Consider the following 57,671-nt stretch of genomic DNA (forward strand, 5'->3'; position numbering starts at 1 on the left):
CGCGACGCGGAGGCCATGATGGCCTCCGCCTGACAACACAGTTGCTACCGATCCGATCCGATCCGATCCGATCCGATCCAACCCAATCCGTTCCGTTTCGATCCAACCGGTTTCGATCCAACCGGTTCCGATCCAATCCGGTCCGGTCCGGTCCGATCCGTTTCCCATCCGGAAGCAGGGTGACGACCAAGGTCGTCACCCTGTCGCATTACTTCGCGGGCTTCACCGGGTTGCCATCGGCGTCGATCACGCTGACCTCGCCCAGCTTCAGCGCGCGCACGGCCGCCTCGGTCTGCTTCAGGTCACCGACCACCACCCATGTCAGCGCGTCCGGCTTGATCGCCGCGGCGGCCTGCTGCACCTGTGCCGGGGTCAGCGATTCGATCTCCGCCTTGCGCTGGAACACGTAATCGTCCGGCCGCTGGAACTGCACCATGCTGCCGATCGTGCCCAGTACCGAGCTCGCCGTCTCATATGCACCCGGCAGGCTCAGGGTCTGGATGTTGCGGATGCGCTGCACTTCAGCGGCGGTCGCCGGCTTGCTGCCATTGGCGAACTCGACGATCTCCTTGCGCATTTCCGCCAGTGCCGGGCCGGTCTTGTCAATCTGTACCGGCGCCATCGCCATCCACGGCCGCTGGCCGACGGTGCTGCTGGCACTGCTGCGCGCGCCGTAGGACCAATGCTTTTCCTCGCGCAGGTTCATGTTCAAGCGCGAGGTGAAGTCACCGCCAAGCACGCCGTTGGCGATATCGAAGCGGATCGAACCCGGGTCCACCGACGACGGCACGACCTGACCGGCGAACAGGTTCGCCTGCACCGCGCCAGGCTGGTCGATCAGGAACACACGGGCGGTGCTGGGCAGCGCGACATCCACGGCCGCCTTGACCTTCGGCGCCGGGCCTTCCGCTTTCCAGTCACCCAACTGACGGTTGAGCAGCGGCACGATTTCCTTCAGGGTGGTGTCGCCGACAACGATCAGCGTGCCCTCTTCCGGACGCAGCCAATCGCGGTGGAAGTCCACCAGGTCGTCGCGGGTCAGGCTGGCGATGGCCGCCTCGTCACCGCTACCGGTGAACGGAATCGCATACGGGTGGCCCTTGCCGTACAGCAGCGGCGGCAGCACGCGCATCGCCGATGCGGTCGGGTTGGCCTTTTCCTGCTTGATGCCGGCAATCCAGCTGCCCTTGACCCGGTCGATCTCCGACTGGTCGAAGCGCGGCTGGCGCAGCAGCGTGGCATACAAGCCCAGCGACGGTGCCAGGTTTTCCTTCAGTGCGGACAGATCCACCGTGCTGAAGTCCAACCCGGCGGATGCGCCCAGATCCGCACCGAGTGCATCAGCGGCATCGGAGAACGCCAGCGAACCCAGCTTGCCGGCTCCCTCGCTCATCAGGCCCATGGCGAAGTTGGCGGTGCCCGGCTTGCGGTCCTGGTCGGCACTGAATCCACCCGGGAACTGGTAGCTGAACTGCACGACGGGGATTTCATGGCGCTCGGCGAGGATGACCCGCGTGCCGTTCTTCAACGTAGCGCGCTGCAGGGCCGGGAACTTGAGCTCCGGGAACGTCTTGGTCTGCGGTACGCCCGCACTGCGATCGACCTGCGCGGGCAGCGTGCTGTACTTGGCATCCGCGGCCGGCAGCTCGAACGGCTTGGGGCTCTGCGAGGCGTCTTCTTCCAGCACCACGCGATCGCCGGGCTCGACGATCAGCGTGTGGCTGCCTTTGCCCAGCCACTTGCCACCGACGGTGCGCAGCTGCGCGACCGTGGCGCCGTCGATGTTCTTCAGCGAGTCGCGGAAGCAGCCGGGGTCGCCGGTGTAGACCGTGCATTCGGCCAGGGCGTCCGCCTTGCCACCGAAGCCCCCGATGCGCTCGATGCCGCGGATGAAGCTGGCGCGGAATGCGGTCTTGGCGCGGCTCAGCTCTTCAGCGCTGGGACCCTCGGCCACCAGACGGTCGATCTCTTCGTCGATGATCGCCTCGACCTTGGCCGGGTCCACGCCCTGCTTCACCGTCGCCATGACCATGAAGTTCGAGCCCAGCTGCGAGGCGTACGCGCCGGCGCTGATGTTGTCCACCAGCTTCTCTTCGTGCTCCAGGCGCTTGGCCAGACGCGATGATTTCGCACCGCCCAGCACCTGACCGAGCAGCTGCAGCTGGTCGACGTCGGCGGTACCGACTTCGGCGACGTTCCAGGCGCGGTAGATCCGTACCTGCGGCACTTTGTCGGTCATGGTCTCGCGGGTATCGGCAGGACGCACGGCGACGTCCACCTGCGGCTGGGCCATCGTCGGGCCGGCCGGGATGCTGCCGAAGTACTTGGCCACCTTCTCTTTGGCGGTCGCCAGATCGATGTCACCGGCCAGCACCAGCACCGCATTGTTCGGGCCGTACCAGGTGCGGAACCAGTTCTTTACGTCATCCAGCGAGGCGGCGTTGAGATCGTTCATCGATCCGATGACGCTGTGGTGGTACGGGTGCCCCTTCGGATAGAGCGCGCGGTTGAGCTGCGTCCACACCTGTCCATAAGGCTGGTTCTCGCCCTGGCGCTTTTCGTTCTGCACCACGCCACGCTGTTCATCCAGTGCGGCCTGGTCGATGGCCCCCAGCAGGTGACCCATGCGGTCCGATTCCATCCACAGCGCCATATCCAGCGCCGTTGTGGGCACGTTCTCGAAATAGTTGGTGCGGTCGGTATTGGTCGTGCCGTTCTGGCCGGTGGCACCGACCTGCTTGAAGGGCTCGAAGTACTCGCCGTCGTGGTTTTCGCTGCGCTGGAACATCAGATGTTCAAACAGGTGGGCGAAGCCCGTGCGGCCTACCGGCTCGTCCTTGCTGCCCACGTGATACCAGACGTTGACCGCGACGATCGGCGCCTTGCGGTCGGTATGCACCACCACGCGCAGGCCATTGGGCAGGGTGAACTGCTCGAACGGAATGTCGACCTTGGCCACCGCAGCCGGCTTGGCGAACAGCGGGGCGGGCGCCAGCCCACCGAGCGCTGTGGTGAGAGCGACAGCAAGCAGTGCAGTGCGCGGGCGCAGTCGGGATGTCATTCCGGATCCTTGGTCATCTGAGTGAGGGCCGATGCTAGCGCGTTGGGCGCTACCCCGGCATCGGCCAGGCGTCACGTTCCGCTGCGGCTTAGGTAGAGCCGATTGGTAGAGCCGACTTCAGTCGGCTGCGGTGTGGGGTAGAGGCAATCGGTAGAGCCGACTTCAGTCGGCTGCCGTCCAGGGCAAGCGGACTGAAGTCCGCTCTACCAGCGGACAGGTGTCCGGACGGCGGACAGCACAGCCACTCGCCAAGCCATTGAACTTGAACAACTAAAACATGGCACGGCGATTGCTGTGCCTTACCTGCACCAAACCAGCGATCAAACTCAACCTGACTGAACGCTGAACGCAAGTAGAAAAACCCCGATTGTTCTTGCAAGCCCAGTTTTGGTGTACTACCTTACTACCACACCACCGCCCACACACACTAAACAGGCCCCGCCATGAACACCAAGATCCTCGCCATCGCCATCTCCCTGATCGCCGGTACGGCTGTTGTTTCTCCGGTGCAGGCTGCTCCCTCCATCGCGACCCTGCAGGCCGTGCAGGTTCGCCCCGACACGGAGCAGCTGGCCCAGCAGGCATGGGAACGCAGCAGCACCATCCCGACGCTCGCTGCCGTGCAGGTGCGCCCCAGTGCTGACCAGCTGGGCGAACAGAATGTCGTCGTGCTGGCCGCAGCGGTCGCCGCGCCGATCACCACGCTGGCTGCCGTCGAAGTGCGCCCCAGCCTGGAACAGAAGGTCGCCTTGGCCGCCGAGTTGCAGGCCGAGCGTTACACCGTCGCCCTGGCCACGGCAGCCACCGCGTTTGCCAACAACGTGATCGTCAACCTGCCGGTCGTGCAGGTGCGCCCGAGCCAGAGCGAGCTGCAGGCGCTGGCGATGGAAACCGCGATGGTGCTGGTACGTCCGTGAGTTCACCCATGATGGCTGTCGCTGCGCCTCACCGGTTGTTGATCCCCTGAAAGCCGGGCTCCCTTGACCCGAGAGGACCCGGCCAGCCGCGAAGTTCCGCGCCGCGCATTACACTGCGTCGATGAGCCAGGTCCCAACGTTCCACGTCGTGCTGTTCCAGCCTGAAATACCGCCCAACACGGGCAACATCATCCGTCTTTGCGCCAACACCGGCGCGCAGCTGCACCTGGTCGAGCCCTTGGGTTTCGCACTGGATGACAAGCAGCTCAAGCGCGCCGGCCTGGACTACCACGAGTATTCGCGGCTGCAGGTCCATCCGGATCTGGACACCGCCCTCGCGCGCATCGCCCCGAAGCGCCTGTTTGCCCTGAGCACGCGTGCAAGCGTGCGTTTCGACAGCGTGCCCTTCGCCGATGGGGATGCGTTCCTGTTCGGTCCGGAGAGCCGCGGCCTGCCGCAGGACATTCTGGATGCGCTACCGGACGGCCAGCGCCTGCGCCTTCCCATGCGCCCGGACAACCGCAGCCTCAACCTGTCCAACACGGTGGCGGTGGTGATGTACGAGGCGTGGCGGCAGCACGGGTTTGCCGGCGGGGTGTGAGGTTGGTCGAACGGGTGAGACCCCCTCGCGGTGGGCTGCTGCGAAAAGCGGATTACGTGCTTGGGGCCGGGCGGTGGGGCGGGGCGGGGGACGGCAAAAGCCGCTCCTGCGTGCCTCGTTTCGTGCCATCCGTGGCGCTCAACGCCCCCGCCCAGCCGCACCGCCCGGCCCCCTGACGGGTTCCGTGGCCGCCCGCCGCGTAATGAAAAAAAGAAGAAAAGCGGTAGCGCCGACCCGTGGTCGGCGGGCGCAGCGGGCCGTTGGCGGGAGCATTCCGCCGACCATGGGTCGGCGCTACCGCAGGCGTCGTTGACGCGTCGGGCGCGCGCGAAACAGCGCGGCTGATGCTCAGAACGCGTTGAACCCGGTCAGTTCGCGGCCTATCACCAGTTGGTGCACGGTTTCGGTGCCTTCGTAGGTGATCACCGACTCCAGGTTCAAGGCGTGGCGGATGGCGGCGTGCTCGGTGGTGATGCCTGCGGCGCCCAGCAGGTCGCGGCACTCGCGGGCGATGTCGATCGCCATGCGGCAATTGTTCCACTTGGCCAGGCTGACCTGCTGCGGCTGCACGACGCCCGCTTCTTTCAGGCGACCCAGCTGCAGCGCCAGCAGCTGGGCGGTGGTGATCCGCCGCGCCATCTCCGCCAGCTTGATCTGTGCACTCTGGGTAGCCGCCAACGGGCGCCCGAACAGCTCGCGCTCCTTGGCGTAGGCGATGGCTTCGCGCAGGCATGCGATGGCTGCGCCGATCGGCCCCCAGCTGATGCCGTAGCGCGCCTGGTTCAGGCAGCCCAGCGGTCCCTTCAACCCCTTTACCCCAGCCAAGCGGTTGCCGTCCGGCACCCGCACATCATCGAAGAACAGCGCACCGGTCGATGAGGCACGCAGGCTCATCTTGCGCAGGATCTCCTGCACGCTGAACCCGGGCATGCCCTTCTCCAGCACGAAGCCCTGCACGCCTTCGTCGGTCTGCGCCCACACGATCGCCAGATCCGCGATCGGCGCGTTGGTGATCCACATCTTGCTTCCCGTCAGGCGCCAGTCGTCTCCATCACGAACCGCACGGGTCTTCATGCTGGAAGGGTCCGATCCGCCGTGGGCCTCGGTCAGTCCGAAGCATCCGATCAGCTCAGCGCGCGCCATCGCCGGCAGCCAGCGCTGACGCTGCGCCTCACTGCCGTAGGCGAAGATCGGATACATGCACAGCGAACTCTGCACCGACACGAAGCTGCGCAGCCCCGAGTCGCCACGCTCCAGCTCCTGGCAGATGAGCCCATAGGCCACCGCATCCAGGCCGCCGCCGCCCAGCTCCGTCGGCAGGGTCGCACCGAGCAGGCCGAGGCCCGCGATCTCCGGCACCAGCTCGATCGGGAATCGTGCCGCATCGAAGCAGTCACCGATGATCGTCAGCACGCGCTGGTCGACGAAGCGTGCCACGGCATCCTGCACGGCGCGCTCCTGCTCACTCAGCAGGGAACGGACATCGAACAGATCACACGGATCAAGACTCATCGAGCACACCGGCAGCGTCATGGGAGCAGGCTGCATTCTGCTCGTTATCACGTGTCACGCACCAGCCTGCCATTCATGTGCGTCTCGGCCCGGATGGCTTCCGGCACGGACGATGCCGCCGCGTCCAGTTGCTGTACACGGGAGGGCAACCCACCCCGCATCAGGTTCCACTGCCGTCCAATGGTCGAGTTCACCTGGCCATCGCCAAAGTCTGCGATGACATCATGGCCACCGGCGATACGATCAGGATTGTGCAGGGCATGCAGCGAGCGCATCTGCTTGTCTGCGTGGGACAGCGCCTGCGCGGTCGCGTCAGCTTCCCCGCACCCCGCATGCGTCAGTGCTTCGCTACGGGCCTGCACCAGTTTGCTGCGCCAGGAAGCGCGCGCGCGGCGTGCCACCTGCGGATCACGACCTGCCGGGCTGAAGCCGGCACGCGCCTGCAGATATTCCGCCACCGTCAATGCGTTCAGGCCTGCCTGCTGGCCAGCCAACTGCCGATCCAGCTCGACAAACTTCTCCGAGGGCAAGCGTTGCGTGGAGAAACGCAGGCACGTGTAGGGCATCTGCGATGCGGTTCCACACCGCAGTCGGTCATGCAGGCGCAGCAGCAGACACGCCAGCACGGCGTACACCGATACCCGACGGCAGTCCGCCGGGGTATCTGCTGCCGCGAGGAGGGGCGAGGCGATGTGCAGCGCATACGACGGCGATACATCGCGGACAAAGAGCTCCTGAGCCATCGCACGTCCCCCTAATCCCACTGGACATGACCAGCCTAGGAAGGAACGCTGTCGCGAGGGGCGATGCTGTGCTCAAAACGTCTGGGCTTCTGTACAAACGATCAGGTATGACAAATCGAGCCATGCGGCCTATCCCGTGGTACTGCGCGGCGTGGCCCTGTCAGCCCGCTCAATCTATTGCGCTGCAGCATTCCCACGCCGACGCGCCCGGCTGGCCGACAGCCGCCACTACCGTTAACCTGATGGATTCAAACACCCGTTTCGCCGTGGCAGCACGCGCGTTTTCCAGGCAACCGTCGCCCCGTGTTGGAGGGCGGCCTACCCAAGAGTCAGGTTATCCATGAGCGCTGAAGCCATCGAACTGCCCGCCCGCGAAGTAATGGAATTCGACGTCGTGATCGTCGGCGCCGGACCGGCGGGATTGGCCACCGCCATCCGCCTGCGCCAGCGTGCCATCGAAGCCGGCAGCGAATTGTCCGTCTGCGTCCTGGAGAAAGGATCCGAGCCCGGCGCGCACCTGCTCTCCGGCGCGGTGATGGATCCGCGCGCGCTGTCCGAGCTGTTCCCCGACTGGGCCGAGCGCGGCGCGCCGTTGAAGCAGAAAGTCACCCGCGACGAGTTCCTGTTCCTCAGCGAAACCGGTGCCCGCACCACACCCAAGCCGTTGCTGCCGGAATGTTTCCACAACGAAGGCAATTACATCGTCAGCCTGGGCGAAGTGGGCCGCTGGCTGGCGCAGCAGGCCGAAGCGCTGGAAGTGGCCATTTTCCCCGGCTTTGCCGCGGCCGAGGTCCTGTACGGCGATGCCGGTGAAGTGATCGGCGTGGCAACCGGTGACATGGGCATCGAGAAGGATGGCAGCCGGGGTCCGAACTTCGAACGCGGCATGGCCCTGCATGCCAAGTACACGGTTTTTGCCGAGGGGTCGCGCGGCCATCTGGGCCGCCAGCTGATCGCCCGCTACCAGCTGGACCAGGGCAAGGACCCGCAGGCCTACGGCCTGGGCATCAAGGAGCTGTGGCAGATCGATCCGGCCAAGCATGAGCCCGGGCTGGTGGTGCATGCCGCCGGCTGGCCACTGGATGGCAACACCTACGGTGGCGCCTTCCTGTATCACGCCGAGGGCGGCAAGGTCTCCATCGGCTACGTGGTCGGCCTGGATTACAAGAACCCCTGGCTGAGCCCCTTCGAAGAGTTCCAGCGCTTCAAGACCCACCCGGCCATCCGCAAGCACCTGGAAGGTGGCAAGCGCATCGGCTACGGCGCCCGCGCGATCACCGCCGGTGGCCTGCTGTCGCTGCCGAAGACCGTGTTCCCCGGCGGTGTGCTGGTCGGCTGCGAGGCCGGGTATCTCAACGCCAGCCGCATCAAGGGTAGCCACGCCGCGCTGAAGACCGGCATGCTGGCCGCGGATGCCGCCTTCGACGCGCTTGCCGCGGGTCGCCAGCACGATGAACTGACTGCCTATCCGCAGGCCTTCGAATCGAGCTGGCTGCACGCCGAACTGCAGCAGTCGAAGAACTTCAAACAGTGGTTCAAGAAGGGCCAGACCGTGGCCACCTTGATGACCGGCATCGAACAATGGCTGCTGCCCAAGCTGGGCATCCGCAACGCGCCATGGACGCTGCGCCACAGCACGCCGGACCACGCCTGCCTGGAACCTGCCGCTCAGCACACCCGGATCGATTACCCGAAGCCCGATGGCGTGCTCACCTTCGACCGTCTCAGCTCGGTGTTCCTCAGCAGTACCAACCACGAGGAAGATCAGCCGAGCCATCTGACGCTGAAGGATCCGAGCATTCCGGTGCAGGTGAACCTGGCCGAATACGCAGGGCCGGAAGCACGTTACTGCCCGGCCGGCGTCTATGAGTTCGTCGGCGCGCAGGGCCAGGAGCGGCTGCAGATCAACGCGCAGAACTGCGTGCACTGCAAGACCTGCGACATCAAGGACCCCACCCAGAACATCGTATGGGTGACACCGCAGGGCGGCGGTGGCCCCAACTATTCCGGCATGTGATGCAGACCGGGTCTGGGTCCCCGCGAGGGGACCTACCCGCATTCCGCCATGCGCACCGTCTTCCTCGTCCCCTTGCTGCTGTCCCTTGCCGCGTGCGGCGCGCCGGTTCCGCAGGATCCTGCACAGGCCGCGGCGCTGGAGCGCGAACGCGCCTTTGCGCTGTGTGCGGGCTGCCATACGGTGCAGGCGGGCGGCATCCATCGCTACGGACCGAACCTGCACGGCGTACTCGGCCGACGCGCCGGCAGCCTGCCGGACTACGCGTATTCCGATGGCATGCGGGCGGCTGACATTGTGTGGAGCGCCGAAACCCTCGACGCATTCCTGCGCTCGCCCAGTACCCGCGTACCCGGTACGCGCATGTACAACGCGTTCCCCGATCCCGAACGCCGCCGGCTGGTGATCGAGTACCTGCAGCACAACGCGCAGTGACCCCGCCGCGTGCTACGTCAACCGGTTGAGCCGACGTGCGTCGGATGCTGGTCCGGAGTCGCCCTCGGTAGAGCCGACTTCAGTCGGCTGCTGGTCCACGGTGCCGACTGAAGTCGGCACTACCCGATCGGCTGCGGATCCACGGTGCCGCTTGGTAGAGCCGACTTCAGTCGGCTGCTGGTCTACTGTGCCGACTGAAGTCGGCACTACCCGGTCCGCTGCGGATCCATGGTGCCGCTTGGTAGAGCCGACTTCAGTCGGCTGACGGTCTACGGTGCCGACTGAAGTCGGCACTACCTGGTCGGCACTACCCGGTCGGCTCTACCGGGGGCGGGTCGGTGGGGTGCAGCCAGCGCAGCAGGCACTCGCGCAGGTGGGCCAGTGACAGCGGCTTGGTCAGCACTTCATCCATGCCCGCTTCGCGACAGCGGCGCAGGTCCTGCTCCAGCAGGCTGGCGGTCAGCGCCACCACCGGCAGGCGCGCCCCGCCCTGACGCTGCTCGCGCTCGCGCAGCAGGCGGGTGAACGCGTAGCCATCCATCACCGGCATGCGGCAGTCCGTGATCACCAGGTCGAATGCTTCACCCTGTGCGGAAGCAGCCAGCATCTGCAGGGCCTCCCGTCCGTCACTGGCAACGGCATGGGCCACGCCCAGCTGCTCCAGCCGCCACGCCATCATGGCCTGCGCGGTAGGGTGATCTTCAACTACCAGCACGCGGGCCTGTTGCAGGTTGGCAGGCAACGGCGGCACGCTGCCCGGGCCCGGCAGCGCGGCGGCGATGTCGTCGTCACTGGCCACCGGCAGCTGCAGCATCACATCCACCTCGGTACCGCTGCCCAGGGTGCTGTGCACCAGCAGGCGGCCGCCCATCAGCTGCACCAGGCGCTGGCACAGCGTCAGTCCCAGCCCCGTCCCGCCCACGTCACGCGTGACCGGCACGTCCCCCGCAGCGAACGGCTGGAACACACCCTGCACCTGACCTTGGTCCATCCCCACACCGGTATCGATCACCTGCAGGCGCAGGTCCTGCAGGCTGGGCGAACTGCCTTCCAGCACCTCCACCCGCAGCAGCACCGTGCCGGTGTCGGTGAACCGGATCGCATTGGCAAGCAGGTTGCCCAGCACCTGACGCAGCCGCAGGCCGTCCACCTCATGGGCGGTGGCCAGGCGCGAGTCGATGTCCAGCCGAAGTGCCAGCCCTTTGCGGGTCGCCGCTTCATCGAACTGCCGCTGCAGCGATTCCAGCAGAGGCTGCAACGGCAACGGCAAGGGATCCAGGCGCAGCGCGCCGGCATCGATCTTGGCGTAATCCAGGATGTCATCGAGCATGCGCCGAAGTGACTGCGCGGCCTGCTCGGCCTCGGCCAGGTGGATGCGCTGCTGCGGCTGCAGCGGCGAATGAGCCAGGATCTCCAGCATGCCCAGCACGCCGCTCATCGGCGTGCGGATCTCATGGCTCATCGTCGCCAGGAAACGCGCCTTGGCATCGGCCGCCTGCTCGGCGGCGGCGTTGGCCTGGGCCAGTGCGTCGGCCTGGCGGTGGGCATCGGTGATATCCACCCAGTATCCGCTCCACGTCACCGTACCGGCATCGGTGGCATACGGCTGCGCCTGGCTGCGCACCCACCGCGAGGGCTCGGCGGTGGTGCGGAACTCCAGCGACAACGGCAGGAAATCGCGCGCCGCGTGGGCGATCGCTGCCTCCACCTGCGGCCGGTCGCGTGCGTCGATGCAGTCCAGCAGCGCCGCGGCCGACGCCATCGCCACCTCCTGCTGGATGCCGAACAAGGCCTGCATGTCGCCGGCCACGTACGGAAATCCCAACGTACCATCGGCGGTGCGGCGCATCTGGTAGACGATGGCCGGCAGGTTGCGGGTGACATCGGCCAAGCGCTGTTCCAATGCACGTCGGCCGGCGACTTCGCGCCGCAGCCGCCAGTAGCCGAGCGCATGCACCAGCAACGCCGTCAGCAGCACCAGCACGATCGGTACCGCCCAACGGGCTGCGGTGCGCCAGTCGGTCCCACTGCGGTATTCCACGGCCAGCCAACCGTTGCGCAGCGCTTCGCGTTCACGCGGGCCCATCTGCTGCAACAGGCGATCGAAGCGCGTCGCCAAGGGGGCGTACTCGCGTTTCACCGCCAGCGAAAGGTGATCGTCGAAACCTGCGGGCGCGGCCACCTGCAGCTGGCCAGGGAAACGCTCACGCAGCAGGCGATCGACGATGGCCAGGTTGCCGATGTACGCCTGCGCTTCACCATCCAGCAGCCGCTGCAGTGCCTGCTCGGCGCTGCGCGCGGCCAGGATGCGGGCCTGCGGTGCCTGCTGCAGTACCTGCGCACGCAGGCGTTCGGGATCGGACAGCAGCACGCGCTTGCCGGCGAGATCGCTCATCTGCAGCACGGTGTCGCTGCCGGGTCCGGTAACGATCACGTTCGGCACGCTGATGAAGGGCTGGCTGAACACCCAGTCGGTGCCGAGGTAGTGCGAATCGGTGGGCACCCCCATCACCGCGTCGAGGCGGCCGCGGCGCATCTTCTCGCGCAGGTCGAACCAGTCATGGCTGCCCTCCACGTCCAGCGTGGCACCGGCCTGGCGCAGCCGCTGCAGGTACTCGCTGGCCAGCCCGCTGGGCGCGCCGCTGCCATCGGCGTACGACAACGGCGCGGCATTCGGCGCAAAGCCCAGTCGCAGCGGCGTGGACAGCGCGCGCCGCTCGGCCTGGTTGAGTGCCTGCCTTGCCGGATCGGACCATACCGGCACGCGCAGCCAGCGGGCCGCGCGCTCGGCGCGCAGGGAGGCGGGCTGGCGGCCCATCGCCTGGTCCAGCGCTTCCACCAGCGGGGCTTTCGACAGCGGCACGCCGAAGTGCAGCGACTCCACCGGCAGATCACTGGGCCGCAGCAGGGCGACGTTGTCCAACCCATGCGCCTGGATGAGATGACCGGCGACGTAGGCGTTGCCGATGAACACATCGGCCTGGTCCTGCGCTACTTTCCGCAGCGCATCCAGGGTGGTCGGCACTGCCATCAGGCGCGCGCGGGGAAACCGTGAGCGGATCTTTTCCTGGGTCAGGAAGCCCTGCTCGCTGACCACGCGCAGACCGGACAGATCCGGGTCGTCGGATGCACGCAGATCACCGGGACGTCCCACCACGGCCAATGGTGCGTCCGCATAGGCACCGGTGTAGGCCAGACAACGCGCCGGGTCACTGCTCGGTGCGACGTTCATCACAATGTCGATCTCACCGCGGCAGGCCGCCTCCAGGACCTGCGCCCAGCTGGGATAATGGCGGTAATGCAACGTCACCCCCAGCCCCGCAGCCAAGGAGGCCAGCACATCCGGTGCAAGGCCACGTACCTGCGCGCCCTCCACATACTCCAGCGGAGGCCAACCGCTGTCGTAGACCCCCACCGAAAGCTGGGGATGCGCTGCGATCCATGCCTGGGTATCGCTATCCGGCGAACGCGGGACGGACCACGCCGACGCCGTCAGCAGTGACAGGACGATGCCCATTCCCCACCGCCTGCCGTGAGCCAGGATCGTCCGCACCAGGTTCGTTCTCCATGAAATAGGGATATCGTCGATGCCTGCTTTCCACCCAACCCATGACACCCGGGGCCATACTAGAGCATGACGCTTCGCATCATCATCGCTGACGACCATCCGGTAGTACGGATCGGCGCCCGCTCGGTCATCCATGACAGCGGCGTCGGTGACGTCATCGCCGAAGCGGCCACCGCCCAGGATCTGCTGACCCATCTGTCGAACCTGTCCTGCGACGTACTGGTCACCGACTACTCGATGCCCGACAGCAGCGTGCCCGATGGCTTCGCCATGATCAGCATGATCCGCAGGCGTTATCCGCAGCTGCCGGTGCTGATGCTGAGTGTATCCAGCAACCTGGCGATCCTGCGCATGGTGCGCGACGCCGGCGTGCTGGGACTGGTCGATAAAGGGTCGTCGATGGACGAACTGCCGGTCGCCATCCGCACGGTTCACCGCGGCCTGCCTTACATCAGTCACTCGTTGAAGGAACGCGTGGAGATGACCGGCAGCAATGCCATGGTGGAAGGCGAGAGTCGCCCTTTGTCGCCGCGCGAGGTGGAAGTGCTGCGCCTGCTGGGCAAAGGCATGACCGTGAAAGAGATCGCCAACATGCTCCATCGCAGTGCCAGCACGATCAGCCGGCAGAAGGGCGATGCGATGTTGAAGCTGGGCTTGAACAGCGACGCCGAACTGTTCGACTACCTGCGCAACGGCCAGCTGTAAGACGCTGACCGCCGCAGGCGATGCCTGCCGGTTTCAACCTGCAGCGAAGCGCATCGGCTCGCTGCCGAATGCGGGATCACTGCTGGCGTGGCGCCCGTTCTCCGCACGCCCGGCCAACCGCTGGCGTGCCCCCTGCTGCTGCAGATGCAGGTCATACCAGCCACCGGTCGTAGTCGCCGCCCAGCGGATCTCTGTCTCTTCACCCACGGCCAGACGCAGCGTGCGCGTGGGCATGAGGTCCGCATACGCACCCCCACGCACATCCAGTGAAATCGTCTGCGGACCCGGGTTGCGCAGCTGCAGAACCATGTCATCTGCGACACGCTCGATGCGGGCTTCCACGGGCATGGCGGCCGCTGCATCACCCTGGTAGTGCCGATGGAAGCCATTCGGACCCAGCGCCCACAGGTCATAGCCCTGCACCGCGTGCAGCGGCCAGCTGCCCTGCAGGTCGCGGCCAGGGGCCACGGTATAACGGCGCGGGATCGCCTCCAGCTGCAGACGGTCGTAGACATGGATCACCGCCGCCGCGCCTTCGCTGGCCAGCGTCAGCCGCACCTCGGCTGCCACCGCATCGGTCTGGATGGCGATCGCCGGGCGATAGGGCACCGCACGCGAAGGTCTCACGCCGCGCTCCTGCCGCGCCGGCTGCAGGGCCTCGGGCAGCGACGGCAGCGTGCGACCCGGCAGGGCAGCCGCCCGGGAGGCTACCGCGGCGGTGTCGGGGAGCGCGTGTACGAACGGACGCGTATCGGACTGGGTGAAATCGAATGCCTGGGTCAGGTCGCCGCATACCGCGCGCCGCCACGGGGAAAGCTCCGGCGCTGCCACGCCGAAGCGGCGCTCGATCAGGCGGATCACCGAGGTGTGGTCGTACACCTGTGAATCCACCCAGCCGCCACGGCTCCACGGCGAGATCACGTACAACGGCACACGCGGACCCAAGCCGTAAGGCCGGCCACGCAGTGCCGGTTCGTCATGCGTTTCATTGCCTGGCGAGGCATGGCGGTGATACTCACCCTCGGTGCTGATCACCGATGCACCGGCCCATCCCCCCTGCTGCGTGGCGTCCGCCGATGGCGGAGCCGGCGGTGGCACATGGTCGAAGAAGCCATCGTTCTCATCGAACATCACCAGCAGCGCGGTGCGGCTCCAGACGGCCGGATCGGCGGTCAATGCGTCCAGCACCTGCGCCGTATAGGCCGCGCCCTGAGCGGGACTGGACGGCCCCGGATGCTCGCTGCCGGCGGCATCGGCAATCAGGAAGCTGACCTGCGGCAGCCGGTTGTCCAGCACGTCCTGCCGCAACTGCGCCAGCCCGCGCGTGCTGACCCCGCGTTCGCGCAGCTGCGGATCGTGGCCCGGTGCGTCCCGCCATGCCGCGCGGAACGCCTGGAAGCCGGCGAGCGGGTTGTCGGTGAAGTTGTCCGCCATGTCCTGGTAGATCCGCCAGTCCACGCCCGCCCGCTGCAGGCGTTCGACGTAGGTGGTCCAGGTGTACGACGCCGGGTGGCCGCCCAGCTCGGGGAAGTTGTCGTGCGAGTTGGCCACCGCCGGGCCACCGCCCTGCGCCTGCGGATCGTTGTGGCCGGTCCACAGGAACAGCCGGTTGGGATTGGTGCCCGCCTGCATGGCGCAGTGGTACGCATCGCAGACGGTAAAGGCCTCTGCCAGGGCGAACTGGAACGGCAGGTCGCTGCGGCGGTAATAGCCCATCGCATGGTCCTGCTTCGCCGCGGGCCAATGCGCCATGCGGCCGTGGTCCCATGCCTTCTGTGCATCGGGCCAGGTATGCGGCGTGCCTTCCACGCGCATGTAACCGAAGTGCGCGGCGGTATCCAGCGGGAACGGGGCGATGCCGTGCGTACCGGCCGCATTGGGCTGCAGCCACAGCGTGCGATGCGGCTCGCCGGGCTGCAGGCCGGGGGCCGGCACCACGAAGCGATCACCGAAGCCGCGCACGCCCGGCAGCGTGCCGAAGTAATGATCGAACGATCGGTTTTCCTGCATCAGCACCACGATGTGCTGCAGGTCCTGCAGGCTGCGCGTGCGGGCGTCCGGTGCGATGGCCGCCGCACGCGCGATGCTCGGCATCAACGCGGCGATGCCCGCTGCCACGCCACCCTGCAACAGGCGGCGGCGGCCGATGTCGGAAGGCGGCGTCGGCGCGTGGCTCACAGATCGACCCGCACCGAGAACCCCACCGTGCGCGGCGCACCGACGAACGCGCTGTCGCTGCCGTCCACACCCGCCAGGTAGCGACGGTCGGTGAGGTTGCTGACGACGAAGCTGGCGCCCACGCCCTTCAAGCGCGGCGACAGGTTCTGCAGGTCGAAGCCGATGTTGGCGTTGAACACGGTGGCGGAGGGCAGCTTGTTGGCATTGGAGGCATCCAGGTAGCGCGCACCCAGGTAACGGCCGGAAATGCCGGCATTCCAGCTGTCGCCCTGCCAATCCGCCGACACCACCAGGGTGTGGCGCGGTTGGCCGATCACCTGCGCGCCATCCACGATATCCAGCTCGGCGTCACGGGCCGCGTTGCCGCTGCCCAGGTATTCCGAACGGTTATAGGTGTACGCACCATTGACCCGCCAGCCGTTGTCCCAGCCATAGCCCAACGCGGCTTCGACGCCGGTGCTTTCCACGCCGCCGAAGTTCTCGTAGACGCCATCGGTTTCGTCCAGGTAATCGATGCCATCGGCCAACCGCGCCGGCAGATAGACGATGCGGTTGTCGAATTTGATGTTGTACAGGGTGATCGAGCCGGTCAACGGCCAGCGACTGATGCGCAGGCCCAGTTCGATGTTGTCCGCGGTCTCCGGCTCGACGCGGGCGAAGCGCTGCGCATCGGTCTCGCCCAGCACCCCGGATGGAATGGCGGCGAAGTTCTGCGAGTAGCCACCGAACAGCTCCAGCCCTTCCACCGGCAGCGTCCACGTTGCGCCCGCCGACAGCAACGGGTCAGACTTCGAATCCGACCGCACGTTCTCGGCCGCACCGATACGGCGTTCCCGCTTCTGGTCGACGAAGAACTGCTTGACGCCCACGCGCGCACTGAAGGGACCAAAGCGTGCCACGTCTTCCACGTAGTACATCTGCTCGTCCACGGTGTAGCGGTCTTCGAACTGCACCCAGTACGGCACGTGGTCGAAGCTGATGTCAGTGCCCACGTTGAGCAGACGATGCCAGTCACGGCGCACGCTGCGGTCCACGTTTTCCACCCACAGGCCGGCGCGCACGGTGTTGTCGATGTCGCCGAAATCCTGCTTCCATTCCACGTCGGCGGTCAGGCCGGCGCGGTCGTTGTCGTAGTGCGAGTGGCGATACGACTGCACGCCCTGCACGCCCGCGTCGTAACAGGCCGGATCATAGTCGGCAGTGAAGCCCGCGCGCGGCGTGCAACCCGGCCGCACCTGCGCCGCGCTGCCATCGGGATTGACGAAGTAGAACTGGCCCAAGGCCGAGCCGCCGTAAACCGTATCGCCACCGCGGTATTCCGATTCCGGATTGCCCACGCCATCTGCTCGCGCCTGCACCAGATACGGCGGCAGCCAGTCACCGCGCCCCTCCATCCGGTGCGCATAGCCAGCCACCGATGCCTTGAATCCGCTGCCGCCGTCGAATGCCGCACGCAGGTAACCGAACGTGTTCTCGCGCAGCGCGCGCGAGCCGGAACGGAAGTTCTGGTCGAGGTTCGGGATGCCGGTCAGGGTGCCGACCAGGCCGTCACGTTCGGGGTTGGTGGCGAAGCTGGCGGGCGACACGCTGGTGTACTCCGGTTCGTTGGCATCGTTGTACGACGCGTACCCGGTCAACGTCCAGCGGTCCAGCTCGGTGATGAACTTGGCCGCCACGTGGTCGTTGCTGGTCCGGCCACTGCCGTCGATCCAATCGCGCACTTCAGCCGATGAGGCGCTGATCCAGGCGCGGGTGTGCCCGGCCAGCAGGCCGGTGTCGTAACGGGCGTAATACTTGCGTGCATCGTTATCGCCGCCACCGACGACGAAGCGCACGCGCTGCTCATGCAGCGGATCACTGGTCAGGAAATTCAGCGTGCCACCGAGGGCTTCGTTGGAACGCGACGAAATATCCGCCGTGCCTTGGCTGACCTCCACGGTTTCAAGATCCAGCGTGTCGATGTAGCGGTTGGCCAGCGAGCCACCGCCGTAGCCGGATCCCCCGTTGGGCAGGCCATCGATGGTGGTGCCGATCTGCTGCGTATCGCGGTTGGTGACAAAGCCGCGCATGCTGATCTGCGTACCCCAGACCGATGAACCGGTGGCGTCTGCTTCACTGACGACCACGCCGGGCAACTCGTTGAGCGCGTTGTTGACGCTGCTCAGGATGGTCTGCCGGTTGAGGGTTTCTTTGCTGACCGCTGTCTTGGCGTAGCTGGTGGCCTGGCCGATCACCTGCACCTGGTCGAGGGTACGGGCATCGTCGGCCGGTGCCGGGGCGGCATCGTTGGCGTACGCATGCAGTGCGGGCAGCAGCATGACGGTGAGCAGAGAAGCACGGGGATAGCGGCTACGTCCGTAAGCGGGCATCGGGTCAGGTCATGGGGTGGGGGCCAGCGGAGTATTGGCGGGTGCGGTGACGTGGCTGTTACATGAAGTGCGATTTGTCCACTACCAGCAATCGTCTGCCGCGGCCATGCGCTTGCCTGCGCGATCAAGCGTCATGACACCGCAGCGGCTGTCTGCTCGCGCGTCGATGGGCGTGGTACGCACCAGATACCCGCCCGTAGTGGGTACTGTCACGTCCAGGCGGTAGCCGACCAGTTCGCCCGCACATGCAGGTGTCCGAGGATTCTGATAGCTGAGCTGCCGGGTGTATAGCCGCTCCAGCACGGAAGCCTGATCCAGCATGCAGTGTTGGGCCAGCACGCGACGGGTTCTGATGATGTATCGGGTGTAGGAGGGAAACGCGATGGACGCCAGGATCGCCACGATCGCGCACACGATCATCAGCTCCAGCAGCGTGATACCGCGGTTGCGGCGCCTCACTGTGGCAGGCCTGCATCACCGCGCCAGCGCAGCTCGCGCCAACTGGCCCGACGCAGCCGGTTGCCGATCGGATTGGTTATCACACCGGACAGGCCACCGTCCTCCAGCGACCCGCCCAACCAGTCACCCAGAAAACCGGGTCCGTTGGGTCCCTGTCCAACCAGAAAGCCCGATGACGGCACGGGATGTCCGTCCGCATCGATCAGGTCGCCAGGATTGCCCACCGTGCCATCGCCGTCCATGTCGAAGAAGCTGTCGTCCAGTCGCCCGCCGGTAAACGGATCGATGGCCATGAAATAGCCTGACCCTGATGGATTGCAAGGGTTGCTGGCATCGGGAATGCGGGTCGTACCGACCAGCGTCCGGCCGCGGAACTGATTGGGCAACACCATGCGTTCGCCACGCGGCGCAGCGCCGGGTGAAATGAAGTCGATCACCCAACCATCCGCTCCCGGTTGGTCGTTCTTGTCCAGCGCCCGCCCCGTCGCCGTCTCGGCAAGGATGCGTGTCATCACCAGCCCTGAGCGCCCGGCGACGGTCTGTCCACGATCGCGGATGCCATACCAGGACTGCACGCCCATGTTGGTCAGATCACGCGTTTCCAGTAGTGCGCCCGTACCGAAAAACACCCACGTTGTACCGTCTTCCGGATTGCGGCCAACCAAGGGGGTTGCCGTGATGGGTTGCGGTGCGCCGCCGTACTGTGCGGTAAACAGACGCTGTGATTGCGAGCGGACCAGGTCCACGCGGAACAGACCACCAGCGGCATTGCCCACGTAGGCCGTCTCGGCAAACCCATCCCCATCGGCATCCCATGGCCGCGCACCGAACGCGCCACCACCGGCTCGATCCAGCACAGTGGTATGCACCTGCGCGGAATCGAGTGTGATGCTGTAGAGCCGAGACATATCATCGCCACCGTCTGCACCATTGCCCAGCACGACGCGCCAATCCCCATCGGCCACTTGCGCGATCAAAGGCTTGCCGATCACAGCGCCCATGCCTGCAAGGGCTTTGCCATCCAGCTCCCACATCAGACGGACGTCGCTTGGCCGGGTGATGTCGAGCGCGAAGACCCCCGGGCCAGCGCGGCCGCGCGTTCCCACCAGGATGGTCTTCCAGCTGCCGCCGACATAGGCGTCCGCGACGGTGAGCTCGCCATCGAGCAGGTAACGGTGCTGGTAGCCTTGCCGGGCATACTGCTGCAGACCCTCAAACGGAACCGAGCCTGGCATCACCGCGACGTTCTCGTCGCCACTGGCTGCATCGAAGCCATGCAGCATGCCGTCGTTCGCACTGGCGTACAGCGCCGGCCTGCGCCCGGACAGCGTTTGTACGAAAGCGGCATAGCGGTCAGCGCCCTGGAAGCGTTTGCCCCAGTAGAGATTGGGATTGGGCGGACCGACGTACACGGGCGAAGAGTTGACGAAATCACCGAGTACGCCTGCACGCAGCCGGAAGTCCTCTTTTCCCTCCATGCTGCGGTCTCCCAACAGATACTGCAGCACCCGCTCTTCACCCAATGCACTGCGCTGCTCTGCGCTCAGGGCACTCCAGCTTGCCGTCACCAGCGCGCCACCCTTTGGGATGAGTATCTTCCGATCACGCCACGGGCGTGCATCCAGCCGCGTCGACGCGCTCCAGACCGCCGTAGTCCCCACCACTCCGGTACGCGCATCGGCCTCGTATGCGCTGAGGTCTCCGCGCCAGCTCCCTGTCTGATAGGTCGCACTGTAGATGCGTCCATCGTCCCCGGGCTCACCGCCATTGGTCGAAACGGCAGAGCCGGCGCCCAGCTTGACCTGGGTGATTGCCTTGAAGGCCTGCTCAAGGCTGGCCACCATCCGCGTCGCATCGGAAGCGGCGAAGAAGTTGCGCGGACGACGTTCCCGCTTGTCATTGTTCACGTAGTCAATGCCATTCCACCACCACTCCGGCAGCAGCGGCGGCGCCTTCGGATTATAGGTTTCGTAGCCACTGGGGACCTCGAAGCCGCCATATTTCGCAGCCAGAACATACTGGTTGTTGGTGAGCTTGTAATCACCCTTCTCGACCACATCAACCCAATATGTCTGCAGGGTCTGCTTGCCGGGCAAGCCGTTGCGCGCGTCGTCCGGGCGGATGTCCGTCGTGTTGGCCAGATAGGCCAGGGCCGCGATGTAGGCAGAGTTCTGCTGCGCCGCCACACCGTTGTACCAGGGCGCAACTGCACGTGAGCTGGCTTGGGAAGCAGAAAGCCCTTCCATCAACCAGATCTGCTTCAACGCCTTCACCACATCCACCGACGTGTCCGATGAAACCCCTGCAGGTTTAGCAGGCTCTCCCCCCCTGTTGGTTGCTCCGGGCAGGTTCTTGTCGGTCCAGGTGTTGGTATCGCCGATGCCGAGCAGGGTATTGCTCTGGCACTGGTAGCGGATCGGATCGTCCCATGCGGCGATGACGGGGAACCCGTCCGCCTGACGGTAGCGCGTCGTGGTGTTCTTCGATAGCTCGCTGAATTCCTTCACGTTACCCAGGCCGCGGATATAGCGCTGCGCGGCGTAGTACAGCTCGCTCACATTGTCATACGACTTGGGCGTGCGCCCGGTCTTCATCTGCCCGAACCTGTTGAGATAATTGATCACCCCGCTATGCCTGACACCCCCGCCCGTCGCGGCCGCGTCGGCAGGGTCCGGATTGTCCAGCAGCACGCCGGTGACGGGATTCCACTCCCGGGCCGGATTGGCTGTGGGCGGCGTCAGCGGATCGTGGACGAACGGACCGATGAACTTCTGTCGCGCGCGTAGTACGCCTCCATCTGCTGCAGGCTCATAGCCGCCCGTCTGCCCGGCAGACGGACCGCCATTGTTGAGATACCCAAAAATGGAGTAACGCAAACGATCGCTGTTCTTCTGCAGCAGGCCCTCTGGCTTGAAGCCGTTGGAGTAGGCCACACAGTTTTCTTCAAGACCAACGGACGGATCGCAGACCTTTACCCGGATGCTGACCTCATAGATGACCCCCTCATCGCCAGGGTTGCTACCGCGTGGCGGCGAGAGCGTATGCCGCGTGTTGTCTGGATTGTAGGCGACCGATGATGTCGCCGTGTCCAGGTTTCTGGTGGACGAAAAATACATGCGTGCACCCAACCCGTACACACGCGCATAGAACGCCCTGTACTGCGCCGCAGTGGCCGCATTGACCGCGCGCTCGTTGGCAGCCGTGCCACTGGGCAGCCGCCGCGTCTCGAAATTGGCGGCCCGTCCTTGGATGGAGAAGTCGGCTTTCTCAAGCCACGTCTCTGTCGGTGTGTCACGCACCCTGTAGCCGCCGGTCAGGCCCTTGCGGAAGGGATCGATCGTCTGGGTGGCGGCCCAGTTCATGAAGCGGCCATCCCATAGCTTGCCAGCGCAGCCTGCTGCAGGGCGCAGCGATGCGGGTGCGAAATGACGCTGCGCTTCCTGCGCTGCATATACGTAGCGGTAGCACTTGCCAGGATCGAAGTAGCCCACATAAGCGCTGGTCGAATCGTAGTTCCCGAGGTTCGCCGCACTGATCAGCGTCGGAAACTCCACCGACGGCACCAGCACCAGATTGGCGGGCACCTGGATCTCCGCAGTCAGTGGTGTCTGTGCGACTTCCGCGTGCAATCCACCACTGCCCAGCGCCAGTGCCAGGGTCAAGCCCGCTACTGCGGCGGCGTATCCATATCTCAGCATGACTTCACCTCACTCACGTACGACGACGGTCTGCAGCACCACGCGTGCCCGCCCGTTGGCATCCGGGTTCGAGCCACGGGCCAGCACGCGGTAGTATTCCGCCTCTACCAGACCCGGTGACTCACCGTAGTTGGGCTCGTTACCCAAGCCCAGTTCGACATGTGTCTCGCGCCGGCCCATGTACTGCACTGAATACTCAGGCGCACCCGCGCTGATCCCGTTGCTCTGAACATCCGGCGCCACCTGCCAGCTTCGGCCGGCCTCGGTTGCGCCGCTGCTGATGGGCAGGGGACGGCACGCAGGGCTGCCAGGAAGCCCGCTTTCAGAGCAGTTCGTCCCTTCGCCACCAGCACCGAACCGTTTCAGCTGGATCGTCTTTTCGGCCGCCGCGAGTGCGGCCTCCGCGTTCTGCAGCGCCAGCGCGCGGTCGCGCATGGACGATGTCATCTGCTCCTGCAGTACGCCGGCATTCAAGCTCATCACTGCGACGATCGACAGCAGCAACAAGGTGATCAGGACGACGAACAGGGCGATGCCACGCTGTCCGCCGCGATTGCTTTGAACGGCGCGCATCAGCTGCGGGACCTTATCTGGAACGTGTGTTGGAAATGCCGCGCCGCCGTGTCGCCGGTGCGCCCCGGCAGTTGGGGTACGACAGAGAAGCGCACGGAGACGGCGGTCACGTTGTGCCACTCCGCATCCGGGACCTCGGCGGCCGTGACGTAGCGCGATCCACCCCGGACCAGGTACCTGAGCTGGAAGCTGTCGATGCCGGGCACGATCGCCGCAGCGCGTGCCGGTATACCGTCACGCACCACGCTGCGATACAGGGCCGCGCGCTTGTCCGGGCCGGTGCCCACATACCAGCGTACTTGTTCCGGTAGCGCCATCGCGGTATCAGGACCATAGCGCTGCATGGTCGCCAGCGGTGGCATGGCGCCCGCGCAGGCATTGGCACGGACGAAGTAATCCACGCAATTGGCGGGAGCGGCATGCCCGATGGCAGCGCCCGTTGCGGTCACGCGCAGCAGGGTGGTGACCTTGAAATCACATACGAGCAACGCATCGCCTACCGCCGGCGTGTCGACACCCGTTACCGGAATCGGATGCGCGGACTGTGCCATGTCGGTGACCGAGAGCTGCAGAGGAGTCAACGTCCACAGCCGGATGCCCTCTGTTCCGGCCAGCCGCTCGGCTTCAGCGGTTCCCGCGTCGAGGCCAGGCATCTGAAAGACCTGTCCACTGCTTGCCTCATCGGCCCCTCGTACCGGCTCGGACAGCGTCTGCCAGAACAGGTTGTCCCGTTGGGCGAGAAGATTGACCACCGCGTGCCGGTTGTCGCACAGCGTGTCGCCCGCGCCACGCAAGTCGTGGCCGATAAGCTCCATGGCGACCCTGGCAGCTTCCTGGGTCCGTGACACGCCTATCGTGCTGTGGGCATTGGCGGCCGAGTTCAGGTAAATGCTGCCGCATGCCATGATGAGCATCAGGCCAAGCGCGAGCGCCACCATGAGCTCGACCAGGCTGAGTCCACTGCACGCCGCGCGCCTCATGGCGTGAATCCCAGTTCGATCTCGACCACACCCGGATCCGTGCCCGCACCGGCGCGTTGGTCGTCCCACATGATCGACGCCATACAGGCGTCGGCCGTGCAGCGCACTGCACCGCACACCTGCATGGTGGCATCCCCCTGGCCGCTCAGCCCCTGCAGCCAGCGACTGATGTCCTGCCGTGCCAGATCCCCGATCGGGGCCTCGTCATGCGTGCAGACCCTGCCCTTCGTGTCATATGCACCCGACTGGAATCCGGCCGGGTTGGCACGGATTGCCTCGGCGAGGCTGGACGTGGCGTAGACGGCGGCCGTTCTTACCAGCGCCCCTTCATTGCGCTTCAGTGCAACCAACTGCGCAGACGCCGTAGCCAGCCCGCCGATGGATAGCAAGAGCACCGCCACCATGACTTCGATCAGGCCTGCTCCTTCCACGCCCCGCCTCGAACCCGCTCCCCGCGTCATCATCCGCACCCCTGATCCTCCTTCTGACGCTGGAGCGAGATACCACTCCCTATGACCACCCGATAACGCTTCAGTACCGCCGTGCTGCAAACCAGGATCGAACCCTCTGCCGGCATGCGGCCGCCCATGCTCACCAGCCCGGTCGATTGGAAGACGAGGCCACGTCGGAGCGCATCGGAAACCGTCACGTCACTCCTGTCCGGCATTTGACCAGTACGCAGCACAAGCCCCTTTCCTGTGGTGACGATCCACTGCTGCCAGCCGTCGGACGCGCATCCAGAGCGGTCTCGCGAACCGCACAGGACCACGCTGTCATTGCGGCGAATGGCCTCATGACGAGCAAACTCCATGTCGCTCAACAGGTCGTTGGTTGCACTGGCAATTCGCGTCTGTGCAATGAGCGCGGAGAAGGAGGGCATCGAGAGCGATACCAGGATCGCCAGCACCGCCAACGCGACCATCAATTCCAACAAGGTGAAGCCGGTGGTGAATCGGTTCGGGATAGCTCTACAGCTCATGCTTTGCTCTGATGAAAGAAGGCAGACTCCGTGCACAGCGGCGAGCTACCGCAACGTCGAGCGCCGATCCAGTGAAGTCGGAGTACTGGCATCGCCGTCGCGGACCACACGTGCTTCAAACTTCGGTGCGTTCTCGGCCTTGGTGTCGCCTGTCCCTACTGCAAGATCCCGTCGCTGCAGCAGCGTGGTGATGCGTTTGGTGGCAGCACCCAGGCGTGCATCGTCACCAATGAGAACCTGCAGGATCGCAGCGGTCGCCATCGTCATCCGCAGCTTGTCTTTGCCGGCCACCATCTCGAACTCTTCGTCGTTCATGGCCAGGTGGGTCAGCCATGCGTGGACGATCGTTGCCAACCGGTTGCGCAAGGGGTCAGTAGCGTCCATCGATGGACCTGACAGGCTCACCGTACCTGCCCCGTCAGCCCATCGCGGTCGGACACATCCTTCTGCAGGCTCATCCAACGCCCAAGCATCAGGCCCAGACACGCCGCTACCGCGGTCCATGCACCGGCTACAACCAGCAGTATCTTCAACACGGTTTCCATCTATTCCCTCACTCACTGGCCAGGAATCCGGCGCTGCCGACGGAGAATAGGAAGGACGCTCCGAATTAAGAATCGAAGAACCTCGAAATGCGTTGCGGCCGCGCCTCAGAAGCAGCGGATCCTGTCATGCGGGTGGAAATAGATGCTGCCGAATCCATCCGTCAGATCCACCCTTACCTGTCCTCGCTCGTTACGTCTGACACGTCCAACGCGGCATAGAAACTCGGCGCAGCCTGGAATGCACGCGAGTATCAGATCACCCGAACGCAAGTCACCCGCCTCGCAGGTGTGGGGCAGGACCTCCATGGTGTCAGTGTCGTAAACAGATGACATTTCGTGGTACTCCGGGGTAAAGCGTGCAGACAGACGACCAAGCGGGCGACGCTCGTCGTCCGCGTGCCCGCACGGTACCTCGCGCCTGTGGTCTGCAGTACCCATTAGAGACGATTCATTGTCGTGCAGCCCTGCATTTCGAAATCGTTCGGATCGCTTTTATCTGATCATGGGTGCGGCCCATGAATTAACAGATGGAGGGCGTCGCATGCGTTCTGATACAACCGTGATCGTGCTCGATCAGCATGCGCTTGTGCGCACCGGCTTGCGCGCGTTCTTCAACACGCTCTATGGCATCCGGATCACTGAAGATTTCCGTAGCGCCGGCGCATTGCTGGAGCACCTGCAGGATCATCATGCAGACGTGGTGGTACTCGACTGCTTCCAGGGCGAGCATGCCGCCAAAGCGCAGGCACTGCTCCAAGCCATACAGCACCGCTCCCACTGCAGGTTGGTGGTCTTCAGTTCCGATCTGACAAGCAGCGCACGTGCCATGTGCATCGCCGCAGGTGCAGATGCCTATGTTGGCAAGTGCGAGGTCTTGGACACGCTGGCATCCACGGTGCGGTCAGTCGTCGAGATGAGCCGGCCACGCACCCCCGGGGCCGGAATCGACTTTCTTGCTTCGGCATTGCACGAGCTCACGCCTCGGGAAAAGGAAGTGATGCAACTGGTTGCCAATGGCCTGTGTACGACCCAGATTGCCAAGGCGCTGGATCGTGCCACCAGCACGGTGAGTGCGCAGAAATGGAGCGGGCTGCGGAAACTGCAGGTCAGCAGTGAGAACGAGTTCCTGAAACTGCTGCCGCCTGATTTCCGCTGGCCGCTCCACTGATCGGAACGCAGAGGATCAGCCGGTCTTCTCGATCAAGGCGCGCACCTTGAACAGCTCGGCATCGGTACGGATCCCCAGTTTCTGATAGCCCGATTTCTTCTGCGTGCTGATGGTACTTACCGCACGCGAGAACTTGGCTGAGATTTCCGTCGTCGACATGCCATCGAGGATACAGCGCAGCACCTCATGCTCCCTCGGTGTAAGCGGTTCTGCAAGACCTTGCGGGAGGGCGTCGCGCTGGGCGCGCAGGCCGCTCAGATCGGCCAGTTGCTGTCGCATGGCGCCACTCAGGTAGGTCTTGCCACTGGTGACGGCCTGGATCGCGACGAGCAACTCGTCGGCCCCTTCCCCCTTCGACAGGAATCCGTTGGCACCGGCCTGCAGCGCCAGCGATACGGTCGCCGGGTTGAAGTGGGAGGACAATACCAGGATGGCGAGGTCGCCAAAGCGCGTGCGCAGCGAGCGCAGCAGGTTGACGCCGTCCACATCCTGCGGCCCCAGCGAGAAATCCACGATTGCCAGATCCGCTGGATTACCGGCTGCGCCGAGTGCGCGGATGAGATCGCGCGCACTGGTGTAGGTACCCACAATATCGATACCCTCCACACCGGAAAGCCGCCCACGGATACCCTCTAGGACGATGGGGTGGTCGTCGACCAGCACCACGCGAATCTTTTTCGGATGCATCGTCGATAAACCCGGAGTGAGCCGCCGCAGCGAGATTACCAGAGCGTGGTGATTCGACGCCACGGTATGGATGGAGGCCGGCTGCCTCCATTCACTTTGCCGTGCGTGACATTATCTTGTTGCTGCGTCCAATGCCGTACGCAGCGCGTCGACGAGGCTTTCGGGAGGCATGCCGCCTTCGCTGATTGCTGACTCCACCGCCTGCGCGCAGCGCGCCAACGCTGTCCAGCCCAACATCAACGCGGCCCCGTTGATCCGGTGTGCGTAGTGATGTGCCCGATCCAGATCGACGTTGGCCAACGCAGCATCCAGCGCATTCATGTCCTCCCGCAGCAGTGCTTCATGGTCGATCCCGATCACTGCCGGCTCTACGGGCTCGATGCGGGGTGAACCGATCCGGACGGGCCACAGCTCCAGGATGCCTTGTAGCTCCTGCAGGCGCAGTGGCTTGCGCAGCACGCCGTCCATGCCGCATTCCAGGCACCGCGCCAGATGCTCTGCGCCGGTGGATGCCGAGATAGCCACCACCGGCAGATGCTCGGCCCGGGGCACCGCCCGGATTCGCCGTGTCGTCTCATAGCCATCCATGCCAGGCATGTGGCAGTCCATCAACACCAGATCGAAGGACTCACGTGCAAGGATCTGCAAGGCAGCCTCGCCACTTTCAACCAGCGTTGGCGCGACACCCAGTTCGTGCAGCTGCTGTCTGATCAGCGCCCGATTACCGGGATGGTCTTCGACCACCAATACCGTGCCGGGGGGCGCAGCCTGCGCAGCAGGGGCCGTGGCCGTTCGAGCGCGATCGGTCTCGGCCGGCAAGGTCAGGCGCGAGGCCGCCTCGACCAGACTTACCGGGATCGCCAAGGCCACGGTGGTCCCGGTCTCCGGGATGCTGTCCAGCGTGATGCTGCCCCCCATCATCGTGACCAGCTCGCGGCAGATGGTGAGTCCCAGACCGGTGCCGCCGAACTCACGCGTCGTCGACCCATCAGCTTGGGAGTAGGCCTGGAACAGGTGGTGCTGCTGGTCAAAGGGAATGCCCACCCCGGTATCCGTGATCCGGATCAGCAGCGTGGCGCTGCGCGGATCCGACGGGCTCGATGGTTCAAGCCGGGCGTCCAGGTTGACGCATCCGCGCTTGGTGAACTTGACCGCGTTCCCCAGCAGATTGTTCACTATCTGACGCAGGCGCGTAGGATCGATCATCACCAGGTCATCGACCTGGTACTCCAGCCCGTAGTTGATAATCAGGCCTTTTTCATCCGCACGCGGACGGATGAGGTCGACCGCCTGCTGCAGCAGCGCGCGAACATCCGTGGGCAACTTTTCCAACGTCAGCTTCCCTGCATCCAGCTTTGACAAGTCCAGAACGTTGTCCAGCAGGTCCATCAGCGCCTCGGCTGCCACCGTCGCGCCGTCGGTAAAACCTCTCTGCCGCTCATCAAGCGGTGTCCGGCCCAGCAGCTCGATCGAGCCGAGCATGGCGTTGATCGGCGTGCGGATCTCATGACTCATGGTCGCGAGGAATCGTGCCTTGGTCTGTTCGCTGCGTACGGCGCGGCGTCGCGCCTCGCGCGCCCGCCAGCCGAAGAAGGCCAACAGCGCCATCGACAGCAGCAACAGGGTCAGTTCCACGCGGCGGTAGTGAATGATCGACCAGATGGTGGGCGCACCGTAATCTGCCTGGGACAGGTAACGTTCGTAGATCTTGTCGCTCTCGTGCGCGGTGATTGATCCCAGTGCCTTGTCCAGAATCGTCAGCAACATCGGATTGCTTGCGCGCACCCCCATCTGCGCCCGGTAAGGTGGGATGTCCAGCATGCTGGCAATACCCAGCTGGCGTCCGTATTTACGCCGCAGTAGCGGCGACAGGGTGGCTTCGGTGCCCACTGAGGCGTAGGCCTCTCCCTCCACTACTCTCCGCAGGCTGTCCTCCGGACTGATGACCTCGATGGGTATTGCGCCGGGACGTCGATCGGTCAGGACTTTCTGGATATCAGGCCCGCCTCGGATCGCCACGCGCTTGCCCGTCAACGTGTCCGCTCCAAAGGTCGAGGCAGCGTCGCCGCGCGTGACGAAAATCAGTGGACTGGCGAAGTACGCCTGCGTGTAGCGGAGTGAGCGGTCCACCTCAGGACTTACCGTGGTGGGGCTGGCATTGGGGAACAGGTCGACGCGTCCCTGCAGGAAGACCTGCTGGGACTCTTCCCAGGTACGCGTGGGAACGAGCTGGAAGGACAATCCGGTGCGCTCGGAGAGCGTCTCCAGATACGCCGCGATCAGGCCTTGGTATGTGCCGTCCACAATGTCTTCAAGGGGACTGATGTTCGGTGCGCCGGCATAGTAGACAACCGGATGCTCCGCGATCCACTGGCGCTCGGCCGCGGTGAAGTCAGGCGTGCTGGCCAGGACCGGGAGGGTAAACATCAGCATCGCGAGCGCGCTTGGCCAGCCGCGCCGCAATGCGATGGACCATCGCTGAAGTGCAGCAGTCACAGGGAGCTTCCTCTGGCGGGCCGTATATCCGACGGTGGCAGTACGAGGCGATGCCGCAGGCAGCCCCTAACCATCGACGGGGAGCCACCGTAGCACGCACCACAATTCGAAATTATTCGAATTGATGTGAAGACGGGGGGCCTGCCGGCATCCCGGAGGACGGCATCCAGCGGAAGTCGGTGATAAACAGTCCCAAGGGGTTGGTCAGGTCCACGTCATGGGCGGGAGCTACCTGCTGCACAGTCACCTGCGCCGTCCATTGCAAGGTGAGCGGGTCGCCGCCTTGGGGATCTGATGTGGCTTCTTCCCAGCGGATCGCGTAACGCTCTCCCGACTCCGCGGTGATTGATATGACCTCCACCGTCAACGGCGGCGGGTCGGTCGGGCGGCGGTACTTTGCCAACCAGCCCTTCAGCCTGGACAGCGCCCTTGGGCGGAGGACACGCATTGCACTGGCAAGATTTTGTTCACGCCGCGACGCATCCGCAGGCTCGGCGCGCACCCACAGTATCCACGTCTTGAGAAAGTGCTCGATCTCCGGTGCGGCCGCAGTGTAATCGGCAGTCGCCCGCCCAAGCACAGCGACGCTGCCATCCGCATCTACCCGGGTGATGAGCGGCTTGGGCGGCGGTCGGTTTACCGCCGCAACCAGCCCGGCGACAGCCATCAAGGCGATAGCACCCATTCCTACCGCCGCCCAGCGCCAGGCGCGGGCTTCCTGTTCCGCCTGCTTTTGCTTCTGCTGGAGAAGCAGATAGGAGCTGAATATCTTCAAGTCGGTCGCGGCCTCGGTGTTGGCAATCAGGGGAAACCACCGGCAATGAGTGAGGCATCGGGCGCCCGGAGGGCACCCGATGCCTCGTGTTTCACCAGCTGTACTTCACGCCCATCTGCGCACCGTAGTTGCGGTAATCGTTCTTGCCGCGCAGCGTGCTCAGCTCACCCCAACCCGTCCAGCCACCGCCCATCTGCAGCTGCGCACCGGCCTTGAGCTCGTAGACATCGCTCGGCTGGCCAGCGGACAGGCTTACGCCGTTGAACGCCACCGCGTTGTCGCCTTCGCTGTGGATCCAGTTGGCGGCCACGAACGGCTGCACCCGGTTCCCTTCGCTGGAGGTGTCATGCCCGTACAAACGCACGCCCAGGCGGGTCTGCAGGCCGCCGGCATCGACCGTCTTCACCGTGGTGCCGTTGGTTTCTACGTGCTGGTCACCGTCCATGGAATAGTCCGTGTAAGTCACCTGCGCCTGCGGCTCCAGATAGAAAGCTTTATCTGCCCCTTCATGCAGCTGCATCGCGTAACCGGCTTCGATGGAGGCCATCAGCGCCTTGCTGTCATAACGTTCGGTCGCAAGGGCATCGCCCTGTACCTCGTTCTTGAAGCGCGCCGTCTGCAGCCAAGCATCCAGGTAAGCCCCCTTCTCCGAATCGGCGCTCTGCATCCACGTCGCGTATAGGCCCAGCGCCTTGCCATCCACTTCGCCCTTGGCACCGTAACCGGTGACGTTGGAGGTGGTCTGGCTGCTGGACTTGCCGGTAGCCAGCATGATGCCGGCCAGGCCGCGGCTGTCATCGCCCCACTTGGCGAAGTCTGTACCCACCTGCAGCATCGACTGGCGGCTGGCCACGTCCAACTGGCCCTCGCCCGCGTTGAACCGGGTGTGGTCAGAGGTCGTGCGCACCCATGCCGAGGCGAGCGTGTCATCGGACTTCAGGCGCTCCGCCAGGTTCGGCTCGCCCAGGCGCTCGTGCAGGGTCATGTCGAACATGCCCACTGCTGCGGCCTGGTTGGCCAGGTAGGCGCCGGTCTCCGGGCGGTAAATCTTGGCCGGCGGCGGAACAACCGGGGGTTCAACGATCTCCGGGTCCACCGGCGGGTCGATGACGATGGGGTCGGTCGGCGGATCCACCGGCGGGTCCACAGGAATCTCCGGATCGGTCGGCGGATCCACCGGCACCTCCGGCTCGACCGGCGGGTCGATCACCGGGCAGCCCGGGCCACCGGGGTTGGTCGTGCACGGATCCGGATCCACCGGCGGCTCGACCGGCAGCTCCGAGCGCAGGTACCAGTCACCGTCAGTCGGATCGGCTATACCGCCCTGATGCAGGAAGTACTCGTACGAGCCGCCCACCGCACGGCCCAGCAAGTTGAACACACCGGCCGAATCGCCATCCACCTGCACCAGCTGGATGCCATCGAAGGTCTCCGCGCCCTGCCCGCCCACGTTGTTGACCAGGATGCCGCTCTGGCCGGAGGTGTTGCCGAGCACGTGCAGTTTGTCGGTCAGCGAGGCGTCATCACCCAGCACGGTGTTCATCTGCAGCACCGCGTTGTCGGCCACGTAATCGCCGGTCACGGTCAGGGTCTTGAATGCCCCGTCGTCGTGGTTGAAGGCGATGGTGCTGTTGCTGGCCGACAGCTTCCCTACGCGGGAATCGCCGGTCATGTCCCAGGCGCTGTCCTTCAGGTCCATCAGTGCAACGTTCTGAGCAGCACCCTTGAGCAAGGTTGCCTCAGACAGATCGACACCCGCGTCGTAGCCATCACTGAACACGATATCGCCCACGAGCTCCGAGCGCTGAGCCTGCAGCACGCTTTGGCCCACTGACCCAGCACCGTTGGTCATCAACAGGCCGCCGCCGCCTTGGATACGAGAGTTCGTCACTTCGATACGGGAAAGACCTGCATCGCGCACCTCGATGGCGGCGGCCGAGCCGGTCAGGATCTGACTGTCGGTCACCCGCACCGAGTTGAGATCCGTGGCCCCCGCCGTGGAAAGGATGCCGCGCGCATCCGCGCCCAGCACCCTGATATCACCGCCAGTGACGTCGATCGTTGCGCCCGAGTTGGCATTGATGCCCATGGAACCGGCACCCGACGTCGCCACACTGATGTTGTTGGCGGTCAGCGTACTGCCCTGGTTGGCGAACAGGCCATGCGCACTGTCACCGGTGGTGGTGATGTCCACACGATCCAGCTCAATGCCGGAGCCTGCAATGGCCATCGCACCGAAGGACTGAAGCCCACTGGTCTGCACTGCGGTGTTGGCCGCCGTGATCGTCGAATCCACGCCGTCACTTAGCAGACCACGAGACCGCTCTCCGGTGGTGGTGATCGATGCATTGGCAAGTTCGGCCGAACCGCCGGTGGCCACATACACACCGTGCGCGTCCCGCCCGCCAAGCGCGGCGGTGCCGAGGATCGTGCCGTCCACTGTCACCTTTGCACCACTTTCCGCCGAGATCGCCCTGGCCGCACTTCCCGTCGTGGTGATTTCACCGCCTGACAAGGAAACCAGCGAATTCGCGCCCTCGGCTTTCACCCCATAAGCGTCCTTGCCTTGGGTGCTGATTCCAGAGCCCACCACGGTTGTCTGGCCGCCCGACACGGTGCGCACGCCGTTGGAATAGCCCCCGGTGGTGGAGAGCGTGGAGTTGGCGATGGTCATCGTGCCATCCCCAACGCGCACGGCATCGCCCATCTCACCAGAGGTGGTCACGGTCATGCCGGCCGCGTTCATTTCGCCACCCGTGCTCGCAAAAAGCCCCGATCCGTTGTAGCCGGACATATCGACAGTCGTGTTGGATGCAGCGACACGGCTTCCCGCGTCGCGGACATCAAGTCCATGCTGGGTGGTGCCGCCGACCAACGTGATGGATGCATTGCGCATCTCCACCTGCCCGCCCGTGTTTGCGCCCGCACCGATCACATAGGCGCCCGTCCCAGCGATCTCCGTGCCATCGATCTGTACCGTAGCCCCCTCCGCAGCCTCCGCTCCGTCCGAAGACTCGCCTTCGGTCCGGATGGAGCCACCGGTGAAAACAGCGCTGCTGCCAGTGCCTACGGTTTTGATGCCGTAGGCCACTCCACCTTGAGTGAGAATGTCGACATTCGTAGCGATCACCGTCCCCCCATCCTGGATATTGAGCCCATCGGCCAGGTTGGACAGGGTTTCGATGCGGGTGTCGGCAAGCTCTGCCGCCCCGTTTGCAGACGCCACCACGCCATGCGCATTGGCACCGAGCGTCGTGATCGAGCTGCCCTGCACGGCCAACGTCCCACTCTGCATCACCCGCAGTCCAAACGCATCAGCCTGGGTAGTCTTGAAGTCGCTGCCTGTGATGGCAGCTGAACCTCCCTGCCACACATCCAGACCATGGCCCGCAGACTCGAACGACGAGCCGATGATCACACCATTGCCGCCCTGTAGATCCACGCCCTTGCTGCGTGCGCCGGTGGTTTTAACCTGCACGTTGGTCATCTCCAGGAGGGCACCGTCGCGCGCACGGGCGCCGTGGGCCACCATCCCTGAGGTGGCGATCGAGCTGTCAGAGATCGTCAGCCGCGAGCCGGCATCGCCCGTGGCCACGCCACGCGACTGGTCGCCGGTGGTTTCAATTTGCAAGCCCGTGCCCGTAAAGCTCGACCCCCCCAGCACGTGCACGCCGTCACTTACTTCTTCGGTAGTGGAGATACGAGCATTGGCGCCTGCCATGGTGGCCTGCTCCATGACGAGCATGGCATGGCTACCGCGTCCGCTTGTCGCGATATCCACGTCAGAAAAGGCAACCGTAGATCCTTCAGTGATCGATTTCATACCCGCCGACTGGGTACCCGACGTGGAGAGAGACGCACCAGAGACAACCACCATTCCGCCAAGGCGCGCGTTCACAGCGTTGCTCTGGAATCCCATGGTGCTTGATTCGCCGCCGGTGAAATCGACACGGCTTCCGCTTCCCTCGGCATGGACACCGTGGGAGCTGTTGGCTCCATTGCCTGTGGCACGGACATCGGTTGCAGTGATCGTGCCGCCATTTATTGCCGACAGGCCGTGGCTCCAATCTCGCACGTCGCTGTCAGCGTCAATGTCCGACACTTCGCGGTGTACGCCATCGGCCACTACCGGCGTCGCGCTTGTGTTCCAGGAGGTCATCAGAAGCGCGCTGCTGACTGCAAGCGCTAAAGCATGTCGATTGGAGAGCGAGGTTTTCATGTCGTCAGCCCGTTTTTAGAATTCAGGCTTCACGATATTTTCTGGAGCTCGAGGACGGTATCGAAGAACTTCTAAATGGTGCGCAGCCAAGGTAACGAGCATCGACCCATTGGTTCGACAGTCATATTTCGTAGTCGCTGGCAAAAAAAAGTGGGCCGCCCCCCGAGAGCGGCCGATCCTGTCCTCCTTGATGGGTCGCAAAAAGGAAACAGGTAATTCCTCGGTAGTCTCGTCCCACCGGTTACCAAGGTAAAAGGGGCCGTTCAACGGCCCCTTCCCGCACAGCCCCGAGGGAGGGCGCATGCCGCGCAGCCAGACTTCCAGGCTGATGACGGCTGCGAAGCATGCCATTCGGGCAGGGCGGGATTACATATCAGCGCCTTCTCGCGCCATGTTCAACCGAAGGATTTCTATATTTCTCTCGCCTCCCGCACTAAGGAAACAACAGCGGTAGACCACGTACCCAATGCGAGCTGAGATATCGAAGTATCGCTATGGAGAAGCGGGCCGCAGGCAAGTAGGTTCGCTAGTCCGCGCCCATGGCGCGTCCTCTCAAACCTTCAATCCTTCCGAGTCAACCATCATGCGCGAAACGGGTGTCTTCCGTATCCATAGATCCACGTCCGGTGAATCCTCAAGAGTGGAATCGGGCAATGGAGTGTCTTCGTTTGACTGTCATCGCTGCGGAACAATGAATATCCCAGGAGCCAGATCGATCTTTGAGATCAGTGGCGGAATGGTATTGACGTGCCTTCGCTGCAACACGCGACAGGCTGTAAGCCGTGCGCTGCTTGCAGCGGATGGTTGCAGCCATCGATTTACAGCAGCGGCCGAACAGGCGTGAGTCTGCTCCTGCTCGCTTAAGACAGAGAAAAGGGGTCGTCGCATGCGGCCCCTCTTGCCCCCAAAAGGCTGCACCGGCACTTCTTCCGAGCGTATCGATAGTGATCCTCACTCTTCGTGTTTTCCTGCCTCCCACCCTGTCGGTGACAGGTACACGATCTGCCTGCGATCCGTCGCCGCCCGTTCGATGATTCGAGGAATCTCCGGAAACGCTTCCTGCACCTGGGGCAGCAGCGCCCAGCCGGCCATGTCAGCGATCCGATAGCGATAGGTCACGTCCGCTGTCCGATATTCCCCAAGCCGCAGGGGACCCGACCAGTCCACAATCCGCTCCAGCTCCTTTCTGCCCCAACACAGATCTCGCCCTGGCGCGCTGCTGCCTGTGCGCACGCGTCGCTCGGCGGCCGGCCGCTGGTGGATATAGGGGATAGCAGCATCGGTCAGCGTGTAGCGCTTCACGCGTGCATCCGGCTCCAGAAATGCGTCACCGCTGCCCATCCACTCTCCCCGGATCAGCCCGGCCACCTCAAGTGCAACAAGAGACCCTTCTACGCCACGAAGGCGTTGCACAAGATCCACGTCGATCGGCCAGGCACGCAAGCCCAGACACAGATGCCCGTCCTGCTCGAGACGCCGCGTGATGGCATATGCGAAATTCTCCTCATTCGCTGTCTGCTGGTTGCTGCAGCCGGCCAGCAGCACGGCGAGCAGCACCGCGCATCCTTTGATAAGGCTCATCACGTCCTTGCTGGCATGGAAAGTAAAGAGGGCCGGCGGGGGCCGGCCCTACCCACTACTGCCCCAAGGGGTTCAAGGCAGCAACGGCGCATCGCTGAACGAGAGAATGACCAGCGTTGACGCCGTACCGTCGGGAAACGGCGGGGAGTTCATCTCAGCGCACGGGCGCAGCCGACGCCATGGAAGCAGTTCGAAAATGCATGTGCGCTATACCCATGCATCACGAAGTCGTGCAGATTGAGCCGTGACGATACTGATCAGGCTTGAGTGCGAAGCGCAGTCGAGTGATTCCTCTAGGGGGTACGTGAGCCCTTCGCGGGGGTCACTGCTTTTTTCTTTCTTCTTGAAAGGAGCGGCATGGCACGAGGGCTGACATCGGAGGCCGTGATGTTCGTTGACCTGTCGATCGACGGTCAGTGTTACAGGGCAAGGGTCTGGAACTGCGGTGAGCACCAGTGGTGCCTTGTCGCTGCGGAGCTTCCGGACGGCACACGCCTCCCCGGATCTGGACGGGAAGGCTTATGTGTGGATGTGCTGCTGGAGGCGCATGAACGGGTGTCCGACTATCTGGCTTCCAGGATCAAGCGCATCTGATGCTCCGCGGAAGGGAACGGGACAGTAGAAAAGTTTGAGAAAAAAAAAAGGGGGCCGGTGACCTTCCTGGTCCCGGCCCCCACCCTTGGTGCGCAACCGCGCCGGCTCCCCTCCGGGGCTGCGGCGATCAAGGTCGCCTAGCAGACACCGGAACACGATGCCGCTCAATGGAAGCACTTCGATATGAGCGCGGCGTACGCTGGATGACGGTTGCCCGCAACGGCTGTACCTACCGCGCCAGCTGATCCGCCAGGCCACGATAGATCGGCGTACGGCAGACCAACCCGGAGACACTGCGGGCGATCAGCACCGTGGCCAGGATCGGCAGCAGCATGTCGCTGGTGTTGGTGAGCTCCAGTGAAATCACCGCAGACGTCAGCGGCGCCTGGGTGACACCGGTGAGATACGCGCACATGCCCAGCAGCACGAACGCAGTGGGATCCACCCCGGGCATCAGCACGGCCAGGTTGTGGCCCAGCCCTGCACCGACCGCCAGGGCCGGCGAGAACAGCCCGCCGGGAATGCCCGCAATGTACGAGGCCAGGTTGGCCATCAGCTTCATCAGGCCGAACTCGTGGCCGACCTCGGCATGCCCCTGCACCAGGCTGCGGGCCTGCTCATAGCCGGTCCCGTACGCACCGTCGCCGAATGCGAACGCAAGCACCACCACGGTCAACCCGCACCCGGCCGCGAGCAGGATCGGATGCTGCGCGCGCAGGCGCCCCAGCCAGCGCGGCTTGCCGGCCACGGTGAGCAGCACAGCGCGCGCGAACAGGCCGCCCAGCAATCCCGCCACGACCCCGCACAGCACGATCGCTGCCCAGCCCTGCCCCAGCGGCAGACGCGCGGAGACGTGGCCGAAGTAGGTGTAGTTGCCCAGCAACCCCAGCGACACCACGCCGCCGACGATGACCGCCGTCAGCAACGTGCCGGAGAAGCGATGTTCGAAGCGGCCGCTCAGTTCTTCGATGGCGAACACGATGCCCGCCAGCGGCGTGTTGAATGCCGCCGCGATGCCTGCCGCCCCACCGGCCAGCAGGAAATGCGACAGCTCGCGCGGATCCTGGAAACCGAAGCGGCGCCCGAACAGGTACATCAGGCTGGCACCCACGTGCACGGTGGGCCCCTCGCGCCCCACCGACGCCCCGCCCAGCAGCGACAGACTGGTCAACGCCAGCTTGCCGACCGACACCAACGGCGACAGGTTGACCGTGCGGAACTGCTCATCCGGCTTGTCCAGCGCCGCGATGACCTGGGGAATGCCGCTGCCGCGGGTGGGCTTGAGCACGCCGCCCGTGGCCCATGCCAGCAACGCGAAGATGCCCGGCGTCAGCAGCAGCGCCCACCAGGGCGAGTGCTGGATGATGCGCTGGAAGACCTGGAACGCCGCATCACTGGCCTTGGCGAACACGATGGCGACCAGGGCGACGACGACCGCACCGCCCCACAGCGCCGCTCGACGACGCCAGCGCTCACTGGTCAAGTGGGCCTGCAGCCAGTGGCGGGCCGTGTTGAATCTGGACATGGGGCCATTCTGCGCCGATGTCGAAGACGGGGACAGAGCCTGATCTGGCGGGAAGCCGCCTGCGGCAGCATCGGTCCGACGGCGTACCATGGGGCGCCGCGCGGGCAGCTCGCCGTGCGCATCATGCCCCGCGCCCGACCGATATCCATGCACACGTCCGACCACCACGTCCAAGGCCTCGACAACGACCAGGTCATCGCCGATTGGCCTGCGATCAGCGCCGCCGACGTGGCGTGGCTGAAAGGCCGGTACCCGCAACTGGCGGGCGATTGCGAGGTGGTGTGGCACAGCCCGCGTCCGTTCTCTGCCGCTGCCCTGCTGCAGAGCCCGCAGGGCCGGTTCTTCGTCAAACGCCACCACCATCACGTGCGCAGCGCAGCGGTGCTGGAAGAAGAACATCGCTTCATCGCGCACCTGGCCGACGCAGGCGTTCCGGTCGTGCACGTGCTGCCAGACCGTGCCGGCGCCACGGCGGTGGAGCACGGCGACTGGACCTTCGAACTGCATGCCGAGGCACCGGGCGAGGATGTATACCGCGATGTGCCGTCGTGGACGCCCCCGAACGATGTCGAGCAGGCCTGGCAGGCCGGGCGCATGCTGGCCACCCTGCACAACGCGGCCGACAGCTACCACGCGCCACAGCGCGGCACGCACGTGCTGGTGGCCCGCGACGAGCTGATCCGCGCCGAAGATCCGATTGCCCTGCTGAAGATGCAACTGCCGCAGCGACCGGGGCTGGCCGACTATCTGGCCGGCAGGCCATGGGAGGCAGAGCTGCAGCGCGCCATCCTGCCGTGGCACTTCGGGGTGGCGGCGCGCTTGGCGACGGTGCCGCGTCGGTGGGGACACAACGACTGGCATGTCTCCAACCTGCTCTGGCACCAGCGCGGCCGCGCCAACGCCGTGGCCGCCGTGCTGGACTTCGGCCTCGCCTCGCCCGCCAGCCACCTGTTCGACCTGGCCACGGCCATCGAGCGCAATGCCATCGCCTGGCTGGAACTGGAACGCGGCGGCGCGGCGGTACGTGGCGATATCGCGCTGGCCTTGATCGTCGGCTACCGCGATGCGCGCCCGTTGACGGCCGGGCAGGTGCATCTGCTGGCCGATCTGCTGCCACTGGTGCACCTGGATTTCGCGCTGTCCGAGGTGGAGTATTTCCACGGCATCACCGGATCCACCGCCAACGCCGACGTGGCGTATTACACGTTCCTGCTGGGCCATGCGGACTGGTTCAGAGCGGCCCACGGGCAGGCCCTGCTGGCGACGCTGCGCGCGGCGGCCTGAGCGGCTGATTCGCTTCTTCGGCCAATTTGGTGTGAAATGACACCCTGAAGCGGGGGTGCCTGGGTTGACCAGGCTGAGAGAGTCCCTTGGAACCTGATCCGGTTTGCACCGGCGTAGGGAGCTTTGAGCTGCAAGCACATGGACCCGTCGGGTCACTGCGCGCGCGCCGTCGCTTCGTCTTTCTTCCTGTTGATGACGAATCGAATGAACCGCTGCCTGCGCCCTACGCTGTTGACCGTTGCCCTCTGTGCCGCGCTGCCGCTGCACGCTGCCGATGCCCCTGCCAATGCGGCCGACCGCACGCCGACCGAGCTGGCTGCCGTGCGCGTGCAGGCCCAGCAGGCGGCTGCCGCCACCGCACCATCAAGCAGCTTCGGCACGGGTAGCTGGAAGGACACGCCGGCATCGGTGAACGTGCTGGACCGCACGGTGCTGGACAGCCGCCACGTGCGCACGCTCAGCGAGATCGCCGCCAACGATGCCTCACTGGGCGACAGCTATGCCCCGGTGGGCTACTACCAGAACATCGCCATCCGCGGCTTCGCCCTGGACACCGCCACCGGCTACCGCTTCAACGGACTGGCCACCGCCGGCGAGCAGCGCATCGCGCTGGAGAACATCCAGCAGGTGGAGATCCTGAAGGGTGAAGCCGGGTTGGCGGCCGGGGTGATGGCGCCGGGCGGCATCATCAACTACGTCAGCAAGCGCCCGGCCGAGGTGCGCACGGTCACCTTGGGCACGGACACCGAAGGCACGCGCTATACGGCGGTGGACGTGGGCCACTGGGTGACGCCCCGGTTTGGCGTGCGCCTGAATGCCGCATGGGAAGACAGCGGTTCGTACATCGACCATGCCGACGGCCGCCGCAACTTCTACTCGGTGGCCGCCGACTGGCTGATCAGCGACCGCAGCAAGCTGGAAGTGGATGCCAACTACCAGACCAGCGCGCAGCGCTCGGCATCGGGCTATCAGCTGCTGGGGGCGACTGCGCTCCCGCGCGGCGTGGACCGCGCGAAGATGCTGGGCTATCAGGCGTGGCAGCAGCCGGTGGGCATCGCCAGCACCAACCTCACCGCGCTGCATACCTACGACATCAACGCGCGCTGGCAGTCACGCCTGTCGGCCAGCCACAGCCGCTCGGTGATCGATGACAACGTCGCGTTCGCGTACGGCTGCTACTACGCCGCACAGTGCGCCGATGGCAGCGTGCCGGGCAACTACTTCGCGCCCAATGGCGACTACGACATCTACGATTACCGCAGCCCGGACGACACCCGCGTCAACCAGGAACTGCGTGCGGAGCTGCGTGGCCGCTTCGATACCGGCCGTGTCAGCCACGAGCTCAGCATCGGCGCTGACACCTTCCGCCGCACGGTGGACAAGCGCCAGAACGTCAACGAGTACGTGGGTACCGCCAACATCGGTGATGCCCGGGTGCCGCAGTACGCGCCGTCGCCACTGATGCCCGGCGCTTCCGCGCGCCGCCTTTACAGCAAGCAGGATGCACTGTTCGCACTGGACCGCATGCGCTTCGGCGATGACTGGCAGTGGCTGGTGGGAGGCCGGATGGTCAAGCTGGATGAGCGCGCCTACGACAAGCGCGGCACTCCGGAGCGGCACAGCACCCTGTCGCGGTTCCTGCCGCAGACCGCTGTCATCTGGAATGCCACCGATCAGGTCAACGCGTACGTGAGCTACGTGCGCGGCATTTCGCTGGGCCAGGAAGCGCCGTTCTGGACGTCCAATGAAAGCACCTTCCTGCCGCCGCTGCTGTCGCGCCAGCTGGAAGTGGGCGTGAAGTACGCATCGACCGATACGTTGACCCTGGGAGCGGCGCTGTTCCGTACCTCGCAGCCCTTCCAGTACGCCATGCCCGATGACAGCGATGCAGGCTTCACCTTCGTGCAACGCGGCCAGCAGACCCACACGGGATTGGAGCTGACGGCGAACGGCAGACTGACCGAGCGCCTGCAGCTCAACGCCAGCGCCAGCGTATTGCAGGCGCGTGCGCGTGATGCGGGCACGCCGGCATACGAAGGCCACCAGCTGGTGAACGTGCCGAAGACCCGCGCCAACGTGCACGTGGATTACCAGCTCCCGTTCGCTGCAGGGCTGGGCGTTACCGGCGGCTGGCGCTATGCGTCGGCCAACGTGGCCACGGTGGATGGCAGCGTGCGTGCGCCCCGCTACAGCGTGTTCGACGCCGGACTGCGCTACCAGCATGCGCTGCGCGAACGGCCGGTGACCTGGCGACTTTCGGTGGACAACGTATTCGACAAATTCTACTGGCGTGACACGGGCAGCAGTGCCGGCGATTACTACCTGTTCGCTGGCGCCCCGCGCCAGGCCCGCCTGTCGGTCACCGTCGCGCTATGAGCGCGGAACTGCTGGAATGGTCCGCTGCGGCGCTGAGTATGCTCGGTGTGTGGCTGATGACCCGACGGCGGATGATCGGCTGGCCGATCGGCCTGGTGTCGGTGGCACTGTATGCCTTCGTGTTCGCCGAGGCCCGGCTGTACTCGGACACCTTGCTGCAGATCGTGTTCGGCGGCTTCCTGGTGTACGGCTGGATGAGCTGGCGGCACAGCGCGCAGGCCGATGGCCTGGTCAGCATCGTGCCGCTGCCCGCGCGGCGCCGCTTCATCGATCTGGGTGCTGGCGTCGCGGTGGGGCTGGCGCTGGGTGCGGCCATGCACACCTGGACCAACGCCGCGCTGCCGTGGCTGGATGCCATGCTGGCCGCCATGAGCCTGGTGGCGCAGTGGTGGCAGGCGCGTCGCCACGTGGCCGCGTGGTGGATGTGGATCGTGGTGGATGTGGTCTACGTGGGCTTGTACCTGTTCAAGTCGCTCAACGTGACCGCCGCGTTGTATGCGGTGTTCATCGGCCTGGCCGTGCTGGGCCTGCGCCGCTGGAGCGCGGCGAGCAATGCCCCGGTAGCCTGCCCCCGGTAGTGACGGCCGCTGGCCGTCAGCCGCAGGCACCTTCGCCCCAACGCCATAGCTACTGGCCCTGCGGCACGTGCGCCTGATGGAACGCCTCGGCACTGACGGGGCGGCCGAACAGGTAGCCCTGGAATACCCGGCACCCCATGCCGGCCAACCACTCGCGCTGCTGCTCGGTCTCCACGCCTTCGGCCACGGTGGCGATGCCCAGGATTTCCGCGATCTCGATGATCTTGCGCACCAGCTCGCGCTGGCTCGGGTCATCACCCATGCCCCGCACGAACGTCTGGTCGATCTTCAGCTCGTCCAGCGGCAGCGCCTGCAGCAGGGAGAACGAAGAGAACCCCGTACCAAAGTCATCCAGCGACCACGAGATGCCATCCTGGCGCAGCGCGCCCATCTTCGCGGCCAGCACGGACAGATCCGTCGCCAGGGCCGATTCGGTGATCTCCAACCTTAGGCGATTCGGTGGCGCGCCCACTCTGCGCAGGGTCGCACGCACATCGTCCACGAAGCTGTCCGATGCCAACTGCAGCGGGCTGACATTGACCGACAGCATCCAGGCATCCACACCGGGCAGGGTCGACCAGTTCTTCAGGTGCACGCACGCGCGTTCCAACACCATCAGGCCGATATCGTGGATCAGGCCGGTTTCTTCGGCCAGCGGGATGAACTTGTCCGGCGACTGCAGACCATGGCCCGGCCGGTCCCAGCGCAGCAGCATCTCCGCGCCCAGCACCCGTCCGTCCAGCCCGACCTGCGGCTGCAGATAGGCACGCAGCTCGCGCTGGGCCAGCCCACGTACCAGCGCGGCATACTGATCCATCTGCTCGCTCAGGTCTTCGCGGAAGATCGCCAGCACGCTGCAGGTCAGCACCATGGCGGTGAGGGTGTTCAGGCCGTGGCGCAGCCGTCGCACATCATCGGTAAGCAGCTCCAGCTGCGGCCCGAGACTGACCGGGCTGATGGCCAGCACCACCAGCGCGGCGATGCACATGCCAGGAAAGAGCCAGCGCAGATAGACGCGCTCGCTGCGGAACAAGAAGAAACTGGCCACGCCGATCGGCAGCAGGAACAGGTGGGTCGAACGCGCCGCCGCCGCCGTCGGGGTTTCCGCCAGGCTGACGAAGATCGTCATCACCAGCAGCACGTGCGCGATCAACACCAGCGGGATCCGGTCGCGCTTGCGGGCGATGCCCAGGCAGCCTAGACCGACCAGGATCAGGGAAAACAGCACGATGGCCAGCACGTCCATGCCGTGAGCGCCGTAGAACGCACCCCAGATCACCCCGTGCAGCACACAGACCACGCCGCTCAAGCGCAGCAGGCGTTGGATGCGCGGCCACTGCGCATGGTCCGGGAACTTGCGGCTCAGCCACTCCCGGCTGCCGCGGGCGCTTCCTGTCTCGAGCATGGAATTCCCTTTTTTCTCGCCATGGTACTGGCCGAATGCGACAAGCGTTAAAGTGGTTTCACGGGGTGGGTGAGGAAGGGATAAATACGTCTGCAGGTGCCCATCGGTGTCTCCAAAACCCACTTTCGTCGAGATCCACCGCAGCAGGCGATCGCGGGACGCGCTCGCCTCATGAATCCAGCGTTGCGGGTGATCTGCTCAGACCATCCCTAGCTTCGGACGAATCCAAGGAGTGGCTGCCAGTTGCCAGCGTCAGCTTCCCGTACGGCCTGCAGGTAGCTTTTCCGCACAGTGCTGTTGTGCGGTGCTGGCCCCCACGAGAAAGGCTGCTCACCGCGCGACTGCAGGAACAGGTCAGCCATCAGTCGCGAGCTGCGGCCGTTTCCGTTAGGGAACGGGTGAATGAATGTCAGCTGGTGATGGAGGCGGGCCGCCTGCTCGTCCAGCGGGTACGTCTTGAACTCTTGCCAGGCACCAACGTTGTCGAAGAGCTGCCGGAGCTGCATTGCGATTTGATGCGGCGCTACGCCGATGTTGCGCTCAGTCAGCCTGTATCGGCCCGCCCAGCCCCATACGCTGCCGAACATTTTCTCGTGCAGCTTCCGCAGGAAGGCATCACTGGGCACCACCACATCCTTCTTGCGTATCTCCCGTGCCGCCCAGAGCATGCCGCTGACGACGTTTGCACCCTCAACGTCGTTGAGGTCGGCGCGCGTCGCGACCCATTTCAGCTTCAGCCCCTGCGCCTCATCCGGGTCCAGCGGTGTCTGGCCATCTTCGATCTCGAAATCGAACGCTTGGAGCTTGGCCACTAGACCCGATCCCCCCACAGCGCGCTGTCTGGGATCTCGTCGTCGGCCTGCTGGAGGAGGTGTTGGCGCAGGTCGGACGATACTGCCTGGTCCTCAAGCTCCATGTGGGCCGCTGCTCGGTTGATCGTGGCGCCGTACACCTTCAATCGCTGGCGATCGACGGTCTCTTGCAGGGGGGTGCGGGGCACCATGAGAACGACCAGCTCGCAGTCAAGGGCGTCAGCGGCTCGCCGTAGAGTTTCCACGCGCACCGTTCCGGAGCGTTCGCTCTTCTCCAGCTTGACCACAGAGCTTTGCACTACACCAAGGCGGTAAGCCAGGTCGGACTGCGACATGCCCAAGGCTTCGCGAATCGCAGCTATCCAGCCACCCCGAGGGGTAGCCCGAAGCGCCGGCAAGCTCTTCCGCAGAGTTTCCCCGCTCTTGTCCAGTTTTGAACGAGCCAGGCGACGCATCTTCGATGCGGGTGTAGTGGCCATGAATATTCCCTATTGCGAATTGCCGCGCATGCAATGTATTCCCTAAAGGGCATGCAATGCAATTAAAATAATCCTTATAAAGAATTATTTTGCGTCGAATTCATTCCTTACAATGAATAAATTAGATGTTGCGGGACTGCAGTCAAGGGTGCCGCCGGCGTCCTGTGGGATTCGCCGCATGGCGACGCCCTTGCGACGCGGCGATATTCTGCCCAGTGATGGCCGCCCTCACGCGTCACGCCGCTGTCGACCAGGTAGCGGGCGAGGCTGTCCCTGACTGCCTCGACACTTCCGGCGCCAATGGCACCCTTGAGTGCGTCGCTCCCCCCCCAATGCGGCGGTGACCGCACCCGCTGCTCCGTGGACGATCGCCCGATATGTCCCGCCATCGGCCCATGCCTCGACCTGGCTACGGGACTTTTCGGCAGCAGCGACAAGCCCTCTGCATGTGCAGATTTCGATAGGGAACCACCACGCCCCTCGCGACGATCCGCTGGAGTTCCCTGAACAGGGCCTTCGTTTATGTACCAGTCAGTTCAATATTCAGGATTGATTGCGCTGGCAAACGGATAATTCACATCTGTCGAACGCGGCTTTTCAGCTTCGTCCGATCTACCAAAACTAGAAACAGGTGTATCCCGATGATCAAGAATTCGCTGCTCGCTCTGGGCCTCGCCGTTGCCATGCCGTTCGCGGCCTCGGCAGCTGATGGCCTGTCGTACAACTACGTGGAAGGTGGTTACGTGAACACCGATGCCCGCGGCGGCGATGCCGACGGTTGGGGCGTCAAGGGTTCGGTCGCGGTACACCCGAACTTCCATATCTTTGGCGACTACACCGCGCAGGAAACCGAGCGCACCAATGCTGACGTCGATCAGTGGCGCTTGGGTGTCGGCTACAACTACGGCATCGCGCCGACCACCGACCTGGTGGCCCGTGTCGCGTACCAGAAGTTCGATCCGAAGCGCGGCCTGGATTTCAACGGCTACTCGACTGAAGTCGGCGTGCGCACCGCGTTCACTCCGATGATTGAAGGGTATGCGCTGGCCGGTTACGAGGATTACAGCAAGAAGCACGGCATCAATCCGGACGGCGAGTTCTACGGCCGTGTCGGCGCCACCGCCAAGTTCAACCAGAACTGGGGCTTGAGTGGCGAAGTGAAGCTGGCCAAGGCCGGCGACCGCGAGTGGTTCGTGGGTCCGCGCTTCACCTGGTAAGAACGCCTGTCGTTAGTGCGTAATACGTTGTTGAAAAAATAGTAATGTGGTGCGTTACCGGTGTGTGCTCTCTCTCCCACACGCCATCGGAGCCCGGCCTTTTGGTCGGGCTTCTTTTTTTGTGCGATGAGGTGCAGCAGTCGTTCGGTACGCTGTCGAGTGGAATTACCGCCGCCCGTGCAGGGCATCGGACGCGGTCTGCGCCAGCTGGCGCCCGGCGAAATACAGTGCCTCTTCCAGGTGATCGCCCAGCTGCTGCTCTGGGCCGGCATGGCGACGGGTGCGCTGCGCGGCGTGCAGTATCTGCAGCACACCGTGCAATGCCTGCAGGCTGCGACTGGCGATGGCCAGGTCACCGCAGCGCCCGGGTCCCAGCCCCTGCTCTTCCCACAGCGTGCCGTCAGCACTTTCGCCGTGATGCATCAAGGTCAGATGCGCGAGCAGTGCCGGTGTCGGGTCCTGCATGCCCTGGGCTTCCAGGGTCTTTTCCAGCCGCTCCACCAGATGCGCCGGGATATCCAACACGGCATCGCCGATGAGGGCGTTGAGCCGTGCGCCGGGGGGTGAGAATGCGCCCATGTGCCGTTACCTCGCTGCGGCCACCCGCGGGATGCGGGTGGCGGACGGTGCGGGTTGGCATACCGGGCACTTACTGAGCCAAAAATCACCGGCGGATCCGGGGATCCCCACGCACCGCCCGCCGTAAGACCGGCAACACGATGCATTCTCCGCCGGGCCCGTACGGGCACAAACAGAGAGCTCAATAAAGTGCGAACGGGATGCCAATCCCGACTGGACCTGTTGGGTCCAGCGTCTTCATCGTGGGTAAGGGCGCGCGGCTCGTCTATGAGCCGATGTGCAATGCGGCGCGTCAGTCGCCCGCCGAGCGTGGCTCGGCCCGACCGCGCGGCGGGGAAGTTCGGTGGGTGCCCTGTAGCGCCGAGCCATGCTCGGCGAGATACATCAGGCAAGGGCGTGACGGCCGGCGGCCGTCACTACCGGGTTCAACGGAACAGGGTGTCCGGGTATTCCGGCTTCTGTTCGCGGGCCAGCAGGGTACGCAGGCCTTCGGACGGGGTCTGTTCGCCGTGCAGCACGGCACGCACGCCATCGGAAATGGGCAGGTCGATGCCGTAACGACGCGCCTGGCGCATCACTTCGTCGGCGGTCTGCACCGATTCCACCACTTGGCCGATTTCGCGGATCGCGTCCTGCAGCGTCTGCCCGCGGCCCAGGGCAAGGCCCAGGCGACGGTTACGCGACAGGTCGCCGGTGCAGGTCAGCACCAGATCGCCCAGTCCGGCCAGGCCCATCAGGGTCTCCGGCTTGGCGCCGATCGCTGCAGCCAGCCGCAGCATCTCGTTCAGGCCGCGGGTGATCAGGCCGGCACGCGCATTGAGGCCCAGCTGCATGCCATCGGCGACACCGGTGGCGACGGCCAGCACGTTCTTCATCGCACCGCCCAGCTCGGCACCCAGCATGTCATCGCCGGTATAAGCGCGGAACGCGGGGCCATGCATGGCTTCGGCCACGGTCTGCGCAAACTCGGGCACGTCGCCGTGCACGGTGATGGCCGTCGGCAGGCCCTGGGTGACTTCCTTGGCGAACGACGGACCGGTGACCACGGCCAGCGGCACGTCATCGCCCAGGATCTCGCGCGCCACCTCATGCAGGAAGCGGCCCGAACCGGGTTCGAAGCCCTTGGTCGCCCAGGCCACGCCGGCACCGGCCGGACGCAGCGGCGCCAGCGCGGTCACCGTTTCATTGAACGCGTGCGACGGGGTGACCACGAGGATCCACGACGCGCCTTCCACGGCAGCGGCCATGTCGGTGGTCGCACGCAGCGACTCCGGCAGCGGGATGCCCGGCAGGTAACGGGTGTTCTCGTGGCGCTGGTCGATGGCTTCCACCATCGCCGCATCGCGTCCCCACAGCACGGTCTGGAGACCGTGCCGGGCGAGCAGGCTGGCCAGCGCGGTTCCCCAGGAACCGGCGCCGAGGACGGCTACTTTTTCAGCGTTATCGCTCATGCGCTGGGTCGGAACGCCGATCAGGCGTTGCCGGCCGGCTCGGAGTTGGCGAGCGACGGCGCTTCACCCTGCTCCTGGCGCTGGCGCAGGGTTTCCGCGTACAGGCCTTCGAAGTTGATCGGCTGCAGGAAGAACGGCGGGAAGCCACCGGCCTGGATCAGGTCGCTGACCAGCGAGCGCACGTACGGGAACAGGATGTTCGGGCACTGGGTGCCGAGCAGCACGTCCACCGACTGCGGGTCCAGGCCGACCAGGCCGAACACGCCGGCCTGCTTCACTTCCGCCACGTAAGCAGTGCGATCTTCGGCCTTGCAGGTCAGGGTCACGGCCAGCACGACTTCAAAGGCGTTCTCGCCCAGGCGCTGCACCTGCTGGTTCAGGTTGAGCTGCAGTTCCGGCTGTACCTGATCGTTGAAGATGGCCGGAGCATTCGGCGATTCGAAGGAAACGTCCTTGACGTAGATCTTTTCGACGGTGAACGCGGGACCGGTGGCGGCGTCGACCGGCGCAGCTGCGCCGTTGGTGTTTTCTTCGGACATTTCCTGTTGCTCCAGATGAATTCGTTGAACGTAATGTTTGGACGATATGTTGCATCAACAGCGATGGGGGCGGGGCATGCAGCGCACAACCCCCCGTCACGCGATCAGCGTCAGTGACGGCCCTTGACCAGCGGCAACTCCGCCTGCTGCCATGCAGGCAGGCCGCCGTCGAGCACGGACACCTGCTCGAAGCCGGCTTTTTTCAGCGTCTTGGCGGCAGCTTCCGATGCGGTGCCCGCACGGCATACCAGCACCACGGGGCGCTGCTTGGCCGCGGCCACCAGCTTGTGCTCGGGGCCGAACTGGCTGGCCTGCACGTTCTTGCTGCCAGCAATATGGCCTTTCTCGAAATCACTGCTGGAGGACAGGTCCACGACCACGGCGTCGCCGCCGTTGATGACCTGGACCAGTTCGCCGGGCTTGAGCGACTTGTAGCCACGGAACAGACGACGGATTTCAGTGACGATGATGGCGGCGGTCAGGCCCACCAGGGCGATCGACAACATCGGGTTTCGGCCAGCAAAGGCCACCAACTCTTCGTAATTCACGCAGGTCACGGGTCGATAAGCGGGCGCCGATTGTCGCACAAGCCGATTCGGGCAGGGATTTTGCTGGTTTGCTGTCTTTGTGGGGATGAGCCGCGTTCGGCGGGAATCCGGTGCTGACGGCCAGCAGCGGTCGTTACTGGCCTTCCCAGAGATCCGGCAGGCCGTTGGTCTGCCACCAGCGCTTGGCCTGGGCATCCCAGCGCCAGCGTTCAACCACACCGACGGTGCGCTCGGACTGGGTGTTGTTGTTGATCACGCCCACCAGGACGCGGCGCTCCACGGTGCCATCGGGCAACTGCGCGGTGGTGCTTTCGCGGTAGGACGACACGCGCAGCTGCGAATAGCGACGCAGCTGGAATTCGGTGGGCGGATTGGCCTTGCGCTGCGCCGGGTCCAGATAGCCCAGGGCTTCGTCCATGGTGCCCCAACGGATCGTGGACCCGTAGGAGGTCTGGATCTCTTCCAGCTGCTTGCGCTGTTTGCGGCTGATATCAGCCGCCATTGTCGCCACCGAGGCCAGCAGCAGGCCGGTCAGAATCAAGAACTGGGTCAGTCGGCGCAGGTGCGGGTTCTTCAACGGTAGGCTCCCCAAGGCATCAGGGTGCCATCCTACCCTTTGGCGAAGGCGACGAAACGGCCGCTCAGCTCGGCGGCGGGCTTGCCATCGCTGCCCGGCTGCACGGCCACCACGCCGATGCGCGCCTTGCCGCGCTGCTTGAAGGTGGCCAGGAAGGTGTCCCAGTCACTGTCCGGGGCGATTTCCGCCTGTGCGTGCAGATCGCCATACACCGGCGCGCGGTAGCGCAGCTGGCTGTCGGCTACGTAGACCTCGGCCTCGAAGCCGGCCAAGCGCAGGCGCAGGGTGACCAGCGCCCAGCCGGACAGGGTCATCGCGGAGGCCAGGCTGCCACCGAAGGCGTTGCCTTTGTCGTTGACGTTGACCGCCAAGGGCGCGCTCAGCTGCAACTGGCCATCGGCATAGCCTTCCAGGCGGAGTTGCATGGCACGCACCGGCGGCATGCTGTCCAGCACGTCCTGCAGGACCAGCAGCGAGGATGAAACGGGTTCGGCGGACATCAGCAGTTACACCTGCAACAACGCGGGCCCGCATAATGACGGCAATGGATAAACGTACGAAACCGTGTGGTTGGACACTGGTGTCGCTGCGACCGCAGGGACAGCACGGCGCGGTGGCTGACGCCTTGTCCGATCCGTGCGCATTCATGATCGCGCTGTCGCCGTGGCGACTGCAACGGCGGCTTGGCGACCCTGCTTTGCGGCAGCTGCAGCAGGCCTTGCAGGCCTCCCGGGTGATCTTCACCAGCCCGGCAGCGGTGGTGGCGGCTTCCGGTGCACTCCCGCTTCAGGATGCGCCATCGCGGCCTTGGCTGGCGGTCGGTGAGGGCACGCTGCGCGCGCTGCGGGCGGTCGGCATCGATCACGCCATGGCTCCGCAACGGATGGACAGCGAGGGCCTGTTGGCGCTGCCGGCGCTGGCAGCGGTGCGCGGGCAGACGGTGGGGCTGGTGACCGCGCCCGGCGGACGCGGGCTGATCGCCGCACAACTGCAGGAACGCGGAGCGCAGCTGGTGCGCGCCGATGTGTATCAGCGGGTGCCGCTGCGGGTGCCGCCGCGGGGGTTGGCGCGGCTGTCGAGGTCGCCGCAGCCGTGGGTGCTGGCGGTGAGCAGCGGCGAGGCGCTGGAGCGTGTATGGGCGCAGCTGACGCCGGACTGGCAGGCCAGGTGGCAGGCACGGATGGGCGTGGTCGTGGCGAGCGAGCGATTGCGCGTCCAGGTGCAGGGGTTGGGTTTCGCGCACGTCGTCGTGGCGGACGGCCCCACCCCGCAGCAGATGGCGGCCGCGTGCCGTCAGCTCGCCCACCGGGCGATGCCGGACGGGGCGATGCCGGAAGGGGCGATGCCGGACGGGTAGAGCCGACTTCAGTCGGCTGCGGTTCGCCCCATGTTCGGGCGGGTCCGGATCGACGTGCAGCCGGCTGAAGCCGGCTCTACCGGGGGTCGGTGTGCAGCCGGCTGAAGCCGGCTCTACCTGGGTCGATGAGCAGCCGGCTGAAGCCGGCTCTACCGGGCTGCGGCGGAGGCGGGCCGCTTGCTGCTTCTGCGTGCAACGGTGATGCTGTGCGCTGCGCCGCGTACCGTGTTGGTCGACGCGGCCGTTTGAGACACCGTGCATGAACGAAACCCCCGCTCCGCTTCCCCCGCGCCGCGCGCTGCGCTGGATCGCTCCGTTGATCATCGTGCTGCTGCTCGTCGCCGCGAGCGGCTGGGGCTGGCATGCCTGGCAGCAAGGGCAGGAACGGGCGCGTCTGCAGTCGCAGGCCGACGCGGTGCGCCTGCAGGGTCTGCTGGATACGGTCGATGCGCTGCGTCGCGATCAGCGCGCCACCAGCGCGCGCCTGCAGGATGCGGCCAGTGCCAACCGCGTGCTGCGCGATGAGGTGCTGGGACTCGGCCAGCGCAGTGCGCTGCTCGAGGAAAACCTGGCGCGGCTGGCGGAAACGACCCGCCAAGACAGCCAAGCCCTGCACCGTGACGAGGCCGAGCTGCTGCTCACCCAGGCCGCGCAACGGCTGGACGCGGCCGATGATCTGGACGGTGCCCGCCGGCTGTACGCGCTGGCGGCGGCGCAACTGGATGACCTGCCCTCTGCGGACGCACTGAACCTTCGCCAGGCCCTGATGCAGGAGCGCAATGCATTGGATGCGCTGGGTACCGGCCCGCGCGCGCAGGCCCGCCTGCGGTTGGCTGCGCTGGCAGAGGCCATGCAGACCCTGCCGGTGCACGGGACAGCGGCGCAGGCCAGTGGCACGGCGACGGGCGATGCACGGCCGTGGTGGCAGATCGCCTTGGCCGCCTTCGTCGAAATAACGCCCAGCGCGGTCAACGGCCCGTTGACCGCTGCCGACCGTACTGTCGCTGCCGATGCGCTGCAGCTGGAATTGACCCTTGCCCGCGCTGCCGTCGAGCGCGGGGATCGCCCCGCGTTGCGGCAGGCGTTGGACCGGATTGAACGCGGGATGACCGCGCTCTGGCCAGATTCACCGGCCCTGCGCAGGCAGCGTGCTGAACTCACTGCATTGCGCTCGGCGCCGCTGCGCCTGGACGCGCCGGAACTGGGCAGCACCCTGCAGCAACTGCGCACTTTGCGAGATGGAGAGACCCCGTTATGAAGCCGTTGCAATCCTTGATCGTGCTGTTGTTGGCCGTGGCGGTGGGCGTGATCGGCGCCCAGTGGCTGGGTGCCAATGACCTCCGCCAGTACGGCGAAGTGATCTTCCGTTATGGCGGCACCGACTACCGCAGCACGCTGCCGCAGGTGGTGTTGCTGACCCTGGTGGTGCTGCTGGTGCTGTGGCTGCTTTGGAGCCTGATCGCCTCACCGTTCCGCGCTTGGGGCCGCTATCGCCGCAAGCAGGGGCGCGTGCGTCTGGTCGATGGCCTGCAGGCCTATGAACATGGCCAGTGGCAACGTGCCGAGAAGCTGCTCGACGGCGCCGCGCAGGATGAAGAGGTGACCGCCATTGCGCTGACCAATGCGGCACGCAGCGCGCGTGCGCGCGGCGACGATGTGACCAGCCAGGCTTACCTGCAGCGTCTGGCGACGACCGATGCGACCAGCCAGGCCCTGCTGCGCGCAGAGCAACAGCTGGCCGACGACCTGCCGGTGGATGCGATCAACACGCTGGATGCGGCCAACCTGCAGCCGCTGCCGCCGCGCGGCCTGTGGCTGCGCAGTGAGGCGCTGGCGCGTGCCGGGCGGGCGCATGAGGCGTATGGCCAACTGGGTGCGCTGCGCCAGAGCAAGGTGCTGCCGGCCGATGCATTGACCACGCTGGAAGCCCGACTCGCCGCGCAGGCGTTGCTGGAAGCGGCGGACGTGAACGCGCTTGCTGCACAGTGGGAAACCATGCCGAAGACGCTGCGCTCGGATCCGGCGGTGGTGTCGGCGTATGCCGCCCGCGCCGTGGCACTGGATTGGGATGAGCCTGCATTGCTCGCGTTGGAACAGGCGCTGGACCAGCGTTGGAGCGATGAGCTGGTGGAACTGTACGGCGTACTGCCGGCATCACGCCTGGCCACGCGTGACGCCAACCTGGTGCGCTGGCGCCGGACCCACGGCGATTCGTCTGCGCTGCTGCTGGCACAGGGTCGCGTCGCCTTGGCACAGGGTCGCCATGAAGAAGCCGAAGTGCTGCTGCACGAAGCGATTGCGGGCGGTGCTGGGGCGTCGGCATGGGAAGCACTGGGTGCCTCGCTGCTGGCCCGTGGCGAACCGCAGCTGGCGGCTCAGTGCCTGACCAATGCGCTGCGTGAGCAGCGTGGCGAAGACAGCGTCGCCCTGGTGCGTACCGACGCGCTGGCAAGCGCGCCGCGTGCCACTGTGGAAGAGCAGGTCATGACTCCGGTACCGCCGGTGTACGACGCCCGTGAACCACGCGACGAAAACGGGTTCCCGCGCGTTCCCTGATCCGCGCACAGACCCTTGGTAGCGCCGAGCCATGCTCGGCGGAATCCTGGATCGCGCTGCCGCTGCGCTCGCCGAGCATGGCTCGGCGCTACCAGCCGGTCAGCGTTCGACGATCGCCACCACGCCCATGCCGCCGGCGGTGCAGATCGATACCAACGCGCGGCCACCACCGCGTTCGGCGAGCTGCTTGGCTGCCGTGGCGATCACGCGGGCACCGGTGGCGGCAAACGGATGGCCCGTCGCCAGCGAAGAACCCAACGGGTTGATCTTCTCCGGGTCGATGCGACCCAGCGGGGCATCCAGGCCCAGGCGATTCCGGCAGTAATCCTCGCTCTCCCATGCGCGCAGCGTGCACAGCACCTGGGCGGCGAACGCTTCATGGATTTCGTAGATATCGAAGTCCTGCAAGGTCAGGCCATTGCGCTTCAGCATGTCCGGCACGGCCACGGTCGGGGCCATCAACAGCCCTTCGCCGTGCACGAAATCCACGGCGGCCACCTGCGAATCGCGCAGGTAGGCCAACGGCGTGTGGCCATGCGAGCGCGCCCACTCTTCGCTCGCCAGCAATACGGCAGATGCCCCATCGGTCAGCGGCGTCGAATTGGCGGCGGTCAGCGTGCCACGGCCGGACACGCGGTCGAAGGCAGGCTTCAGCGTAGCCAGCTTTTCCAGTGACGTATCGGCACGCAGGATGTTGTCGCGCTCCACGCCGCGGAACGGCGCGATCAGATCGGTGAAGAAGCCGCGTTCGTACGCGGCCGCCAGCTTCTTGTGCGACGACACGGCCCACTCATCCTGCGAATCGCGCGAGATGTTCCATTCCTTGGCCATGTCTTCGCAGTGGTCGCCCATGCTCTTGCCGGTGCGCGGCTCGGCCACACCGGGAAACTCGGGCTTCAGTTCACTGAGCTTGAAACCGCTGGTCAAGGCACGCAGCTTGTCGCCGGTGCTTTTGGCACGATTGGCAGCCAGCAGGCGTGCACGCAGCTTCTTGCCATAGACGATCGGCACATCCGAAGTGGTATCGGAACCGCCGCCGATGCCGGACTCGATCTGCCCGAGAGCGATCTTGTTGGCCACCGCGATGATGGTGTCCAGCGAGGTGCCGCACGCACGCTGCATGGTGATGCCGGGGGTGAGCGGGGACAGTCCGGATGAAAGCGCGGCCTCACGGCCCAGGTTCCAGTCACTGGAGTGCTTGATCACCGCTCCCATTGCTACTTCGCCGAGCTGTTGGCCGTGCAGGCCGAACCGTTCGACCAGGGCGCCGAGCGTACGTACGGACATGCCGAGGTTGCCGACGTCCGAATACGCGGTGTTCTGGCGGCAGAACGGAATACGGACGCCACCGAGGATGGCGACGGGTCGGGCGTTGGGCATGGACATACCTGGCATGGGATAGGGTGTCTGCAACATGGCCTGCACGAAGGCGCAGGCATAATGGTCCCAAGTGTAGCTGCCGCCCTGTGATGGGCCAACCGTGAAACCATGAGCAAAACCAACCCCGGCATGAACGCCCTCGGCGTGCTCGCCCTTGAGCTCGCCGACGGCGAGTCGCCCCGCCACGCCGCACTCACCGCCGAACAATCCGGTGAACTGGCCGAGCGCGTAGGTCGCGATCTGGCCAAGCTGGTGCCACAGGCCAGTGAACTCGACCTGGTGTTTGCCGCCGCCCATTTCGATCCCGCCGAAGTGCTGCGCCCGGGCTGGCCGATCCATCGGCGCCTGGAAGAACTGCAGATGCGCGCGCCCGGCCGCAGCGAGGGCCCGCGCCTGCTGGCGTTCGGCGCGGATGCAAGCGGCGACGTGCCACTGCCTTTCCAGGCGGATCCCTCCTTGAAGGGGGGTGGACTGCGGGTGGTGCCGTTCCTGCTGACGGGCAGCGATGCGGCGACGACGGCCGCCGTGTCCGATGCGCTGGAGACGCTGCTGCTGGCGGAAGGAATGGCACACGCCGACACCGCGCTGCTGGCACAGAAGGCGTTCGGTGCCCGCGTGGAACACGCGCGCTATTTCACCGTGAATGACCTGGCGGCGATGATGTCGATGCAGTACGACAACCAGGGATTGGCCGCCCTGTGGCCGTTGATCGAGACGGCGATCATGGAGGCGGGCACCGATGAGTGGCTGGACGCCGCGCCGGAGCCGCTGCTGCGCTACACCCACGGCGAGGCGCGCATGGCGTTGTTCGATCCGGCCGGGTGGTGCGCGCACTATTCGCACGGCAAGAAGGACTGCGAGCGGCTGAAGGGTATCTATGAGCAGTACCTGATGCGCCAGCGGCAGATGGCGGCGGTGCTGGAAGCCCACGGCGTGCCGGTGCTGTTCGTGCACTGCGAGGCAGGCCAGGACGCGCGGGCGTTGTTGGAACGTTAGTTTTTTGCGTGCTCGCGCCTCGTTCTCAGTGGATGAGGCGGTGGGCATGCCATTGCAGGACACGCCGTGAACCCCGCTCCGCGGCCCGGCCCAGCCGCTGGCGGCTGTGCGTTCGAGCGCATGCGAGGCAATGCCTCGCAAGCAATGCGCTCTCACCCATGGGGGCTCATGTTCGGCTCCTGCCTCACAAGGTCCTGCAATGGCATGCCCACCGCCTCCTGTCAGTCAGCTGGCTGCGCACGCGGTAGGGCAGGAAGATCAGGAGCAGAAAAGGAACGCCGGCTTTCGCCGGCGTTCCTTTTTTCGGGTTGCTGCGTTGTTACGAGAGGCTTACTGCGCCTTGATGACCGCGCAGGCCAGGCGGGCGCCGGCGTTGCCGGTGGGCTGGGTCTTGTAGTCGTCTGCATCGGCGTGGACGATCAGGCCGCGGCCGATGATGTCAAAGCCATCCCCCTTGCCGATGTTGACGTTGGTCGACACCGGTGCGTCGATGGTGGCGATGCCTTCGGCGTTGGCTTTGATGTTCGGCATGTCGCCGCCGTGATGCGGATCGCTGGCCACGCTGCCGTGATCCTGCGTGCCGGGATTGAAGTGGCCGCCGGCGCTGGCGCCGTCCGGTGCGCTGCAATCGCCCTTTTCATGGATGTGGAAGCCGTGCTCGCTGCCCGGCTTCAGGCCGCTGACCTGGCCGGTGACGTGTACGCGCCCGTCCACCACCTTGAAGCTGACCGAGCCTTTGGTTTCATTGCCTTGGGTCGGCGCCAGCTCGGCGACGGCGGTGGCCGCAGACGCGGCTTCCATCGGCGGCGGTGCATCCGCCGGGGTGGCGGCGGGGGCGGTGGCTTCGGCCGGAGCGGCGGCGGCGTCCGTGGCGGTGTCGGGCTGCTTGTTGCAGGCGGTCAGGCCAAACGCGGCCAGCGCGACGAACATCGAGGTATGGATCAGGCGCATCGGGTGGTTCTCCAGATAGGTGAGTACGAAACCTGCAGCGAAGTCCTACTTCGTGATGCGGATGATGCCGCAGGCGATACGGGCGCCGGCATTGCCAGCCGGCTGGCTGCGATGGTCGTCGGGCTGGGCGTGCACGATGAGGGCACGTCCGCCGATGTCATTGGCAGCGCCTCCCCCCAGGGTGACGCCTCGCAGATGGATGTC

General features: G+C 65.3%; 47 protein-coding genes and 1 riboswitch (1 of these 48 running past the window's edge). Of the genes, 15 read left to right on the forward strand and 32 right to left on the reverse strand.

All coding sequences use genetic code 11. From position 1 onward, the window contains the following. Positions 1-208: 208 nt before the first annotated feature. Entirely contained in the window at positions 209-3,061 is a 2,853-nt protein-coding gene (locus tag IFT58_RS17840; RefSeq protein WP_192096385.1) for a pitrilysin family protein, read from the reverse strand. Positions 3,062-3,504: 443 nt separating this feature from the next. Between IFT58_RS17840 and IFT58_RS17845 the strand changes: the two genes are divergently transcribed. Together IFT58_RS17845 and IFT58_RS17850 are read left to right on the forward strand one after the other, a co-directional pair. Continuing rightward, positions 3,505-3,978: a hypothetical protein gene (locus IFT58_RS17845; RefSeq protein WP_192096387.1), complete on the forward strand. Its 474-nt coding sequence runs from the start codon at positions 3,505-3,507 to the stop codon at positions 3,976-3,978. Between the two features lie 121 nt (positions 3,979-4,099). Beyond that, positions 4,100-4,579: a tRNA (cytidine(34)-2'-O)-methyltransferase gene (locus IFT58_RS17850; protein ID WP_192082454.1), complete on the forward strand. Its 480-nt coding sequence runs from the start codon at positions 4,100-4,102 to the stop codon at positions 4,577-4,579. A gap of 348 nt (positions 4,580-4,927) precedes the next feature. Here IFT58_RS17850 and IFT58_RS17855 read toward each other — a convergent pair whose 3' ends face one another. Further along, entirely contained in the window at positions 4,928-6,091 is a 1,164-nt protein-coding gene (locus IFT58_RS17855) for an acyl-CoA dehydrogenase family protein (protein ID WP_192096389.1), read from the reverse strand. Between the two features lie 47 nt (positions 6,092-6,138). After that, positions 6,139-6,834, reverse strand: coding sequence for a polymorphic toxin type 15 domain-containing protein (locus IFT58_RS17860; RefSeq protein ID WP_192096391.1), 696 nt, complete (start codon positions 6,832-6,834; stop codon positions 6,139-6,141). 340 nt (positions 6,835-7,174) lie between these two features. Between IFT58_RS17860 and IFT58_RS17865 the strand changes: the two genes are divergently transcribed. Further along, positions 7,175-8,851: an electron transfer flavoprotein-ubiquinone oxidoreductase gene (locus IFT58_RS17865; RefSeq protein ID WP_188325705.1), complete on the forward strand. Its 1,677-nt coding sequence runs from the start codon at positions 7,175-7,177 to the stop codon at positions 8,849-8,851. A gap of 48 nt (positions 8,852-8,899) precedes the next feature. Continuing rightward, entirely contained in the window at positions 8,900-9,283 is a 384-nt protein-coding gene (locus IFT58_RS17870; protein ID WP_192082449.1) for a c-type cytochrome, read from the forward strand. A gap of 307 nt (positions 9,284-9,590) precedes the next feature. Here the strand turns inward: IFT58_RS17870 and IFT58_RS17875 are convergent, their stop codons facing one another. Further along, the gene (locus IFT58_RS17875) at positions 9,591-12,800 is read right to left on the reverse strand and encodes a transporter substrate-binding domain-containing protein (protein ID WP_192096393.1); all 3,210 of its coding nucleotides are present in this window, start codon (positions 12,798-12,800) and stop codon (positions 9,591-9,593) included. Positions 12,801-12,917: 117 nt separating this feature from the next. Between IFT58_RS17875 and IFT58_RS17880 the strand changes: the two genes are divergently transcribed. Next, complete coding sequence (locus IFT58_RS17880; protein WP_192082447.1) at positions 12,918-13,556, forward strand: response regulator transcription factor; 639 nt, start codon at positions 12,918-12,920, stop codon at positions 13,554-13,556. Between the two features lie 33 nt (positions 13,557-13,589). Here IFT58_RS17880 and IFT58_RS17885 read toward each other — a convergent pair whose 3' ends face one another. The 10 genes from IFT58_RS17885 to IFT58_RS17930 all read right to left on the reverse strand — a co-directional run bounded on the left by IFT58_RS17885 (position 13,590) and on the right by IFT58_RS17930 (position 25,337). Beyond that, entirely contained in the window at positions 13,590-15,734 is a 2,145-nt protein-coding gene (locus IFT58_RS17885; RefSeq protein WP_342029585.1) for a phospholipase C, phosphocholine-specific, read from the reverse strand. Beyond that, positions 15,731-18,103 carry a TonB-dependent receptor gene (locus IFT58_RS17890; RefSeq protein WP_192096395.1) on the reverse strand — a complete coding sequence of 791 codons (2,373 nt, stop codon included), beginning with the start codon at positions 18,101-18,103 and terminating at the stop codon, positions 15,731-15,733. The genes IFT58_RS17885 and IFT58_RS17890 overlap by 4 nt, the downstream gene beginning before the upstream one ends. 81 nt (positions 18,104-18,184) lie before the next feature. Next, a complete protein-coding gene (locus tag IFT58_RS17895) occupies positions 18,185-18,562 on the reverse strand; it encodes a type IV pilin protein (RefSeq protein ID WP_192096397.1) in 378 nt (125 codons plus the stop codon). Continuing rightward, a complete protein-coding gene (locus tag IFT58_RS17900) occupies positions 18,559-22,260 on the reverse strand; it encodes a PilC/PilY family type IV pilus protein (RefSeq protein ID WP_192096399.1) in 3,702 nt (1,233 codons plus the stop codon). The genes IFT58_RS17895 and IFT58_RS17900 overlap by 4 nt, the downstream gene beginning before the upstream one ends. A 9-nt stretch (positions 22,261-22,269) precedes the next feature. Further along, positions 22,270-22,833 (reverse strand): PilX N-terminal domain-containing pilus assembly protein, encoded by a 564-nt coding sequence (locus tag IFT58_RS17905; RefSeq protein ID WP_188325698.1) that lies wholly within the window; start codon positions 22,831-22,833, stop codon positions 22,270-22,272. Next, positions 22,833-23,771 (reverse strand): PilW family protein, encoded by a 939-nt coding sequence (locus tag IFT58_RS17910; RefSeq protein WP_192096400.1) that lies wholly within the window; start codon positions 23,769-23,771, stop codon positions 22,833-22,835. The genes IFT58_RS17905 and IFT58_RS17910 overlap by 1 nt, the downstream gene beginning before the upstream one ends. Before the next feature lie 38 nt (positions 23,772-23,809). Further along, positions 23,810-24,217 carry a hypothetical protein gene (locus IFT58_RS17915; RefSeq protein WP_192096402.1) on the reverse strand — a complete coding sequence of 136 codons (408 nt, stop codon included), beginning with the start codon at positions 24,215-24,217 and terminating at the stop codon, positions 23,810-23,812. A 56-nt stretch (positions 24,218-24,273) separates the two neighbouring features. Further along, a complete protein-coding gene (locus tag IFT58_RS17920; RefSeq protein ID WP_192096457.1) occupies positions 24,274-24,792 on the reverse strand; it encodes a GspH/FimT family pseudopilin in 519 nt (172 codons plus the stop codon). Positions 24,793-24,837: 45 nt separating this feature from the next. Beyond that, a complete protein-coding gene (locus tag IFT58_RS17925) occupies positions 24,838-25,176 on the reverse strand; it encodes a hypothetical protein (RefSeq protein WP_188325694.1) in 339 nt (112 codons plus the stop codon). Positions 25,177-25,193: 17 nt separating this feature from the next. Further along, entirely contained in the window at positions 25,194-25,337 is a 144-nt protein-coding gene (locus tag IFT58_RS17930) for a hypothetical protein (RefSeq protein ID WP_188325693.1), read from the reverse strand. 541 nt (positions 25,338-25,878) lie between these two features. Here IFT58_RS17930 and IFT58_RS17935 point away from each other — a divergent pair. After that, the gene (locus IFT58_RS17935) at positions 25,879-26,505 is read left to right on the forward strand and encodes a response regulator transcription factor (RefSeq protein ID WP_192096404.1); all 627 of its coding nucleotides are present in this window, start codon (positions 25,879-25,881) and stop codon (positions 26,503-26,505) included. 15 nt (positions 26,506-26,520) lie between these two features. Here IFT58_RS17935 and IFT58_RS17940 read toward each other — a convergent pair whose 3' ends face one another. The 5 genes from IFT58_RS17940 to IFT58_RS17960 form a co-directional block, all read right to left on the reverse strand. Next, on the reverse strand, positions 26,521-27,192 hold the full coding sequence (locus IFT58_RS17940) for a response regulator transcription factor (protein ID WP_188325691.1): 672 nt from the start codon (positions 27,190-27,192) through the stop codon (positions 26,521-26,523). Between the two features lie 111 nt (positions 27,193-27,303). Then, complete coding sequence (locus IFT58_RS17945; RefSeq protein ID WP_192096406.1) at positions 27,304-29,619, reverse strand: ATP-binding protein; 2,316 nt, start codon at positions 29,617-29,619, stop codon at positions 27,304-27,306. Between the two features lie 181 nt (positions 29,620-29,800). Then, positions 29,801-30,463: a type IV secretion system protein gene (locus tag IFT58_RS17950; protein ID WP_192096408.1), complete on the reverse strand. Its 663-nt coding sequence runs from the start codon at positions 30,461-30,463 to the stop codon at positions 29,801-29,803. A 91-nt stretch (positions 30,464-30,554) separates the two neighbouring features. Continuing rightward, positions 30,555-34,622 carry an autotransporter outer membrane beta-barrel domain-containing protein gene (locus IFT58_RS17955; RefSeq protein WP_192096410.1) on the reverse strand — a complete coding sequence of 1,356 codons (4,068 nt, stop codon included), beginning with the start codon at positions 34,620-34,622 and terminating at the stop codon, positions 30,555-30,557. Positions 34,623-35,633: 1,011 nt separating this feature from the next. Continuing rightward, the gene (locus IFT58_RS17960; RefSeq protein WP_192096412.1) at positions 35,634-36,263 is read right to left on the reverse strand and encodes a hypothetical protein; all 630 of its coding nucleotides are present in this window, start codon (positions 36,261-36,263) and stop codon (positions 35,634-35,636) included. Between the two features lie 387 nt (positions 36,264-36,650). Between IFT58_RS17960 and IFT58_RS17965 the strand changes: the two genes are divergently transcribed. Then, positions 36,651-36,857 (forward strand): hypothetical protein, encoded by a 207-nt coding sequence (locus IFT58_RS17965; protein ID WP_192096414.1) that lies wholly within the window; start codon positions 36,651-36,653, stop codon positions 36,855-36,857. A 229-nt stretch (positions 36,858-37,086) separates the two neighbouring features. On the opposite strand, the gene IFT58_RS17970 is transcribed toward IFT58_RS17965, so the two are convergent. Continuing rightward, the gene (locus IFT58_RS17970) at positions 37,087-38,382 is read right to left on the reverse strand and encodes a chloride channel protein (protein ID WP_249405746.1); all 1,296 of its coding nucleotides are present in this window, start codon (positions 38,380-38,382) and stop codon (positions 37,087-37,089) included. Positions 38,383-38,529: 147 nt separating this feature from the next. Between IFT58_RS17970 and IFT58_RS17975 the strand changes: the two genes are divergently transcribed. The 3 genes from IFT58_RS17975 (at position 38,530) to pnuC (ending at position 42,620) form a co-directional block, all read left to right on the forward strand. Beyond that, positions 38,530-39,666, forward strand: a complete 1,137-nt coding sequence (locus IFT58_RS17975; RefSeq protein WP_192096418.1) for a phosphotransferase — start codon at positions 38,530-38,532, stop codon at positions 39,664-39,666. A 41-nt stretch (positions 39,667-39,707) separates the two neighbouring features. Continuing rightward, positions 39,708-39,803, forward strand: a riboswitch (TPP riboswitch). Positions 39,804-39,870: 67 nt separating this feature from the next. Next, entirely contained in the window at positions 39,871-42,042 is a 2,172-nt protein-coding gene (locus IFT58_RS17980) for a TonB-dependent siderophore receptor (protein ID WP_192096420.1), read from the forward strand. Further along, positions 42,039-42,620: a nicotinamide riboside transporter PnuC gene (gene pnuC, locus IFT58_RS17985; protein ID WP_192096422.1), complete on the forward strand. Its 582-nt coding sequence runs from the start codon at positions 42,039-42,041 to the stop codon at positions 42,618-42,620. Before IFT58_RS17980 ends, pnuC begins: the two co-directional genes overlap by 4 nt. Positions 42,621-42,669: 49 nt before the next feature. Here pnuC and IFT58_RS17990 read toward each other — a convergent pair whose 3' ends face one another. The 3 genes from IFT58_RS17990 to IFT58_RS18000 all read right to left on the reverse strand — a co-directional run bounded on the left by IFT58_RS17990 (position 42,670) and on the right by IFT58_RS18000 (position 45,316). Then, positions 42,670-44,025 (reverse strand): EAL domain-containing protein, encoded by a 1,356-nt coding sequence (locus IFT58_RS17990; RefSeq protein ID WP_192096424.1) that lies wholly within the window; start codon positions 44,023-44,025, stop codon positions 42,670-42,672. 209 nt (positions 44,026-44,234) lie between these two features. Further along, positions 44,235-44,837, reverse strand: a complete 603-nt coding sequence (locus tag IFT58_RS17995) for a mobile mystery protein B (protein WP_192096426.1) — start codon at positions 44,835-44,837, stop codon at positions 44,235-44,237. Then, positions 44,837-45,316: a mobile mystery protein A gene (locus IFT58_RS18000; RefSeq protein ID WP_197974169.1), complete on the reverse strand. Its 480-nt coding sequence runs from the start codon at positions 45,314-45,316 to the stop codon at positions 44,837-44,839. Before IFT58_RS18000 ends, IFT58_RS17995 begins: the two co-directional genes overlap by 1 nt. A 644-nt stretch (positions 45,317-45,960) precedes the next feature. Between IFT58_RS18000 and IFT58_RS18005 the strand changes: the two genes are divergently transcribed. Then, positions 45,961-46,533 carry an Ax21 family protein gene (locus tag IFT58_RS18005; protein WP_188327152.1) on the forward strand — a complete coding sequence of 191 codons (573 nt, stop codon included), beginning with the start codon at positions 45,961-45,963 and terminating at the stop codon, positions 46,531-46,533. Between the two features lie 165 nt (positions 46,534-46,698). On the opposite strand, the gene IFT58_RS18010 is transcribed toward IFT58_RS18005, so the two are convergent. From IFT58_RS18010 to IFT58_RS18035, 6 genes are all read right to left on the reverse strand, one after another. Further along, entirely contained in the window at positions 46,699-47,112 is a 414-nt protein-coding gene (locus tag IFT58_RS18010; RefSeq protein ID WP_192082436.1) for a hypothetical protein, read from the reverse strand. Between the two features lie 425 nt (positions 47,113-47,537). Beyond that, on the reverse strand, positions 47,538-48,563 hold the full coding sequence (locus IFT58_RS18015; protein ID WP_188325667.1) for an NAD(P)H-dependent glycerol-3-phosphate dehydrogenase: 1,026 nt from the start codon (positions 48,561-48,563) through the stop codon (positions 47,538-47,540). Positions 48,564-48,583: 20 nt separating this feature from the next. Then, entirely contained in the window at positions 48,584-49,102 is a 519-nt protein-coding gene (gene secB / locus IFT58_RS18020) for a protein-export chaperone SecB (RefSeq protein ID WP_188325666.1), read from the reverse strand. A 110-nt stretch (positions 49,103-49,212) separates the two neighbouring features. Continuing rightward, entirely contained in the window at positions 49,213-49,650 is a 438-nt protein-coding gene (locus IFT58_RS18025; protein WP_188325665.1) for a rhodanese-like domain-containing protein, read from the reverse strand. Between the two features lie 133 nt (positions 49,651-49,783). Then, positions 49,784-50,227, reverse strand: coding sequence for a hypothetical protein (locus IFT58_RS18030; RefSeq protein WP_223202948.1), 444 nt, complete (start codon positions 50,225-50,227; stop codon positions 49,784-49,786). Between the two features lie 32 nt (positions 50,228-50,259). Next, positions 50,260-50,727, reverse strand: coding sequence for a YiiD C-terminal domain-containing protein (locus IFT58_RS18035; protein ID WP_188325664.1), 468 nt, complete (start codon positions 50,725-50,727; stop codon positions 50,260-50,262). Positions 50,728-50,771: 44 nt separating this feature from the next. On the opposite strand from IFT58_RS18035, the gene IFT58_RS18040 reads away from it, so the two are divergent. From IFT58_RS18040 to IFT58_RS18050, 3 genes are all read left to right on the forward strand, one after another. After that, positions 50,772-51,584, forward strand: a complete 813-nt coding sequence (locus IFT58_RS18040; RefSeq protein WP_192096428.1) for a uroporphyrinogen-III synthase — start codon at positions 50,772-50,774, stop codon at positions 51,582-51,584. 259 nt (positions 51,585-51,843) lie between these two features. Beyond that, complete coding sequence (locus IFT58_RS18045) at positions 51,844-52,842, forward strand: uroporphyrinogen-III C-methyltransferase (protein WP_192096430.1); 999 nt, start codon at positions 51,844-51,846, stop codon at positions 52,840-52,842. After that, positions 52,839-54,140 carry a heme biosynthesis HemY N-terminal domain-containing protein gene (locus IFT58_RS18050; protein ID WP_192096432.1) on the forward strand — a complete coding sequence of 434 codons (1,302 nt, stop codon included), beginning with the start codon at positions 52,839-52,841 and terminating at the stop codon, positions 54,138-54,140. The genes IFT58_RS18045 and IFT58_RS18050 overlap by 4 nt, the downstream gene beginning before the upstream one ends. A gap of 99 nt (positions 54,141-54,239) precedes the next feature. Here the strand turns inward: IFT58_RS18050 and IFT58_RS18055 are convergent, their stop codons facing one another. Then, positions 54,240-55,535, reverse strand: coding sequence for an acetyl-CoA C-acetyltransferase (locus IFT58_RS18055; protein WP_192096458.1), 1,296 nt, complete (start codon positions 55,533-55,535; stop codon positions 54,240-54,242). A gap of 93 nt (positions 55,536-55,628) precedes the next feature. Between IFT58_RS18055 and IFT58_RS18060 the strand changes: the two genes are divergently transcribed. Beyond that, positions 55,629-56,516, forward strand: coding sequence for a hypothetical protein (locus IFT58_RS18060; protein ID WP_192096434.1), 888 nt, complete (start codon positions 55,629-55,631; stop codon positions 56,514-56,516). A gap of 330 nt (positions 56,517-56,846) precedes the next feature. Here the strand turns inward: IFT58_RS18060 and IFT58_RS18065 are convergent, their stop codons facing one another. After that, the gene (locus IFT58_RS18065; protein WP_192096436.1) at positions 56,847-57,467 is read right to left on the reverse strand and encodes a superoxide dismutase family protein; all 621 of its coding nucleotides are present in this window, start codon (positions 57,465-57,467) and stop codon (positions 56,847-56,849) included. Between the two features lie 45 nt (positions 57,468-57,512). Further along, positions 57,513-57,671 carry the end of a superoxide dismutase family protein gene (locus tag IFT58_RS18070; protein WP_188325658.1) on the reverse strand. The gene runs 411 nt beyond the window's last position, so only the last 159 of its 570 coding nucleotides appear in the window; its start codon lies off the right edge, out of view; its stop codon occupies positions 57,513-57,515.

Origin of the sequence: Stenotrophomonas sp. CFBP 13718 (assembly GCF_014842145.1) — a bacterium.
Classification (GTDB): Bacteria; Pseudomonadota; Gammaproteobacteria; order Xanthomonadales; family Xanthomonadaceae; genus Stenotrophomonas.

What these genes read in the sequence shown, in the direction of transcription:
- IFT58_RS17840 (WP_192096385.1), bottom strand. Translation starts at nt 3,061, where the DNA reads ATGACATCCCGACTGCGCCCGCGCACTGCACTGCTTGCTGTCGCTCTC.
- IFT58_RS17845 (WP_192096387.1), top strand. Translation starts at nt 3,505, where the DNA reads ATGAACACCAAGATCCTCGCCATCGCCATCTCCCTGATCGCCGGTACG.
- IFT58_RS17850 (WP_192082454.1), top strand. Translation starts at nt 4,100, where the DNA reads ATGAGCCAGGTCCCAACGTTCCACGTCGTGCTGTTCCAGCCTGAAATA.
- IFT58_RS17855 (WP_192096389.1), bottom strand. Translation starts at nt 6,091, where the DNA reads ATGAGTCTTGATCCGTGTGATCTGTTCGATGTCCGTTCCCTGCTGAGT.
- IFT58_RS17860 (WP_192096391.1), bottom strand. Translation starts at nt 6,834, where the DNA reads ATGGCTCAGGAGCTCTTTGTCCGCGATGTATCGCCGTCGTATGCGCTG.
- IFT58_RS17865 (WP_188325705.1), top strand. Translation starts at nt 7,175, where the DNA reads ATGAGCGCTGAAGCCATCGAACTGCCCGCCCGCGAAGTAATGGAATTC.
- IFT58_RS17870 (WP_192082449.1), top strand. Translation starts at nt 8,900, where the DNA reads ATGCGCACCGTCTTCCTCGTCCCCTTGCTGCTGTCCCTTGCCGCGTGC.
- IFT58_RS17875 (WP_192096393.1), bottom strand. Translation starts at nt 12,800, where the DNA reads ATGGGCATCGTCCTGTCACTGCTGACGGCGTCGGCGTGGTCCGTCCCG.
- IFT58_RS17880 (WP_192082447.1), top strand. Translation starts at nt 12,918, where the DNA reads ATGACGCTTCGCATCATCATCGCTGACGACCATCCGGTAGTACGGATC.
- IFT58_RS17890 (WP_192096395.1), bottom strand. Translation starts at nt 18,103, where the DNA reads ATGCCCGCTTACGGACGTAGCCGCTATCCCCGTGCTTCTCTGCTCACC.
- IFT58_RS17900 (WP_192096399.1), bottom strand. Translation starts at nt 22,260, where the DNA reads ATGCTGAGATATGGATACGCCGCCGCAGTAGCGGGCTTGACCCTGGCA.
- IFT58_RS17905 (WP_188325698.1), bottom strand. Translation starts at nt 22,833, where the DNA reads ATGCGCGCCGTTCAAAGCAATCGCGGCGGACAGCGTGGCATCGCCCTG.
- IFT58_RS17910 (WP_192096400.1), bottom strand. Translation starts at nt 23,771, where the DNA reads ATGGTGGCGCTCGCGCTTGGCCTGATGCTCATCATGGCATGCGGCAGC.
- IFT58_RS17915 (WP_192096402.1), bottom strand. Translation starts at nt 24,217, where the DNA reads ATGGTGGCGGTGCTCTTGCTATCCATCGGCGGGCTGGCTACGGCGTCT.
- IFT58_RS17920 (WP_192096457.1), bottom strand. Translation starts at nt 24,792, where the DNA reads ATGAGCTGTAGAGCTATCCCGAACCGATTCACCACCGGCTTCACCTTG.
- IFT58_RS17925 (WP_188325694.1), bottom strand. Translation starts at nt 25,176, where the DNA reads ATGGACGCTACTGACCCCTTGCGCAACCGGTTGGCAACGATCGTCCAC.
- IFT58_RS17930 (WP_188325693.1), bottom strand. Translation starts at nt 25,337, where the DNA reads ATGGAAACCGTGTTGAAGATACTGCTGGTTGTAGCCGGTGCATGGACC.
- IFT58_RS17935 (WP_192096404.1), top strand. Translation starts at nt 25,879, where the DNA reads ATGCGTTCTGATACAACCGTGATCGTGCTCGATCAGCATGCGCTTGTG.
- IFT58_RS17940 (WP_188325691.1), bottom strand. Translation starts at nt 27,192, where the DNA reads ATGCATCCGAAAAAGATTCGCGTGGTGCTGGTCGACGACCACCCCATC.
- IFT58_RS17945 (WP_192096406.1), bottom strand. Translation starts at nt 29,619, where the DNA reads ATGTTTACCCTCCCGGTCCTGGCCAGCACGCCTGACTTCACCGCGGCC.
- IFT58_RS17955 (WP_192096410.1), bottom strand. Translation starts at nt 34,622, where the DNA reads ATGACCTCCTGGAACACAAGCGCGACGCCGGTAGTGGCCGATGGCGTA.
- IFT58_RS17960 (WP_192096412.1), bottom strand. Translation starts at nt 36,263, where the DNA reads ATGAGCCTTATCAAAGGATGCGCGGTGCTGCTCGCCGTGCTGCTGGCC.
- IFT58_RS17965 (WP_192096414.1), top strand. Translation starts at nt 36,651, where the DNA reads ATGTTCGTTGACCTGTCGATCGACGGTCAGTGTTACAGGGCAAGGGTC.
- IFT58_RS17970 (WP_249405746.1), bottom strand. Translation starts at nt 38,382, where the DNA reads ATGTCCAGATTCAACACGGCCCGCCACTGGCTGCAGGCCCACTTGACC.
- IFT58_RS17975 (WP_192096418.1), top strand. Translation starts at nt 38,530, where the DNA reads ATGCACACGTCCGACCACCACGTCCAAGGCCTCGACAACGACCAGGTC.
- IFT58_RS17980 (WP_192096420.1), top strand. Translation starts at nt 39,871, where the DNA reads ATGAACCGCTGCCTGCGCCCTACGCTGTTGACCGTTGCCCTCTGTGCC.
- pnuC (WP_192096422.1), top strand. Translation starts at nt 42,039, where the DNA reads ATGAGCGCGGAACTGCTGGAATGGTCCGCTGCGGCGCTGAGTATGCTC.
- IFT58_RS17990 (WP_192096424.1), bottom strand. Translation starts at nt 44,025, where the DNA reads ATGCTCGAGACAGGAAGCGCCCGCGGCAGCCGGGAGTGGCTGAGCCGC.
- IFT58_RS18000 (WP_197974169.1), bottom strand. Translation starts at nt 45,316, where the DNA reads ATGGCCACTACACCCGCATCGAAGATGCGTCGCCTGGCTCGTTCAAAA.
- IFT58_RS18010 (WP_192082436.1), bottom strand. Translation starts at nt 47,112, where the DNA reads ATGGGCGCATTCTCACCCCCCGGCGCACGGCTCAACGCCCTCATCGGC.
- IFT58_RS18015 (WP_188325667.1), bottom strand. Translation starts at nt 48,563, where the DNA reads ATGAGCGATAACGCTGAAAAAGTAGCCGTCCTCGGCGCCGGTTCCTGG.
- secB (WP_188325666.1), bottom strand. Translation starts at nt 49,102, where the DNA reads ATGTCCGAAGAAAACACCAACGGCGCAGCTGCGCCGGTCGACGCCGCC.
- IFT58_RS18035 (WP_188325664.1), bottom strand. Translation starts at nt 50,727, where the DNA reads ATGTCCGCCGAACCCGTTTCATCCTCGCTGCTGGTCCTGCAGGACGTG.
- IFT58_RS18040 (WP_192096428.1), top strand. Translation starts at nt 50,772, where the DNA reads ATGGATAAACGTACGAAACCGTGTGGTTGGACACTGGTGTCGCTGCGA.
- IFT58_RS18045 (WP_192096430.1), top strand. Translation starts at nt 51,844, where the DNA reads ATGAACGAAACCCCCGCTCCGCTTCCCCCGCGCCGCGCGCTGCGCTGG.
- IFT58_RS18050 (WP_192096432.1), top strand. Translation starts at nt 52,839, where the DNA reads ATGAAGCCGTTGCAATCCTTGATCGTGCTGTTGTTGGCCGTGGCGGTG.
- IFT58_RS18055 (WP_192096458.1), bottom strand. Translation starts at nt 55,535, where the DNA reads ATGCCAGGTATGTCCATGCCCAACGCCCGACCCGTCGCCATCCTCGGT.
- IFT58_RS18060 (WP_192096434.1), top strand. Translation starts at nt 55,629, where the DNA reads ATGAGCAAAACCAACCCCGGCATGAACGCCCTCGGCGTGCTCGCCCTT.
- IFT58_RS18065 (WP_192096436.1), bottom strand. Translation starts at nt 57,467, where the DNA reads ATGCGCCTGATCCATACCTCGATGTTCGTCGCGCTGGCCGCGTTTGGC.